At 41.9% G+C, this 57,671-nt stretch carries 44 protein-coding genes and 1 tRNA gene (2 of these 45 cut by a window edge); 22 read left to right on the forward strand and 23 right to left on the reverse strand.

Features of this window, described 5'->3' with window-relative positions; genetic code table 11:
* On the forward strand, positions 1 to 757 hold the 3' portion of the coding sequence (locus V7K31_RS24160) for an SDR family NAD(P)-dependent oxidoreductase (protein ID WP_335097381.1). The gene continues 116 nt to the left of window position 1, outside the view; only the last 757 of its 873 coding nucleotides appear in the window; the start codon falls outside the window, past its left edge; the stop codon is at positions 755 to 757.
* A 150-nt stretch (positions 758 to 907) separates the two neighbouring features.
* Here V7K31_RS24160 and V7K31_RS24165 read toward each other — a convergent pair whose 3' ends face one another.
* On the reverse strand, positions 908 to 1,105 hold the full coding sequence (locus V7K31_RS24165; RefSeq protein WP_335097383.1) for a PepSY-associated TM helix domain-containing protein: 198 nt from the start codon (positions 1,103 to 1,105) through the stop codon (positions 908 to 910).
* 294 nt (positions 1,106 to 1,399) lie between these two features.
* Here V7K31_RS24165 and V7K31_RS24170 point away from each other — a divergent pair, with 294 nt between their 5' ends.
* The 4 genes from V7K31_RS24170 to V7K31_RS24185 all read left to right on the forward strand — a co-directional run bounded on the left by V7K31_RS24170 (position 1,400) and on the right by V7K31_RS24185 (position 6,253).
* Complete coding sequence (locus V7K31_RS24170; RefSeq protein ID WP_335097385.1) at positions 1,400 to 2,899, forward strand: glycosyl hydrolase family 57; 1,500 nt, start codon at positions 1,400 to 1,402, stop codon at positions 2,897 to 2,899.
* A gap of 120 nt (positions 2,900 to 3,019) precedes the next feature.
* Positions 3,020 to 3,604 (forward strand): hypothetical protein, encoded by a 585-nt coding sequence (locus tag V7K31_RS24175; RefSeq protein WP_335097386.1) that lies wholly within the window; start codon positions 3,020 to 3,022, stop codon positions 3,602 to 3,604.
* Between the two features lie 404 nt (positions 3,605 to 4,008).
* Complete coding sequence (locus tag V7K31_RS24180; protein ID WP_335097387.1) at positions 4,009 to 5,166, forward strand: FIST signal transduction protein; 1,158 nt, start codon at positions 4,009 to 4,011, stop codon at positions 5,164 to 5,166.
* Between the two features lie 7 nt (positions 5,167 to 5,173).
* On the forward strand, positions 5,174 to 6,253 hold the full coding sequence (locus V7K31_RS24185; RefSeq protein ID WP_335097388.1) for a sensor histidine kinase: 1,080 nt from the start codon (positions 5,174 to 5,176) through the stop codon (positions 6,251 to 6,253).
* A 38-nt stretch (positions 6,254 to 6,291) separates the two neighbouring features.
* On the opposite strand, the gene V7K31_RS24190 is transcribed toward V7K31_RS24185, so the two are convergent.
* Positions 6,292 to 7,650 (reverse strand): sensor histidine kinase, encoded by a 1,359-nt coding sequence (locus V7K31_RS24190; protein WP_335097389.1) that lies wholly within the window; start codon positions 7,648 to 7,650, stop codon positions 6,292 to 6,294.
* Between the two features lie 132 nt (positions 7,651 to 7,782).
* On the opposite strand from V7K31_RS24190, the gene V7K31_RS24195 reads away from it, so the two are divergent.
* Positions 7,783 to 8,526 carry a Uma2 family endonuclease gene (locus tag V7K31_RS24195; RefSeq protein WP_335097390.1) on the forward strand — a complete coding sequence of 248 codons (744 nt, stop codon included), beginning with the start codon at positions 7,783 to 7,785 and terminating at the stop codon, positions 8,524 to 8,526.
* 139 nt (positions 8,527 to 8,665) lie between these two features.
* The gene (locus V7K31_RS24200) at positions 8,666 to 9,835 is read left to right on the forward strand and encodes an S-layer homology domain-containing protein (protein ID WP_335097391.1); all 1,170 of its coding nucleotides are present in this window, start codon (positions 8,666 to 8,668) and stop codon (positions 9,833 to 9,835) included.
* Positions 9,836 to 9,969: 134 nt separating this feature from the next.
* Here the strand turns inward: V7K31_RS24200 and V7K31_RS24205 are convergent, their stop codons facing one another.
* Entirely contained in the window at positions 9,970 to 10,407 is a 438-nt protein-coding gene (locus tag V7K31_RS24205) for a CAAD domain-containing protein (RefSeq protein ID WP_335097764.1), read from the reverse strand.
* Between the two features lie 1,022 nt (positions 10,408 to 11,429).
* Here V7K31_RS24205 and V7K31_RS24210 point away from each other — a divergent pair.
* Entirely contained in the window at positions 11,430 to 13,103 is a 1,674-nt protein-coding gene (locus V7K31_RS24210; RefSeq protein WP_335097392.1) for a sensor histidine kinase, read from the forward strand.
* On the opposite strand, the gene V7K31_RS24215 is transcribed toward V7K31_RS24210, so the two are convergent.
* The 5 genes from V7K31_RS24215 to V7K31_RS24235 all read right to left on the reverse strand — a co-directional run bounded on the left by V7K31_RS24215 (position 13,072) and on the right by V7K31_RS24235 (position 17,222).
* Positions 13,072 to 13,200: a hypothetical protein gene (locus V7K31_RS24215; protein WP_335097394.1), complete on the reverse strand. Its 129-nt coding sequence runs from the start codon at positions 13,198 to 13,200 to the stop codon at positions 13,072 to 13,074. The two genes, V7K31_RS24210 and V7K31_RS24215, sit on opposite strands and share 32 nt — an antisense overlap.
* Before the next feature lie 94 nt (positions 13,201 to 13,294).
* A complete protein-coding gene (locus V7K31_RS24220) occupies positions 13,295 to 13,996 on the reverse strand; it encodes a carbonic anhydrase (protein WP_335097767.1) in 702 nt (233 codons plus the stop codon).
* A 28-nt stretch (positions 13,997 to 14,024) separates the two neighbouring features.
* Entirely contained in the window at positions 14,025 to 14,336 is a 312-nt protein-coding gene (locus tag V7K31_RS24225) for a P-II family nitrogen regulator (protein ID WP_335097396.1), read from the reverse strand.
* Between the two features lie 4 nt (positions 14,337 to 14,340).
* Positions 14,341 to 15,309, reverse strand: coding sequence for a sodium-dependent bicarbonate transport family permease (locus V7K31_RS24230; RefSeq protein WP_335097397.1), 969 nt, complete (start codon positions 15,307 to 15,309; stop codon positions 14,341 to 14,343).
* A 1,040-nt stretch (positions 15,310 to 16,349) separates the two neighbouring features.
* Positions 16,350 to 17,222, reverse strand: coding sequence for a LysR family transcriptional regulator (locus tag V7K31_RS24235; RefSeq protein ID WP_335097398.1), 873 nt, complete (start codon positions 17,220 to 17,222; stop codon positions 16,350 to 16,352).
* 112 nt (positions 17,223 to 17,334) lie between these two features.
* Here V7K31_RS24235 and V7K31_RS24240 point away from each other — a divergent pair, with 112 nt between their 5' ends.
* From V7K31_RS24240 to pcrA, 4 genes are all read left to right on the forward strand, one after another.
* A complete protein-coding gene (locus tag V7K31_RS24240) occupies positions 17,335 to 17,715 on the forward strand; it encodes a YybH family protein (RefSeq protein ID WP_335097399.1) in 381 nt (126 codons plus the stop codon).
* Between the two features lie 136 nt (positions 17,716 to 17,851).
* Entirely contained in the window at positions 17,852 to 18,856 is a 1,005-nt protein-coding gene (locus V7K31_RS24245) for a zinc-binding alcohol dehydrogenase family protein (RefSeq protein WP_335097401.1), read from the forward strand.
* A complete protein-coding gene (locus tag V7K31_RS24250) occupies positions 18,828 to 19,064 on the forward strand; it encodes a hypothetical protein (protein ID WP_335097403.1) in 237 nt (78 codons plus the stop codon). The genes V7K31_RS24245 and V7K31_RS24250 overlap by 29 nt, the downstream gene beginning before the upstream one ends.
* Positions 19,065 to 19,317: 253 nt before the next feature.
* Positions 19,318 to 21,642, forward strand: coding sequence for a DNA helicase PcrA (pcrA, locus tag V7K31_RS24255; protein ID WP_335097405.1), 2,325 nt, complete (start codon positions 19,318 to 19,320; stop codon positions 21,640 to 21,642).
* 56 nt (positions 21,643 to 21,698) lie between these two features.
* Here pcrA and V7K31_RS24260 read toward each other — a convergent pair whose 3' ends face one another.
* The 4 genes from V7K31_RS24260 to V7K31_RS24275 all read right to left on the reverse strand — a co-directional run bounded on the left by V7K31_RS24260 (position 21,699) and on the right by V7K31_RS24275 (position 24,996).
* Positions 21,699 to 21,992: an antibiotic biosynthesis monooxygenase family protein gene (locus V7K31_RS24260; RefSeq protein ID WP_335097406.1), complete on the reverse strand. Its 294-nt coding sequence runs from the start codon at positions 21,990 to 21,992 to the stop codon at positions 21,699 to 21,701.
* Positions 21,993 to 22,085: 93 nt separating this feature from the next.
* Positions 22,086 to 22,730, reverse strand: coding sequence for a retron system putative HNH endonuclease (locus V7K31_RS24265; protein WP_335097408.1), 645 nt, complete (start codon positions 22,728 to 22,730; stop codon positions 22,086 to 22,088).
* Positions 22,727 to 24,073 carry an AAA family ATPase gene (locus tag V7K31_RS24270; RefSeq protein WP_335097409.1) on the reverse strand — a complete coding sequence of 449 codons (1,347 nt, stop codon included), beginning with the start codon at positions 24,071 to 24,073 and terminating at the stop codon, positions 22,727 to 22,729. Before V7K31_RS24270 ends, V7K31_RS24265 begins: the two co-directional genes overlap by 4 nt.
* Before the next feature lie 5 nt (positions 24,074 to 24,078).
* On the reverse strand, positions 24,079 to 24,996 hold the full coding sequence (locus V7K31_RS24275) for a metallophosphoesterase family protein (RefSeq protein ID WP_335097411.1): 918 nt from the start codon (positions 24,994 to 24,996) through the stop codon (positions 24,079 to 24,081).
* Between the two features lie 135 nt (positions 24,997 to 25,131).
* Between V7K31_RS24275 and V7K31_RS24280 the strand changes: the two genes are divergently transcribed.
* The 4 genes from V7K31_RS24280 (at position 25,132) to V7K31_RS24295 (ending at position 32,657) form a co-directional block, all read left to right on the forward strand.
* The gene (locus V7K31_RS24280) at positions 25,132 to 25,995 is read left to right on the forward strand and encodes a hypothetical protein (protein WP_335097413.1); all 864 of its coding nucleotides are present in this window, start codon (positions 25,132 to 25,134) and stop codon (positions 25,993 to 25,995) included.
* A gap of 368 nt (positions 25,996 to 26,363) precedes the next feature.
* Positions 26,364 to 27,197, forward strand: coding sequence for an ATP-grasp domain-containing protein (locus V7K31_RS24285; RefSeq protein ID WP_335097415.1), 834 nt, complete (start codon positions 26,364 to 26,366; stop codon positions 27,195 to 27,197).
* A gap of 111 nt (positions 27,198 to 27,308) precedes the next feature.
* A complete protein-coding gene (cobN, locus tag V7K31_RS24290; RefSeq protein ID WP_335097416.1) occupies positions 27,309 to 31,508 on the forward strand; it encodes a cobaltochelatase subunit CobN in 4,200 nt (1,399 codons plus the stop codon).
* A 9-nt stretch (positions 31,509 to 31,517) separates the two neighbouring features.
* On the forward strand, positions 31,518 to 32,657 hold the full coding sequence (locus V7K31_RS24295) for a peptidoglycan-binding domain-containing protein (protein ID WP_335097417.1): 1,140 nt from the start codon (positions 31,518 to 31,520) through the stop codon (positions 32,655 to 32,657).
* A gap of 642 nt (positions 32,658 to 33,299) precedes the next feature.
* On the opposite strand, the gene V7K31_RS24300 is transcribed toward V7K31_RS24295, so the two are convergent.
* The 4 genes from V7K31_RS24300 to lipA form a co-directional block, all read right to left on the reverse strand.
* Complete coding sequence (locus tag V7K31_RS24300; protein WP_292790390.1) at positions 33,300 to 33,755, reverse strand: Fur family transcriptional regulator; 456 nt, start codon at positions 33,753 to 33,755, stop codon at positions 33,300 to 33,302.
* 633 nt (positions 33,756 to 34,388) lie between these two features.
* Positions 34,389 to 35,639: an RNA polymerase sigma factor SigC gene (gene sigC, locus V7K31_RS24305; RefSeq protein ID WP_335097418.1), complete on the reverse strand. Its 1,251-nt coding sequence runs from the start codon at positions 35,637 to 35,639 to the stop codon at positions 34,389 to 34,391.
* Between the two features lie 768 nt (positions 35,640 to 36,407).
* On the reverse strand, positions 36,408 to 37,334 hold the full coding sequence (locus V7K31_RS24310; RefSeq protein ID WP_335097420.1) for an NAD(P)H-dependent glycerol-3-phosphate dehydrogenase: 927 nt from the start codon (positions 37,332 to 37,334) through the stop codon (positions 36,408 to 36,410).
* A 54-nt stretch (positions 37,335 to 37,388) separates the two neighbouring features.
* Entirely contained in the window at positions 37,389 to 38,267 is an 879-nt protein-coding gene (gene lipA, locus V7K31_RS24315; protein ID WP_335097421.1) for a lipoyl synthase, read from the reverse strand.
* A 146-nt stretch (positions 38,268 to 38,413) separates the two neighbouring features.
* On the opposite strand from lipA, the gene V7K31_RS24320 reads away from it, so the two are divergent.
* Positions 38,414 to 38,487, forward strand: a tRNA-Pro gene (locus V7K31_RS24320).
* A 1,070-nt stretch (positions 38,488 to 39,557) separates the two neighbouring features.
* Here V7K31_RS24320 and cas12k read toward each other — a convergent pair.
* Entirely contained in the window at positions 39,558 to 41,495 is a 1,938-nt protein-coding gene (gene cas12k, locus V7K31_RS24325; protein ID WP_335097422.1) for a type V CRISPR-associated protein Cas12k, read from the reverse strand.
* Between the two features lie 119 nt (positions 41,496 to 41,614).
* Between cas12k and V7K31_RS24330 the strand changes: the two genes are divergently transcribed.
* Entirely contained in the window at positions 41,615 to 41,827 is a 213-nt protein-coding gene (locus V7K31_RS24330; protein WP_335097423.1) for a hypothetical protein, read from the forward strand.
* Between the two features lie 91 nt (positions 41,828 to 41,918).
* On the opposite strand, the gene V7K31_RS24335 is transcribed toward V7K31_RS24330, so the two are convergent.
* The 3 genes from V7K31_RS24335 to V7K31_RS24345 form a co-directional block, all read right to left on the reverse strand.
* Positions 41,919 to 43,769 carry a GmrSD restriction endonuclease domain-containing protein gene (locus V7K31_RS24335; RefSeq protein WP_335097424.1) on the reverse strand — a complete coding sequence of 617 codons (1,851 nt, stop codon included), beginning with the start codon at positions 43,767 to 43,769 and terminating at the stop codon, positions 41,919 to 41,921.
* Positions 43,770 to 43,911: 142 nt separating this feature from the next.
* Entirely contained in the window at positions 43,912 to 44,304 is a 393-nt protein-coding gene (locus tag V7K31_RS24340) for a hypothetical protein (protein WP_442941368.1), read from the reverse strand.
* Positions 44,305 to 44,373: 69 nt separating this feature from the next.
* Positions 44,374 to 44,601: a hypothetical protein gene (locus V7K31_RS24345; RefSeq protein WP_335097426.1), complete on the reverse strand. Its 228-nt coding sequence runs from the start codon at positions 44,599 to 44,601 to the stop codon at positions 44,374 to 44,376.
* Positions 44,602 to 45,146: 545 nt separating this feature from the next.
* On the opposite strand from V7K31_RS24345, the gene dcm reads away from it, so the two are divergent.
* The 4 genes from dcm to V7K31_RS24365 all read left to right on the forward strand — a co-directional run bounded on the left by dcm (position 45,147) and on the right by V7K31_RS24365 (position 55,867).
* Complete coding sequence (gene dcm / locus V7K31_RS24350) at positions 45,147 to 47,237, forward strand: DNA (cytosine-5-)-methyltransferase (protein WP_335097428.1); 2,091 nt, start codon at positions 45,147 to 45,149, stop codon at positions 47,235 to 47,237.
* Positions 47,238 to 47,354: 117 nt separating this feature from the next.
* Entirely contained in the window at positions 47,355 to 49,346 is a 1,992-nt protein-coding gene (locus V7K31_RS24355; protein WP_335097429.1) for a hypothetical protein, read from the forward strand.
* On the forward strand, positions 49,343 to 50,245 hold the full coding sequence (locus V7K31_RS24360) for a hypothetical protein (RefSeq protein ID WP_335097430.1): 903 nt from the start codon (positions 49,343 to 49,345) through the stop codon (positions 50,243 to 50,245). Before V7K31_RS24355 ends, V7K31_RS24360 begins: the two co-directional genes overlap by 4 nt.
* A 30-nt stretch (positions 50,246 to 50,275) precedes the next feature.
* Positions 50,276 to 55,867, forward strand: coding sequence for a DEAD/DEAH box helicase (locus V7K31_RS24365; protein WP_335097431.1), 5,592 nt, complete (start codon positions 50,276 to 50,278; stop codon positions 55,865 to 55,867).
* A 239-nt stretch (positions 55,868 to 56,106) separates the two neighbouring features.
* On the opposite strand, the gene V7K31_RS24370 is transcribed toward V7K31_RS24365, so the two are convergent.
* From V7K31_RS24370 to V7K31_RS24380, 3 genes are all read right to left on the reverse strand, one after another.
* The gene (locus V7K31_RS24370) at positions 56,107 to 56,610 is read right to left on the reverse strand and encodes a TniQ family protein (protein WP_335097433.1); all 504 of its coding nucleotides are present in this window, start codon (positions 56,608 to 56,610) and stop codon (positions 56,107 to 56,109) included.
* Positions 56,610 to 57,446, reverse strand: coding sequence for a TniB family NTP-binding protein (locus tag V7K31_RS24375; protein ID WP_335097434.1), 837 nt, complete (start codon positions 57,444 to 57,446; stop codon positions 56,610 to 56,612). Before V7K31_RS24375 ends, V7K31_RS24370 begins: the two co-directional genes overlap by 1 nt.
* A gap of 62 nt (positions 57,447 to 57,508) precedes the next feature.
* Positions 57,509 to 57,671: the 3' end of a Mu transposase C-terminal domain-containing protein gene (locus V7K31_RS24380; protein WP_335097436.1), read on the reverse strand. Its footprint extends 1,574 nt past the window's final position; the window shows 163 of its 1,737 coding nt (coding positions 1,575-1,737); its start codon lies off the right edge, out of view; the stop codon is at positions 57,509 to 57,511.

The following is a 57,671-nucleotide window of genomic DNA, read 5'->3' on the forward strand; positions in this document are numbered from 1 at the left end:
TCGCCAAAAGTTGGTTGAGGTAGCTAATGAAATCGAGGCGATGGGTACAGAAACTGCGATCGTCGCATTAGATTTGACGCAGACAATTGAAGTGAATATCGCTGTTGCCCAACTGTGGCGCAATTACGGACAGATTCATTTGCTGGTTAATTGTGCGGGAGTCGCATACCAAACCTCGTTTTTGCAATCTAAAATGCCCCAAGTTCAAGAAGAACTCTCTGTGAACTTGTTCGGAATGTACAACCTGACTAGTCTGATCGCTCGACGCATGGCCAGCCAAAGACAAGGAACTATTGTTAATGTATCGAGTCTGATGGGGAAAGTAGCAGCACCGACGATGGCGACTTACTCAGCTACCAAGTTTGCAATTTTGGGATTTACCCAAGCCTTGCGGCGCGAACTAGCTGACTATAATATCCGCGTGATCGCATTACTGCCTTCCCTCACAGACACAGACATGATGCGCGACTTAAATTTATTTCGCTGGGTGATCCCCATGACTCCCCAGCAAGTGGCTAAAGCACTCGTCACCGGAATGCAAAATGATTCACCAGAAATTTTAGTCGGATGGCAAAGTCATTTAGCCGTGTTGTGTCAACGCCTTGCTCCTTGGTTGTTAGAGCTAATTTTAAAAATAGCAACTCCGCCAGCAGCAAGAAAACAACAGCCTGGTGAAAGACTGAACAAGCTGATCCCCAAACTGAATTTTTTGACGAGAATCCATCGTTTCGGCGATTTGTTCTTATCAAGAACATGATTTGTTGCGTGTCTGCACATAAATCCTGGTTGTGGCATCAACGCCAGCCAGGATTTGAGGTATTGCCTAGAAAGTGGGTGGTTGAGCAAACTTTTAAACGGAAGTAACCATATAGCACTGCATGTATGCCAACAAATCTTAACTTTTACTTCAATGCTCAACCATTTTCATCATCTGATGTTTAAGTTTTTTGCCTTTGTAACGATACCACCACATCACCAACCTAGTGATAAACAAAATTAGTGGTGCAAGTCCCACAAATACATAGAAAATACGGGTGGGTAAGCCACCAAAAGTACCGTAGTGTAGGGGAACAAAGGACTTGAGGACGCGAGCGCCCAACGGCATCTTTAAAACTTCAGTTATGTATTCTCAGTGAAGGGCATCGAATGCTAAAATAAATATCAGTAATAATTGATAATAATAGCAATATTATTAAAATATAATCACATTTGCTCACACAATAGCGACACAGAGAGTCGTAGCTACCTCTGTGTACTTTTTTATCTATGTATTGGGTTAGTAGAATAGCTTGCTTATTTCTCTACGCGATCGCAGTTTGGTTAAATGGATCTAAGTTGAACTGAGAAATTGCTGCGGCGATCGCATAATTAGACATACCTTATTTCGGAGCAAACAGAAATGCTTTCCTTGCCCACAACCCTGACTCCTTTGCCCGAAATCATTGATGGCTTACCGAATATTTCTGGTTGGGAAACAGAGGTTCTCTCTGTAGTTAACCATGATCAACCAGTATTTTTACCGACAACGAATATCCGCTTAGAAGACGTAAATGCTGTGTTTGCGATCGCCTTACACATGCACCAGCCAACTATACCCGCCGGAAATGGTGGTACACTGATCAGCAATCTGCAATATATGTTTGAACATCCAAATGTTGGGGATAACCATAATGCAGATGCTTTTGCTTATTGTTACAGCCGCATGGCAGACTTGATCCCCGAACTTGTAAATCAAGGTTGCAATCCCCGTGTGATGCTGGATTACTCAGGTAATCTTTTGTGGGGACTGCGGCAAATGGGACGCAGTGATGTTCTCGATAATCTCAAACGTATTACTTGCGATCGCACCTACCAACCTTATGTAGAATGGCTGGGTACAATGTGGGGTCATGCAGTTATTCCTTCCACACCCATAGCAGATATTAAATTGCATATCATTGCATGGCAACATCACTTTGCGGCAATTTTTGGCTGGGAAGCACTAGCGCGAGTCAAAGGATTTTCGCCTCCAGAAATGCACCTCCCAAATCACCCTGATGCTCTCTTTGAATTTGTGAAAGCGCTGAAAGAATGTGGATATCGCTGGCTACTCGTTCAAGAACATTCTGTAGAAACAATTAGCGGTCAATCTCTTACTCATAAACATTTACCACATCGTCTCATTGCTCGCAATTCTCAAGGCGAAACAATTAGCATTACAGCTTTAATTAAAACCCAAGGTTCGGATACTAAATTAGTCGCACAAATGCAGCCTTATTATGAAGCCAAAACCTTATCAAAACAACAAATTGGCAGTGTATTGGTGCCACCTATAGTTAGCCAAATTGGAGATGGTGAAAATGGCGGCGTGATGATGAATGAATTTCCCAGCGCTTTTAAACAAGCTTGGTGGGATATGGTGAATAACGGGGGAGGAAAATCAGGTGTTGTTGGGATGTGTGGTACAGAATATTTAGAATTAATCGAAGCTGCTGGATGCAAACCTGAAGATTATCCAACTTGTCAGCCAGTGGGACAGCATCAGATTTGGGAGCGCGTTTCACCAGATAATATTCAACCTGAAGTTGTAGAGAATGCCATTCAAGAATTAAAGCAAATTAACTCTAATTTTCATCTGGATGGAGCCTCGTGGACAAATCATATCAGTTGGGTAAAAGGATATGAAAATGTGTTGTCTCCCATGTATCAATTGAGCAGTTTATTCCATCAAAAATTTGATCCATTACAGCAAGTTGACTCAGCAGAACCTATTAGCAGACAATTTAACTACCGTAACGTTCTTCTACATAACCTTTTGCTGCAAACAAGTTGTTTTCGTTATTGGGGACAAGGTGCTTGGACTGATTACGCGCGGGAAATTTATCAACGTGGTGAAAGTTTTCTAAAAACGATATTTTAATAATAAATAACTCAGGTTAGGGAGTGAAATAGCCCTGCTTTTTAAGGGTGGGGCTGGGGGTATATTCTGGGTTAAAATATCACTATAGCAAGTAAGTTGGTTTCTCAATAGGCAGTATAAATGAAAAATATTTATGAGCTTTTAGAAATGATGAGACCAAGACCAGGAATGTATTTAGGACAGCGTTCCTTAACTGCGTTACGCGGCTTTATTGATGGCTATGATTTAGCTAGTTGGGAAAGTGGGATCTTACTTGAAGAAGAGACACCACCATTTAGACAGTTCCACGACTGGATAGCTCGATATTATAAATGGAATGAATCAACAGCAGGATGGAAAAATATCATTCTCCGAGAAGTTGGAGACGAAGCAAAGGCATGTGATGTGTTCTTTGAACTCATTGAATTATTTAAGCAACGCTTTCCTGTAGTCAAGTATCGTGTTTTCTTAAATCCAAACCATAAATCTACTGGAGCTATATATCGACGTATATGTATAGATGGAATATATAAAGACTTAGATCCACCTAAAGAAATTAGAATTGTACAATATATAACAGATTCTGGCTTTTACCGTTTCGATGTATCACAAGATGGAGAAATTTCCGAAATTGGCTATTTTGAAACAGAAAAGTTAGCTATGGAAGAAGTTAATAGAGAGTTTGAAGTTTCTTTAGATGAGTGGGAAACCTTAAATACTATCTAAGTATCAATACCTTCGCCAATTTTTTAGAACGCCCGCACAATGCGGGTTTCGGGATATAGGTTTAAAGCCAAATTCAAAAGCCTGAAACCATTACAATCCAAGGGATTGAGCTTTTTTGTCTCGCCCTAACCCTCTAATTTTGGCGAAGGTATTGAGTATCTTAAACTTATAAAAGAATAACTTGAACACGATTTCATGCTGATTTTACCTCCTTACCAGTCTCCGACTGGGAATGCCCGTCGTTGGGGCTGCCGCCTCTTGGTGAATCTGAATTCTGTTTCGATAAAAAGTCGGGTGAATTGAGATTTAGTTCAAATAAGTGGGAAGTCTAAGTGTAGGTTGCTGGGTGCTGATATCCGAATTGGATTAGCTACCTGGTAATTTCAACTTACAATGAGGTAGCTGTGTTTCGAGTTTTTGTTGGTCATAGCGACGATCCTGATTCTGAAAATGCGATCGCTGAAGTTCTTCAAGAATGTAGTCGTTCCCTTGCTGGCTTACTTCCTCAAGCTGGACTTTTATTCACTGCTATAGACTTTGACCATGCGTTAATTTTACAACGCATCCAGAATGCTTTCCCCGGAATTGAGTTGATTGGTGGAACTACAAATGGAGAAATCTCTTCAATTCTGGAGTTTCAGCAAGATTCTCTAACCTTAATGCTGTTTGCTACAGACCAAGTGGAAATTCACTCAGGTGTTGGACGAGGAGTATCCAAAAATCCAGCCCTTGCAGCCGAAGAAGCGATCGCACAAGCTAAGGCAAAGAGTGCATCCTTACCAAAATTGTGCCTCACTTTTCCCGATAGTCTGACAAGCAATGGGGTCTTAATTTTAGAGGGTTTAAAACAAAACCTGGGAGAGCATATTCCGATTATTGGGGGAATGGCTGCCGATGACTATACCTTTGACAAAACCTACCAATTCTTCCAGGGTGAAGTATTGAGTGATTCAGTTCCAGTGTTGCTGTTCTCTGGACAAATACTATTTTCCCACGGAGTTGCCAGTGGTTGGACTCCTATCAGTCAACGTAGCCGTGTAACTAAAGTTAATGGCAACGTAGTCTATGAAATTGATGGACAGCGTGCCTTAGATTTCTACCAGCACTATCTCGGTGAAGAAAGATTTGCGTCCAACTATGCCATCCATGCTCTAGCAGTTTTTGAGGATCAAGACCATTTTTATATGCGGGCACCCAATGGTTACGATCAACAATCTGGTAGCGTTATGTTCTTCTCTGATATTCCTGAACAGGCAGTTGTACAAATTACTGATGCAACTCGTGATCATATTCTGTCAGCTTCTGAGACATCCTTGAAGAATGCTCTTGCCGATTATCCCGGTGTGGAGCCAACAGCAGCGTTACTTATTTCCTGTGCAGCCCGTCGGCGAATTCTGGGAACTCTCACAAGACTTGAGTATCAGCTTGTCAAAACTCATTTACCAAAGGCATTACCTTGTTGTGGTTTCTACGCTTATGGTGAAATTGCCCCTTTGGTGAGGGGAGGTGAAACGCAATTTCATAACAAAACCTTTGTCACACTGTTAATGGGAACAAAATGAGTAGTGTATGGATAACCAAGACGATTCCATACAGATCCAAGAGTTAGAAAAGACAAACCGTATCTTGCGGAAAAAGCTGGAACGCTGCGAATCTGAACGCCGCCAGCTAGAAACTGACATTTGCACAAAGGAATTTTTACTGAAGAAAGTTATTTGTGAGTTAGAAGATTCTCGGACAGATTTGCAGCACAGAGGCCAAAAGTTAGAAAATACGTTAGATAGTTTGCATAAAATGCAAGCTCAAATGATTCAAAGCGAAAAGATGTCTGCCCTGGGTCAAATGGTGGCTGGTATTGCTCATGAAATCAACAATCCCGTTAGCTTTATTTACGGAAATCTCAGCTATATCAGCCAATATACTCATGACTTATTACGACTAGTCCAGCTTTACCATCGTCATTTCCCCAACCCACCTGCTGAAATTCAAACTGAACGCAAAACCGTCGATTTAGAGTTTCTAGAAAAAGACGCGATTATGGTATTGAACTCAATGAATATCGGGACGGAGCGTATCCGGGATATTGTGTTGTCACTGCGTAACTTCTCCCGCCTAGATGAAAGTGAGTTCAAACCCGTAGATGTTCATGAAGGCATTGAAAATACTTTGATGATTTTGCAACACCGCCTCAAAGCCACTGATAAAAGCCCAGAGATTCAGATTATCAGAGACTACGGCAATTTACCCAATGTAGAATGCTACGCCGGACAACTTAACCAGGTGTTTATGAACATTTTAGTAAATGCACTTGATGCGCTCGAAGAATTTAATGCCAAACGAACTTATCGAGAAATACGCGATAATCCCAGCCGCATCACAATTCTTACCTCTGTCGTTGATTCGCAATGGGTAAAAATTGCGATCGCTGACAATGGATCTGGAATTCCAGAATCGATTCAAAAACAGATTTTCAATCCCTTCTTTACAACAAAACCTGTCGGTAAGGGAACAGGAATGGGAATGGCTATTAGCTATCAAATCATCACCGAAAAACATGGCGGCAAGTTAGAATTTTTGTCAACACTTGGAAAAGGAACGGAGTTTATGGTTAAAATTCCTATCCAGCAGCAAGTTTCGGAAATAATTTAACACAACGTTATGATAGATATTCATAATTCATAATTCAATCAAACTAAAGGCAATAAAATTTCAAATTCAGTGCCTATACCAATCTGTGAATTAAAACTCAATTTTCCGCCATGTCTCGCGGTGATAATTCGATAACTTACTGCTAAACTAGTATTTTTACCAGTCTTTCTTTCAAAAGAAAAAGAGTCGGTAATTTGCTGTTGTAATTCCTGAGACATTCCAGAACTATTGTCAGCAATGCGAATTAAAACCCAGCGAGAATCTGGTGCATCTGGGTTGCTTGCTTGCTGTGAAATTACTTCTGTGGTAATCTCAATTCGGGGTTTTTGAACAGTCTTTGTATCTTCTAGATGCAACTGCTGTCGCACACCTTCATTGAGTAAAGTATCCACAATTTCGCTGAAAATATTCATCAAAACCTGATTTAACTGCCCCATAAAGCAATACACTGGCGGCAATTGACCGTAGTATTTGACGATTTCAATTTCGCCTTGAAGACGACTATTAATTAATAAAATAATACTATCTATACAGGCGTGTAAATCTACTGGCTTGGGATAAAGTTCATCGATATGACAGAAGTTTTGTAAGCTGGTAACAAGTTTTTTTAATCTTTCCGCGCCAGTGCGGATACTAGCAAGCGATCGCGACAAATCTTGTTCTAAAAAATCAAATTCAATCTCTTCTTTAATCTGATTAATTGCCTGGGACGCTGATGGTAATTCTTTGTCGTAAGCCGCTATCAGCTTGAGTAAATCTTGACTGTAGGTTGAAACATAAATTATATTACCCCAAATAAAACCCACTGGGTCTAAAATTTCGTGGGCTACGCCGTCTACCAAACGCCCCAGATTTGCCATTTTATCATTTTGAATCATTTGGGCTTGGCTGCGTTCATACCGCACCAAATTGTCGATTCCCCGAATTTGCCAAGAAATAATATTTAATTCTTGGACATCTAACAATCTATAAGCTCCAGATTGTGTTTGGACTACAATTGGTTCTGCTAATAATTCTGGCGATCGCTTTAAGCTAAGTTGCATCGCAGTTAAAATCGATGTTGTATCAGCAAGCAGCAACATCGGTATCCGCGCATAGCTGTAGAGAACGGCTAATGGTTGCTGAACAAATAACTCTTGTCCATAGGGGCGAATCAAAAATTCTAGCACTCGCCGCCGCGAAATCATCCCAATGAACTTTCCCTGTTCTACCAAAATTACTCCTGGTAGCAGGGGGTATTTTTCCAAAAAATGAGCCACTTCCATCCCAGTGCGGTTGATTTCCACTGGGAAGTTATACATTGGTAGTTCTTGGAGGGTTGACTCTAAACCGAGATCGCGATCGCTACCCTCAGACAAAAATGGCGGTGAGATTTGGTAACTGAATTCTTCTGGCACTACACACCCTGATTTTTACAAAGACAGGTAAACAATAAGTTAATATTTTACATTCTGCCACTCTCTAAATCCTGTTTCGGTTTAGCAAGCTAAACTAAAAATAACCTTTACAAAGAGTGCAAAGGTAGCATTATGACCTCTGCAACCAATCCACCCACCGCCCTCACTCCTTTCCCTGACCATACCCAACTTCCTGAGTCTGATGCCACGTTTGTGAAAAATTGGCAAGAGCATCCCCAAAGCCTCCTACTAACTGACTCGATTACACCCGTCCTCAAGCAATTAAATCCTGAACATCAATATTGTATTGGCCAGGACTTAGGCATTTATTGGCGCTTGACTGATCCCCCTGAAAAAGGCGCAGAAGCACCAGATTGGTTTTATGTACCGAATGTACCGTTTTTGCTGAATGGGCAAACACGACGTTCTTATGTATTGTGGCAAGAATACATTGCCCCGTTGATTGTCTTAGAATTTGTCTCTGGCAATGGTGCAGAAGAACGAGATAAAACTCCTTGGAAGGGTAAATTTTGGGTTTATGAGCAGGTGATTCGTCCTCCCTTCTACGGCATTTATGAAGTGAGTAAAGCCAGTATAGAAGTTTATCATCTGATTGAAGGACAATATCAGGTGTTACCAGCAAATGAGCGAGGGCATTATCCCATCGTTCCTTTAGGTGTTGAATTAGGCTTATGGCTAGGAGTTTATCAGAACGTGGAATTACCCTGGCTGCGTTGGTGGGATTTACAAGGTAATTTGTTGTTGAGTGGCGATGAAAGAGCCGAACAGGAATCCCAAAGGGCAGAGCAGGAACGCCAAAGAGCCGATCGCCTAACGGTCCAATTGCGATCGCTCGGCATTGAACCAGAAGCCTAATATTTTTGTTGCGAATTACGTTAGCGTAGCGTGAAGGAGTCCGCGAGCCTCATTACGAATTAAAAAGGGCTGGTGTAAAAGAGCCATCTGTGGCTTAATTTGTTTAGACACAAATTTTACTGCTATTACGGTAATCACGATGACAAATAGACCTCCTTCCGAACCGGAGTCATCCCAAAAAACTGCCCTTGGCTTTGATGAATTTATAGCCATTCTGGTTGCCTTCACCACTATCGGAGCGATTCTTTTTTGGTCATTGTCCCGCAGGGATTCTAGCTGGAACTTAAACGCGCTGCTGTCGCCTGCCTCTACTCCATCTGGTAGTGTTCAACCAAATCAACTATTGCCCTCTCCTACTGCCAAGGTAGAACCAAATGCAGTCCCCAACAACGTTTTACCCTATTCTCCACCGGAGGCTGTTGTTGAACCCACCACACGTTCATTCCCAACTAACAGCGCAACTCCTTCCCGCCCCGTGTTGCCATCTGTTCAGGTAATCCCAACTCAATCTTCACAACCACAGACACCTGTATCCTCTTCAGCAGGACTTGAGTCATCAATTACATTATCAGCATTGCCTTTAGTAACTCCGGCAAAACCAAAATCAATCATTCCACCGCCAATTGCATTTAACGATGTGCCCAATAACTTTTGGGGTCGGCGTTTTATAGACGTTCTTTCTTCCCGTGGTATTCTCAAAGGGTTTCCTGATTATTCTTTTAGACCAAATCAGCCTGTAAACCGCGCCGAATTTGCTGCTATACTCCAAAAAGCCTTTGACCAAGAACCGTCTAAGACTGCGATCGCATTTCAAGATGTATCAGCAAAATTCTGGGCAACTCCAGCAATTGACGAAGCCATCAGTGCCGGATTTCTCAAAGGCTACCCGAAAAAAACCTTCAAACCACAACAAAATATTTCGCGAGTGCAAGTTTTAGTTGCCCTTGTTAGTGGGTTGAATTTGAAAGCACCCACTTCCCCAAATCAGATTTTAAGTGTCTATAAAGATGCTAAAGATATTCCAACCTATGCTACTAACAAAATAGCCACTGCTACAGCCAATGGTTTGGTAGTTAACTATCCAAATCCACAAATTCTTGATCCCAACAAAGTAGCTAGTCGGGCGGAAGTGGCGGCGATGATTCATCAAGCTTTAGTAAAACGTGGCAAGTTGAAGGCAATTCCATCTCAAAGTATAATGCTGCATCTACGCCCAACCCAGGCATCGCCCAAAATATCTTCAGAACTTTCGCAGACCCCAAAACCGAACCCAAAGGGGAAATTGTCCGCAGGAGGTTCGTCTCAATGAACTTCGTAGGGAATATTGAAAGAAGTCTGATCGCCGGAAGTCGGCGATCAGACTTCTGTGATTTAGAATTAGAGCGTACTCCTACACAGGAGCAAGCTAGCAAGAGCGTCTGGTAGAGAAGCGATAATTAGATATTAAGCTTCTGGAATTTCTTTACCGACAACTTGTGATTTAAGAACGGTGATTTCACCAGTTAACTCTTTCCTGGTTGAGGCTTTGAGTAAATAGCGGTAAACAAACCAGGCAGAATAACCAATACCAATCAACTCAAAAGTAGGTGCTACCAAGGGGATATCATTTAAAGCATCTAATATTGCCAAGAGTACTTTAACCCCAACAATTGATCCCACAATTAAACCAACTGTTACCAAGGGTTGCTTATATTGATTAAAGAAGCCTCCCACATATTCTGGCAACGTTGCTAAAAAGGTAGAAATTTGCTCCCCGTATTTTAGCCATTCGTCTTGAGACTGCGCGGGAGGCTGAAGTTTGGTGATGCTTCCGGTTTGGTTGTTGATCTCTGCCACTGTAGTCTCTTTGGATGCGGTTTCGGTAAATTCTTGTTCTGGCATTTTCACTCCCATAAATTTGATAGTTGAGTTTTTCTAATCTCGATAATTACAACCAAAAGGCTGTTGATCAAGTAATGCACAAGTGCATCAGTACAATTGGGTGAAGCACACAAAAAGGTTTTAGTGTCCTATAACCATAATTGCCCCGTAATATCTACTGCATCAACTACAAGGTAGAAAGTCAGCAGCAGGATAGAACTCACAAGGCAGCAGGATGTATTATAATCAACTTCCTGAGTTCTATTTTTTGGAATCAACTGGAATCCTCAGGTTGTGATTATCCCATTCCGTGTCATTTGCTCATAATCGTACTAAATCTAAGTACAAATCAGGCAAAAATCAGTCTACCTCTCATTTATATAAGCCTAGAAGCCGATTTTATCTGATATTAAAACTATCTTAAGCCGCGTTCGTCAATTAACGCATTCGTATTGATATTAATACGTAATAAAAATTTTTGTGTGTTCATATAGACTAGACTTTTAACCTATTTTATGATATAGGTACCTGGGGATGAGGGAGATGGGGGAGAAATAACCAATGCCCCATGCCCAATGCCCAATGCCTAACGAATGTCAAAGCTTTTGTTTTTTTCCTGATTGTATTAATTTTATAAGGAAGCAGTAAGCTAGAGTAGTGGCATACCTGATGGCAAGAACTCATTGCTATCAACTGTATATTGAGGAAAATCGTGTGGTAAGGAGAAGACCGTCTTAGACAGGTCTTTAATACAGGAAATTATTCCTTGCTCCTGAAAAAAGTGAATTCTATTCGCTGCCAGTAAGTATACTTAGCAGCATTGCTATCTAAATCACTTATACTATATTATAAGATTATGCTAATTATCTAGTGAGCAATGATTTGCTCTTACTATAAAAGAGGATAATCTAGATGTTAATCACCAATTGAAGTGTTTGCACAAGCTAAACTGATTTGGTGATTTTTGCGGGAAGGCAAGGAGGTTTGAGAAATGCTCCCCTCAAAAGCCAACCCCGATCGACAAAAGTTCAGAAAACAAAAAAGTGTCAGCCGAAGAGCCATCGACAGACGAACTCCCAACCATAGAATTTCCATCACGAGGGAAACTCAAAGCTAGTTCTTGGCGCATCCATCAAAAAATTGGCTATGGGTACTTTGTAGCGATCGCAATTGGCTTTTTTGGCTCACTGACTGGGTTAGTGATCGCCAGCTACTACCGTGGAAAGGAAGTCAGGCAATTCAATCAAGCCTATGAACAAGGGCAACTACTGAGTAATTATAAAGATGCAGTAGTCGGGGCGCAATTACATAGCTCTAACTTAGTTGCTGTATTGGAAAATTCACAACAGCTACAAAGCAAAAAAGCCGATTTTCTGAAGAATGTTGAAAAAGCTAAAGAATTAGAGTCAAAAATTGCCGGATTTATCGATAGTAAACCTAAAAGACTAGCAGCAACAAGTTCGACTTTACAGACGTTATTGCTGGATTACAAGACTAATTTAAAAGCTTACGTTGACCAAATCGAGGTCGTCTTACACAAAATTGACTCCCAACAAGTGCAGCAGAAGCAAATTTCTTCTGCCCGATCGCAGTTATTAACAATTATGCGTGGTGAAACAGCCGTGCGGCTAGACCAGCTTTCGCAAAAATTGACTAACATCCTCCAAACTGCTGAAGATCAAGAGCAAGAAAAGCAAAAAGCCGTTGAGCAGGCAAAAGTAGTTGAGCGATTGATCGTGATGATCAGTATGCTGGTATCAGTGGCGATCGCAGCCATTATAGCTTGGCGTACCAGTCGCGCGATCGCTGAACCAGTGATCATTGTCACCCAAGTAGCTGAACAAGTTGCCAGAAAATCTAATTTCGATTTGCGAGCGCCCGTCACCACTGAAGATGAAATTGGGCTACTCGCCAAATCTCTAAATCATCTGATTGAGCGAGTATCTGAGCGAACAAAAGAACTACAACAAGCTAAAGAATTAGCCGAAGCTGCTAGCAAGGCAAAAAGCATATTTCTGGCAAATGTCAGCCACGAATTACGCACACCGTTAAATGCTGTGATTGGCTTGAGCCAACTTCTAGAAGACGACGCTACCGATCTGGGTTTATCGGGAGACTTTATTACAGATTTAGAGACAATTAACTCTGCTGGTAAGCATCTACTGCACTTGATTAACGAAATCCTCGACTTGTCAAAAATTGAAGCCGGGAAAATGACCCTCTATCCAGAGATATTCGAGATTGCGACGCTGATTCATAACGTCGTCCTTACAGTCAAACCAGCTATAGAAAAAAATGCCAATGTTTTAGAAGTGGATTTTGATCAGCAACTTGGCACTATGTACGCCGATCAAACTCGGATGCGGCAGGTGTTATTAAACTTACTCAGTAACGCCAGTAAATTCACTACAAATGGCAAGGTGACGCTGACAGTCAACCTAGAAAAGGATGAATTCCGACCAGAGGCTCCTTTGGGTATGGTTACTTTTACCGTTACCGACACAGGTATAGGTATGTCTCACCGTCAACAGCAGCAGTTATTTCAACCTTTTACACAAGGAGATACCTCGACTACGAAAAAGTATGGAGGTACGGGACTGGGGTTGGCAATTAGCCGCCACTTTTGCGAGATGATGGGTGGTGAGATTATTGTGAATAGTCAGCCGGGAATTGGCTCTACTTTCACTATTCGTCTGCCAATGACTGTGCAGGATTGAAGGAATTGGGCATTGGGCATTGGGCATTGGGCATTGGGCATTGGGCATTGGGAATTGGGCATTGGGCATTGGGCATTGGGCATTGGGCATTGGGCATTGGGCATTGGGTAAAACAGTTCCGAGTTCCGAGTTCTGAGTAAAGAAGTGAGATTCCCCACTCAGCACTCAGGACTCAGCACTCAAATGCCGAATTAAGTAATGATACTCACTTTGCCTGTATCCAAGTCGTAACGACCGCCGACAATTTTCAATTTGCCGGATCGCACCTGCTCAGTTAAAAGCGGCGATCGCTTCAAGCGTTCAATTTGATATTGCACATTTGCCACCACAGCATTTTCAACGGCATCACCCGGCTGACTCTTGACCTTTTTTACGGCTGGCTTAATTGCCTTAATAAAAGTACCAATATCACCGAGTAACGATTCGTTTTGGACAGCTGCGGTTACAGCCCCACAACGCTCATGACCCATCACCATCAGCAGGGGAGAACCTAACAAAACAACCGCATATTCAATACTGCCAATCGCTTCATGTGTGGCAATATTTCCGGCAATCCGAACATCAAAGATGTCCCCAATGCCCTGATCAAAAACAATTTCTGCGGGTACTCGTGAATCTGCACAACTAAGAATAGTTGCAAATGGATGTTGAGCTTGAGCAACTTCCTGCAACCGCAGCGCAGTTTGATCGGGATATTGGGGTTGATGAGCAACAAATCGCTGATTCCCTTGCATCAGCTTTTGCAACGCTGCATCGGGATTGAGGGATTCAGGGGAGTTTGAGGGTATTTCGGCAGCTTTAGCCTGTTCAACCTGCCAGAGTAGATCGCTGGCAGTTAACATCATTCCAAACGCCCCGGTCATTCCCAACTTCAAAAAGTCACGACGTTCCATGAAATGCTTCATTGAATTTATCACTCTCTTAAATCGATGCGACACATCTAACTGAGCGAATCTCCATTACATCGGAAACGTAGCAAGTACCTCCGAACTTGTTGAGAAGTGGTTTGATATTTTCGACAACACGCTTGAGTTGTTCTGGCATACAAAACGCAAGGATATAAACATTATCAAGCATGGTCATGTCTAAATCTTCACTAGTTCCTCGTAATCCTTTACCAACAACATTTCTAATGACGGCATGGCTATGTACACCAGACTTGTCTAAACTATCTAAAATTTTGGCAAGCTCAAAGGAGTTGGCGATAATTTCTATCTTTTTAACTACGTGCATATTATTACCTCCAAAATAGGTTAATTCCGTAGAGATATAACGGGATTCCCACAATAATATTGAACGGAAATGTTACTGCTAGAGCGGTAGAAACATATAGGCTAGGATTTGCTTCGGGAACAGTAATCCGCATCGCTGCTGGGACAGCAATGTAAGAAGCACTGGCACACAATACAGCGAATAATAGCGAATTTCCCTGAGGCATACCGATAAATTTGGCAATCACCAACCCAATGCCTGCATTCAGTATTGGAATTAGTATCGCAAATAAAATCAGGAAAACTCCGGTTTTTTGCAAGTCTTTAATTCTTCTAGCAGCGACTAGTCCCATATCCAGTAAAAAGAAGGTGAGAATGCCATAAAACAACCCTTGAGCAAAGGGTTCTAATACGTGCCAACCACGTTCTCCTGTCAATACACCGATCAACAGACTACCGACTAGTAGAAAAACTGAACTATTAAGAAATGCTTCTTGCAAAACTTCCGACCAAGAAAACTCTCGCTTTTCATCGGCGGTGAATATATTCACCAAGATCAGACCAACAATGATTGCTGGAGATTCCATCAGGGCAAGAGCTGCTACCATGTAGCCATCATACTGAATACCAAGCTCACTGAGAAAAGCGCCAGCAGTGATGAAAGTGACAGCACTGATAGAACCGTAGGTTGCTGCGATCGCAGCAGCATCGTAAGTATCCAGTTTCCACTTCAGGATAAAAAAGGTGTAAATTGGCACAAAACAAGCCATCAACATTGCTGCCAAGAGCGTGAGAATTACTTCCTGATTCAGTCCGCTTTTGATTAGTTCTACCCCTCCTTTAAAACCAATAGCAAACAACAGATACAACGAAAGGAGTTTGGGCACTGGTGGGGGAATTTCTAGATCAGACTTGACAAAAACAGCAGTCATGCCTAAAAAGAAAAACAGAATTGGCGGATTCAAAATGTTGGATACAATTAAGCTAAAATCCATATCCACTCCTCTTTATACTGGCGAAACCTGCAATTAAAGAAATTTTTCATCTTTAAAAATTTAACGGTTCAATGATGATGTATCGTGTATTGCTACCCAATGTCAATTGGGTACTCAAGGAGTGAATAGTCTTATTGGTGACTATACTCTCAGTTAAGTATTACAGCGTTTTTCAAGCAAATAAACCACGGGCTAGGGAACATTGCCGTATCCCTACAAAAATCTGTAGTTCAATTCACTGAAAATAGCTGTAAGCTCTGTTGACAACAGAACAAGTGAGAGCTTGCCCACCATGTTTTGATGTTTGATTCCCCGTCGCTGATTTTACGACAGAACGCGCCGGAATAACTAGTGGCTAACTTTTCTACGTAGAAAAGTTAACGTATTGTAGGGACAATTCATGAATTGCCCCTACACAAACCTTGTCTAAATCCCAGTATTTTTTGATTTACAACAGTTTGGTAAACTCCGCTTGCTAGAAAATGACGGTCAGATGTAAAGGCTTGAGTAATGCCCTCCTGTGTCATCACCGCAAAACTAATACAGTCGGTTAGTCCCCAATTCTTGATCAAGACGCTGGCTGTATAGATCCCAAATGGGTTCTATCTAACCAGTCGCTAATCTTTTAAGCATCAGTCGGACAAAACAAAGATTAACCTTGATGGTGGCATGATTCAAGAGTTCTTTCAAAATTCTTGACCAAACTTTTACACTTTTCCATCCAAGAGTTGGCTCTTTCTATTATCCATCTGGCTTTGACTGGGACAAAGCCCGTTATCTCTTCCTTTTTCTTATGAACTGTTGATGGTTTAGGTGACAGCTTGAACTTAATCAGTATTACTCAATCCCCAAAGTGCGATCGCCAAGGTGTGGGCGCTCTGCGCCATCCCTTGCAAGACTATCCGTATTTCCAGGTGCAAGATATGAGAATAATCATCTCTTTTCCTTTTAGTATCAGTACTAATTATTTATCTTGATCGCCCTGTGACACTTTCTGGTGCGGAATGTGGGTTGTAAATTCTGTCAGTAAAAGTTTCTTACTATTGAAATAAGCAATCAACCCACTCAGTACAAAAGTCAATATAAGTACTGACCAAACGAGATACTTGCTTACAGGATGGATACAGCAGATTTAGTTGTTGAGTGGGTAACGAATAATCTTCCAGTAATGTCTTCAACCGTCCGCTAGCTAGATGCTCTTTGATCAGGAAAGGGGGCAGTTCAGTAACACATGCACCAGCTAGAACTAACTTCAGGAGATGAAGATAATCATTGACTTGCAAACTGGGAGCAATCTGGATCGACTCATCTCCTAATGACCATTTTCTCGCATCAGTTCGGGTGTTCCAACTCGCACAAGGCATTGTGAGAAGTTGCTCTGGTTGGGAAGGTTCACCATATTTTTCGAGAAAATCTGGGCTAGCAACGAGCTGATGACGATATTCACCCAACTTCCTGGTAATTGTCTGATTATCCTTGGGTTTACCAACTCTTAAAGCCACATCAATACCATCCTCAATCAAATTGATCTTGCGTTCAGTAATAAAAATTTCGAGCTTGACTTTGCAATAGCGTACTTGAAACTCTTGTAGTAGTTCTTGCCAAGGAAGAAATGCAGGCGGCAGAGAGAGCCGTAGTGTCCCTGTCAGTTCCTGCTGCTGATTTTCAAGGATAGACAAGCCAGTTTCAAACGTCTCAAACCCGCGAGCCGCGTATTCATAAAACGTTGTACCTGCTTGAGTCATTCGCAGATGGCGTGTAGAACGTTCTAAAAGTCGAATGCCGAGGTTTTTTTCCAGATCGGCAATCCGCCGACTTACTGTTGCCACTGGGGTATTTATCCGTCGGGCAGTCTCCGAAAAGCTTCCATACTGAACCACTTTGACAAACAAAGCAGCCGAGTTGAAGTCCATTTTATCTTTCCATATTTGAGAAAATGTTTCTCAATTTTACCCACTACCCATCAAATCTAAGAATATGTACACTGCTCAATAGGTTAAAAAACCTCAATTTAGGAAAGTATCTATGAAACAGATTCAAGAAGTTCTTCAGCAATATGAGCAGGTTTTGAATGCGTCAGATGCGAATGCGGCGCTGGAACTTTACAGCAGTGATCCGATATTCATGCCCCAGTTTGCACCTGCTCAAGTAGGACGCGATGCAGTTCTTGATACCTACAAGCAAATTTTTCAAACTATCCAACTCCAGGTCAAGTTTACGATCCATGAGGTAGAGGCAATGGGGGAACTTGCCTATGCGCGCACCTCATCATCAGGCACGGCAACTGTTTTAGCCGACAACAAAACTACGTCTGAAGGAAATAATGAGATATTTATTTTCAAGCAGGAGAACGGTAATTGGAAAATTCATCGGTATTTGTTTGCCTCTTCACAGGCATCCAATTAACTTATCCAATTAGCTGTAGCGGCTTGCTCCCCATAAATGCTCCAGCTTACAGGCAACGAACCATTCTGTGATGGTGCTCATACAAAAACTGGGTTTGACGCCATAGAACGAGCTAATTTAGTCTCTGATTAACGTTATGAAAGCAATTGTTTTAGAATCTCCCGGTGATCCGACAGCCCTTCAGTTACAAGAGATTACAAAACCATCTCCTCAGCCTGGATGGGTGTTAATCAAGGTCAAAGCCTTTGGTCTAAACCGTTCTGAGATGTTCACGCGTCAAGGGCACTCTCCCAGTGTTCAACTTCCCCGAATTTTGGGGATTGAGTGCGTTGGTGTTGTCGAAGCCGCCCCTGACACCCCATTTCAGCCCGGTCAGAAGGTAGCAGCGATTATGGGAGGTATGGGACGAGCGTTTGATGGCAGCTATGCCGAATACACCTGTGTCCCGCAAGCCTGCGTATTTCCGATTAAGAGTAACCTCGACTGGTCAGTGTTAGGAGCCATTCCAGAAATGTTCCAGACGGCTTACGGTTCTCTCATGTCCGGTTTGGGCGTGCAGGCTGGGCAGACGCTATTAATTCGGGGGGGTACTTCATCAGTTGGTATGGCCGCAACACACCTTGCTAAAGAACTGGGGCTAACCGTTGTGGCGACTACTCGCAATCCTTCGAAAGTAGAAGCCTTGCAAGCAAATGGGGTTGATCGGGTTGTAATAGATACAGGAGCGATCGCAACCTCTATCCGTCAGAATTTTCCCAAGGGGGTTGATCGCGTTTTGGAACTGGTAGGAACCTCTACCCTGCTGGATTCCCTGCAATGTGTTGCCCCTAGTGGCATTCTCTGCATGACCGGTATTTTGGGTAACGCCTGGACACTAAACGACTTTTCGCCAATGGATGATATTCCTCATACGGTAAGATTGACCGTTTACACCGGAGGTACTGAAGATTTATCTATTGAACACTTGCAACGATTTATTGATGGTGTAGAAGTGGGGCAAAACCGGGTGAATATAGACCGTGTTTTTCATCTGGACGAGATTGTTGAAGCCCACCAATATATGGAGTCTAATCAAACAACAGGAAAATTAGTGGTATTAGTAAATGAGCCGAATGGCACTAAGAAAAGCCGAAACACTTGAAATTTTAGCAGTTTGCAATTGCTTGCTCCCATTCGTGCCGGGATTTTATCATCAATGGGTACGCTTTTACACGGCCGCTTTAGCATTCCATAGAGATAATGGTCATGCTGGTGTGCCAAGTCGCCAATATCTGTATCAACTGCACAGACAGTTTTTAATCAACTGCCTCAGTTTATCCCAATCTGAGTCTTCTGGCGTTGCTGGCTGAGGTGTGTGGTTTTCTTCGACAAACACAGATTATAACTGACTGCCCCTCATGCCCTTCAATTGGTTCGTTAGGATGAACCACACCGTTTTGGAATGTGCCTTTGACTGACAGCATAGCTTTTTCTTGCTTCTACATAAATCATGATAGAGTACCATTCTGGTTAAGAATATTGCCATACAATCTTTATTGACCAAGTTTCGTTAGGATGTTGTAACCTGGGCAATAGCGCTGCTGCGATCGCTTTTTCACATCCATGACAACAACCATCGACTTTCTCAGTCACCTTAACCCTAGTCAACGTCAAGCTGTCGAACACTACTGCGGCCCGTTGCTAGTTGTTGCTGGCGCAGGTTCCGGCAAAACACGAGCGCTGACTTATCGCATTGCGAATCTAATTCTGAAACACCGTGTTGATCCAGAAAATATCTTGGCGGTTACTTTTACCAACAAAGCCGCGCGGGAGATGAAAGACCGGATTCAACGGCTGTTTGCGGAACAACTTGCAATGAAACAACACGGTCAGCGTTTTGATTTGTTGACAGAATATCAACAAACGCAATTGCGATCGCAAGTTTATAAAAATACTATCAAAGACTTATGGTGTGGCACTTTCCACAGTCTATTTTCTCGGATTCTCCGCTTTGATATTGAAAAATACGTAGACGAAAAAGGACGCCGTTGGAATCGCAATTTTTCTATTTTTGATGAATCAGATGTGATGACTCTGATCAAAGAAATCGTTAATAAACAACTAAATTTAGACGATAAGAAGTTTGACGCCCGCTCTGTCCGCTACGCTATTAGTAATGCTAAAAACCAAGGTTTATCACCCCAGGAATTTGAGCAAGAACAACCCAATTATCGTGGACGGGTGATTGCCCAAGTTTACAATTTATATCAAGATAAGTTAGCAGAAAATAATGCTCTCGACTTTGATGATCTAATTCTTGTACCGACTAGATTATTTCAGCAAAATGAGCAAGTATTGGGTTATTGGCATCGCAAGTTTCACCATATCCTCGTAGATGAATATCAGGATACTAACCGCACTCAGTATCAACTTATTCATTTATTGGTTACTAATGGCGAAACCAGAAAGAGTGAATGGAAATGGGAAAATCGCTCAGTTTTCGTTGTCGGCGATGCAGATCAATCCATTTACAGCTTTCGGATGGCAGATTTCACGATCTTGCTGGGATTTCAGGAAGACTTTGGTGATGGTTTAGTAGATGATGACACCCGAACGATGGTTAAGCTGGAAGAAAACTATCGTTCTTGTGAAAACATTCTGCAAGCCGCTAATGAACTGATTGAAAATAATACCCAACGGATTGATAAAATCCTCAAACCAACGCGAGGTCCGGGCGAGCAGATTACTTGTCACAAAGCCGATGAAGAACTTGCAGAAGCGGCATTTGTGATTAATCAAATTAGCACTTTAAAAAACCAAAATCCAGAGTTAGACTGGGGTAGTTTTGCCATACTTTATCGGACAAATGCTCAATCTCGCCCCTTTGAAGAATTGTTGGTGAAATATCAAATTCCTTACACAGTTGTAGGGGGAATGAGATTTTACGATCGCAAAGAAATTAAAGATGTCGTCGCATATTTAAGAGCGATCGCTAACCCATCTGATACAGTAAGTTTATTACGAGTCATCAATACTCCTCGGCGAGGAGTTGGCAAAACCACTATTGATGCTTTGGTGAATGCCTCCCAACAATTAGGGACAACCCTGTGGGAAATACTCAGCGATGAAACATCAGTTAATACATTAGCTGGACGGGCGACAAAAGCTGTAAATAGCTTTGCCGCAATGATTAGCCGTTGGCAAGGGCAAATCGGTACGCTTCCCGTGACTGAGGTTTTGCAAGGAATATTAGAAGATTCTGGTTACGTTCAAGACTTGATGAATCAAGGCACAGATGAAGCCACAGATCGGGTACAAAACGTTCAGGAACTTTACAACGCCGCACTGCAATTTCAAGAAGAAAACGAAGAGGTTTCCCTGCGAGATTTTCTGAGTAGTGCCGCCCTCAGTTCCGATTTGGATAACTTAAAAGAAGGACAGACAGCCGTTTCTTTAATGACTTTACACGCTTCCAAAGGTTTGGAATTTCCCGTAGTGTTTTTGGTGGGATTAGAACAAGGGCTATTTCCCGGCTACCGATCGCTGAGTGATCCCGCATCTTTGGAAGAAGAACGCCGCCTGTGTTATGTGGGAATTACTCGCGCCCAAGAGCGGTTATTTTTATCACACGCGCGGGAACGTCGTTTGTATGGTTCTCGTGAACCTGCGATGCGATCGCAATTTCTCGACGAATTACCAGAAGAATTATTAACTACTCAACGCCTGAGTCGTCAAACTTATACTAAAAGTGCCTCTACTTCTAGTGGAAAACAAGATACAAAGCAGAATTGGCAAGTGGGCGAGAGAGTATTACATAAAACTTTTGGGCTTGGTGAAATCACTCATGTTTTCGGAACGGGTAGTAAGATGTCTGTGGCAATTAAATTTGCTAGTTTGGGACAAAAAATTGTTGACCCAAGAGTAGCACAGTTGCAACGAGTAGAGTGATACAGCCATAGTTCCCTGACTTTTCAAAGAAGTTGGGGATCTTGTTTTATACTTTTCTATATTTCAATTTTTTCAAAGTGTTCAACAGTGGGAAATGGCTCATAAAAATGATGCAGAAGTTTTTTCCACTCTTGATACTCAGCAGAATTTCTAAATCCGACAGTATGAGATTCTAAACTTTCCCATCTGACAAGTAATAAATATTTACCTTGGACTTCTATACATCTATGCAGTTCATGGGATATATATCCGTCCATTGAGGAAATAATTGTAGAAGCTTTTTTGAAAGCAGCTTCAAAATCGGATTCTAGACCAGATTTAACATGAAGTATTACTGCCTCAAGAATCATAAAGTTTTGCGGTGAGAATTAGGCTAATGTTATTTAGTATAAGGTGAATGTGATGCAAAGACGGGCTATACCCTACGCACATAGTTTATTGAATCAAAAATAATTATTGAAAAAATAGCTAATAGCAGCACAAAACGGAGTATATTGACCCTTAGCATCTAGTTTTTCATAACCTTGAGCAAGTAGCTGTATTTCTGCTTCAGTTAAACCATCAGTAGCAAGCAATGCAGCGTCAATTGCTAGCCTACGCATATTTTGCAGCTTGCTGATATTGAGTGCAAGCTTCTCAATCGTTGTTTCAGCAGCAGCTTTTTTAGCTGGCTCATCTGTTGATTGAATTTCGCCAGAAGGAAGATATTTAAAAAAATGAGTGCAGGTTATTTCGAGAGGTGAAACCATCAGATGATCGTCGTACCACTTATCTTTTCTATGACCACAATGTACTGGTACTCGAGTTTGCTTTTCATCTTCACCTTGACATGACACCATGAGATTTGTGTATTCATAAGTCAATTGTGTATAAATACTTTTGGGTTTCAAGTGTTCAATATGGCATTCATTCCTCATGATCGAAGCACCACAGTAGCAGCAGATATAACCTTGTTCAGAGAGCAATGCCTCGAACACGTTATTTTTCACTGATTGTTTGAATTTTACCCAAGGAAGTATCTTACCGCCAAGCTTCTTATTCCATTTACTTAAGCTAATCGGTTCTGCACCCTTTTTTATGTGTTTCATCGATTGATAATTTCCTTGCGCCGGATGAGTACATCTGCTTTTACAAACTCCGGCTCATCTGCTCCAATTTCATTGGCTAACTCTTGACGTAATTGCCTAGCACCTTCAAGGTTTCCTCCGTCAATTAATCGAAAAAGTTCTAAAAGACTTTCCTTAATTTTCTGTGGACGTGCTGGAACACCCATGAGGTCTTCTAAAATGCGATTGCTGTCTCTCCCAAAGGAACTTTCTGGCCTTTTAGCAACAACACCTTCGTCTGTTTTTTCTAAAATGTAAATTCCTGCCGGCTTGACTTGGCTAATTACCTGAGGCGAATGAGTGGTGACAATAAATTGACAATTAGGGAATGTTCTTGTTAAAGCTGGAATAATTTCTCGTTGCCATTTTGGGTGTAAGTGTAGTTCAATTTCATCAATTAAAACAACACCATCACCTTGGAGTGGATCTGGTAAACTAGGATTAGCGATCGCTAATCGTCTTGCTAAATCTCCCACCATTGCCAGCAAGCATTTTTCCCCATCAGATAGCTGATCAACTATAAGTTCCTCACGTTGTTTTTGCACAGTCATCCGCAAGGGAGAACGACGTACCCGTAAGTTTGAAAAACCTGGAATTAGTGAATAAATAGATTGTCTTACTGCTTCTATCTGTTGGTTTTTAAACTCAGGGTTATCCCGCCTTTCTTCATTTTCTAAATCTTCCAAGGATCTAAACCATTGAAAAAACCTATGAAAACCAATTTGTACTCCGTTTAGCGCTTGATCATAAGCATCTATCTGTTTAAATGAATGCGTTTCTGTAATTTGCAAGTCAATCCCAAGAACCGAACGTTTAACTGGGTAATAAACAGCTAAAGGCAAGTTAAACTTAGGATTTGTTTCCCACTGACGGTGAATATCTTGAGCGGCTGTGTTTAACTCCCGATTTTCTTTGTTTGGCTCTTCATTGCGTTCTTTACTAAACGTTGTAAGAAACCAACTTACTTCCCTTGATTGCAGAAAAATTTGAATTTCGTTATGTGTCTTTTGATATCCGTTTGTAATATCGTCTTCGCTCAATAAACGCTCTTTGATATCCGGCTTTCCGGGAATAGATTTTTCGTATTCATTGCGAATGTTAGAATATAAAAGAAAATTTACTTCTTGAATCCTATTTCTCTTTCTTGACCCTGCATATGCAATCTCCCTTATCATCTGTGACAAAAGAATAGCCAAACAGTCAAGAATACTAGATTTGCCCACACCGTTAATACCAATCAATGCCGTTGGACTCGTTTCATCGAACTCTAGCGTTAAATCGCCGATTCCACGGAATGATTCCATTTGCAATCGCTTGACTTTCATAATAATTACGCTGATTTCAACTTAATAATACCTTGATCAAAAACGCGATTATCAGTAGCGATCGCACTTACTTCAATTCTATCTTTATACACCTGATAAGAAGCAAAACTTAAATCACTGGTGGAATATTCTGTCCACTCAGAACGCCCTACAGGACGATTACCTGCACCTGCGCCACAAATTAAATAAGTTGTACCATCAATAGCACGAGTACGTTCATAACTATGTTCGTGGCCATTGATGTAAAGTTGAACGCCGTATTTTTGAAATAGAGGAGTGAAAGTTTTAATAAAATCTGGATTACTCCCATACTGACCTGATGAATAAATCGGATGATGTCCAAACACCACTTTCCAAGGAGCTTTACTAAGACTTAATTCTTTTTGTAACCAAGATAGCTGGTTTTTCCAATCAGCATTACTGTTAGTATCTAAAGCAAAAAATTGCACAGTTCCACGACGAAATGTATAGTAACGTCCCTTCATATTAAAGCCGACATACTTGACTTGTGGATCACCATTGGCAGTACGAATATCGTGATTACCTAAACAAGCCTGAAATTTCACACCAAGCTTTAGCAAAGCTTGGTAGGGACGCTCAAAAACTTCGCCGATTTTTTCAATTTCGCCGTTATTATAAATGTTGTCTCCAGCTAAAACTACTAAATCATAAGGATTTTGCTTATGATAAGCATTCATTGCCCCAGCCACAGCATACTGTCCTTTAGCCCCAGTCCCCGTATCCGCAACAGACACAAAACGTAATAACAAGTCTTTCTTAGCTGGGTTGGCGGCTATAGCTGTTGTTGAATCGCTAATATCAGCACTTTGATGATTTTGATGAGCTAACATCCAACCTAAAAATCCTGTACCAATAGCACCGAGGCTACTTAACAATAAAAATTGACGGCGTTTCAGGTTCATAATTTACCAAATTTAATAAATAGTCAGTTTAGCTGAAGCAATGTGCAATGAAGTGATACATTAAGGCAAAAGAGGCAGCACACAGTAATAATGTACGTTGTTTGTCTTTGATTCGCTGCTTTTGGTGAAAGTTCCATGTCACAAGACAATCAATCAAAACCGACGGATGAGCGGGTAACTCAACCTCCCCAAAAACCTTACCAGAGAGTTCAGCCATTTTGGAAGGCTAAAACTATCCAACTTCTCCAAGGGACGATTGGGGTTTTAGAAACAACGGTAGAGAAACTGGAGACAGCACCAGCACCGGGTACTGAGGAAAAACCCAGTTTTTTCCAGCAGCTTCAGTTGCGATGGGGTGGACTGTTAAGAACAATCCGCTTGTTTTTACCATCAAATTTGTCAACAAAGTTATCAGATACAGCTTTGACGGGAATTGTTACTGGAATTGCTGTAATTCTCGTTTGGACAACTACAACTGTATTTACTGGTAAACCTACTGAAGTAGCAACAGTTCCACCAGTTGAAAAGATTCCTGCACCGACACCAACGATAACTACTCCACCGGAGTCAGTCGTACCAAAACCACAGCCGCCACAGGAAATTACGCCGCCGCCAGAAGTACAAACTACGCCACCAACGCCAGAACCGGAACCAATTCCCACGCCAACGCCGACACCAACGATAGAATTGACACCTGAACAAGCCTTGATTGCGGCTATTGAAAATCAGGTAGCCGAAATTAGCGATCGCATTGCCTCTGGTCTGATAAAGTCAATTCAAGCCAACTTTCGCACGAGTAATCTAACTGTCAAAATTAATGATGATTGGTACACTCTCAAAGAATCTCAGCAGGACAAACTAGCTGCGGAAATATTACACCGCTCTCAAGAACTTGATTTTACCCATTTAGAAATTATTGATTCCCAAAATAGGCTGATAGCGCGTAACCCAGTTGTTGGTACTGAAATAGTGATTTTTAAACGACAAACAACAAGTTAAAATAATTCCTAATTCGTAATGACGCTCGCGGACTAGCTTTCTCGTGTCGCTAACGTAATTCGTAAAACATGTGACTAATGGATAGCCAAGAATCAAGGGAGGCGTTGCGGCAATACGGTTCGGTTAAGGTTATTTGATGAAAATAATAGATCCCAAAGACGCGATAAATCACTACGAAGGACTGATTATTGTAAAGACGGCGATTTATCGCGTCTCTTGCCTTAAGCGAACAGCATTGAGGGTTGGGGGACTTTTGCAAGAGGTCTATTATAAAAAGCGTTGAATTGATGGATATAAATTCAAAGAAAGTATATGTTTTGTAATAATTCATGTAAAAACTTATTTTGGAGGTTTAACTTCAAGTATTTATGTTAGACAACATTTCGCTATTGCTCCAAGCTTGTGAAAACTTAAACATCAGCTATGAAATTATTCATCCTGCTGAAAACTTAGTCAAAATAAAACTGAATAATAAACACCATTATTTTTGTAACTATAGTACTCCGATAATAAATCAAGCAGTAGGACACCTTATAAAAGACAAAGAATACACTTACCATGTTTTAAAGGAAAAAGTTAAACTTCCTCGAACAGTAGGTTTTCTTTCCCCTTTTTGTGATACCCAATATAAGATTTACTTAAAATTTCCAACTATTCAAGATATCGTATTAGAAATAAAAGAAAATTTTGAAACACCAGTGATTGTCAAAATGAATTCTGGTTCGAGTGGAGATAACGTCTTTTTATGCCAGAATACAGATGAAATTGAAACTGCTTTAAAAGAGATTTTCAATATCAATTATAAAAAGTATGATTACGTTGCGATCGCTCAAGAATTTATTCACATAAAATCTGAATATAGAGCCGTTTTCTTAAATAAAGAATTAGTTTTACTTTATGAAAAAGATATAACTAATGCAAAATTTGCAGGTAATCTCAGCCCTCTTCACTGGGATGGCGCAAAAGCCAAGTATATCAATGATCCACAAATATTTTCAAAGATTGCTAATTTCGCTAAACCAATTTTTGAAGAATTAGACATTGATTATGGTGGTTTAGATATCGTCTTAGATCGAGATAATCAATATTGGTTAATTGAAATCAATTCTCACCCCCATTATACTATTTTCATTAGAGACAATGGAGAGGAGCCTGTGTTGAGAATTTTTGAAAAAATGCTCATTAGCCTAGCCTCAAAATAAAAAAATAAGTGCTTTGGTTAACTAATTTATCACTCTGGATTCAGCGCAATTGAGCTTGGAAGTGCTATTATTTCTTCCTTTGGCTGAGTTATAAAACGGTAAGACAGCATTATGCATCGTATAAGTAGCACATCGGGTGGATGGAATCAGTCAGAGGGTTTAATTTTTCTAGAACAAACTCCAGCGCCTTTCGTGTTGATTACGGCCGCTGATACCGACATTCAAACTTTGGCAGCTGCGGTAACAAAATTACCTGCAAGCTTTCCGGCATTAAGAGTCGCCAACCTGTTACAGTTGCAGCAACAATTAAGTATAGATACTTATGCAGAGCAAGTTTTGGAACTTGCCCAAGTAATTATTTTGCGCTTGTTAGGAGGACGTTCCTACTGGGGTTATGGCTTAGAAGTAGTCCAGGAAATTGTGCAACGTAATGGTAGAAACCTGATTGTAATGCCAGGGGACGACGCTTTTGATCCCGATTTAATTTCCCAATCTACCCTGCCTTTGGGCATTGTTAACCAGATATGGCAGTATTTTAGCGAAGGCGGCGTGGAAAATTTCGTTAATGCTCTGCAATTTATCTCTGACAGTTGCCTGTTAACTGTATACAATCCCCCGCTACCCAGGCCAATTGGGCGTGTGGGATTGTATGAATGGGGAGTGCGGAGTGGGGACAAAGGGACAAGGGGACAAGGGGAATTAGAGACTGATTCATCCACCTCGGAACTGGATTCATCCACCTCAGAACTGGATTCATCCACCTCGGAACTGGATTCATCCACCTCAGAACTCCGTTCATCCACCTTAGAAGTGGATTCATCTACCTTGGAACTCCGTTCATCCACCTCGGAACTGGATTCATCCAGCTTGGAACTGGATGAATCCACCTCGGAACTGGATTCATCCACCTTGGAACTGGATTCATCCACCTTGGAACTGGATGCATCCACCTCAGAACTCCGTTCATCCACCTCAGAACCTGAAAACTTCCAATCCCCACTCCCAACTCCCCACTCCCCACTCCCCAAAGTTGGCATCCTTTTCTACCGCGCTCATTATTTAGCGGGAAACACTAAGGTAATTGATGCTTTATGCGAAGCTTTGGTACAGAAAAATTTACAACCAGTACCAGTGTTTGTTTCCTCATTGCGTGAACCCGATGTTCAAGCGGAGTTGAGTGAATTTTTCCAACCCAAGGAAGCCGAATCAATAGCTGTGCTGCTGAATACCACCAGTTTTTCTCTAGCACGCTTGGAAACCGAAACACCCCAAACTGACCTATGGCAAAAATTAGATGTGCCTGTGTTGCAGGTAATCCTTAGTGGCGGGTCAATTGAGCAGTGGGAGTCAGAATTTCAAGGGCTTTCTCCCCGCGATATTGGGATGAATGTGGCGCTACCAGAAGTAGATGGGCGGATTATTACTCGTGCTGTCTCTTTTAAAGCAGTACAAACGCGTAATCCCCATCTAGAGACAGATGTGGTAATTTATGAACCAGTAAGCGATCGCATCGAGTTCGTTGCTAAACTCGCAGCAAATTGGGCGCGTCTACGTGACAAACCACCCCAAGAACGGCGAATTGCCCTAATTTTGGCAAACTACCCCAACCGAAATGGCCGCCTCGCCAATGGTGTGGGACTCGACACTCCAGCTAGTTGTGTAGAAATCCTGCAAGCTTTGCATCTGGCTGGGTATAAAGTAGAAAATCCACCGGCTCAAGGAGATGAGTTGATTCAACGGCTAACAGCTGGCGTAACCAATGATCCAGAAGGTCGAGAATGGCGTCCGGTAGAGCAAAGTGTTTCTTGGGAGGAGTATCAAGAATATTTCGCTTCTTTACCGCCAGCAGTTCAGCAAGGTATTAGTCAACGGTGGGGAGTGGGACATGAGGACAATCAATGTCCAATGCCCGTTCCTGGAATTAAACTCGGCAATGTCTTCGTGGGAATTCAGCCAGCAAGGGGTTATGATAATGACCCCAGTTTGAATTATCATGCACCAGATTTAGAACCAACCCATGCTTATTTAGCTTTCTACTATTGGGTTAGAGAATGTTTTGGTGCTGATGCTGTAGTTCATGTGGGAAAACACGGAAATCTAGAATGGCTACCCGGTAAAAGTGTGGCTTTATCTAGTAATTGTTATCCAGAAGTAGCTTTCGGCGCACTTCCCCACCTGTACCCGTTTATTGTGAATGATCCTGGTGAAGGTTCCCAAGCCAAACGTCGCGCTCAAGCGGTGATTATAGATCATCTAACGCCGCCGATGACTCGTGCAGAACTCTACGGTTCTTTGCAACAGTTAGAAAATTTAATTGATGAGTATTATGAAGCGGACAGTTTAGATCCTTCTCGTTTACCAGTGATTCGCGATCGCATCCGCGAGCTGGTGATCAAAGAAAATTTACATCTAGATTTAGGAATCCAAAATGAAACAGAAATTTTTAATTCTGAATCTTTAATTTTTAATTCTATCGGTGGCTATCTTTGTGAATTGAAAGAAGCTCAAATCCGCGATGGGTTGCACATTTTTGGGCAATGTCCCCAAGGACGCCAGCTACGAGATTTAATAGTAGCGATCGCTCGCATACCCAATCGCTATTCTTCAGGTATTACCCGTGCGATCGCTCAAGATTGGGGACTAGATTTCGACCCCCTCACAGCCGATTTGTCAATGCCTAGTGGTGAATGGTCGATAGTCAATGGCACACAATGCCGCACCATCGGCGATATAGTCGAAGTCCTAGAAGAACACGCCGCCCTTTTAGTAGAACAACTAATAAATCAGGATTCAGAAATCAGAATTCAGGAATCTTGTACAGACGCGATGAATCGCGTCTCTATCTGGATACGCGATCGCCTGCTTCCAGCTTTACAACAAACCCACCAAGAAATTACCCATTTGTTACACGGACTCGATGGCGGATACGTCCCAAGTGCCCCATCTGGCGCACCCACGCGCGGACGCCCAGAAGTTCTACCAACAGGGAGAAACTTTTATTCTGTAGATATTCGCGCCATTCCCACAGAAACAGCTTGGGATATCGGTAGAAAAGCTGCTGAAACCCTCGTGGAATATTACACTCAAGAGCATGGTGAGTATCCCAAAACACTAGGCTTATCATTGTGGGGAACAGCCACCATGAGAACTGGGGGTGATGACATAGCCGAAGCCTTGGCTTTACTTGGAGTTCAACCTGTATGGGATGGTGCAGCACGGCGAGTAGTGGATTTTGAAATTTTGCCCCTAGCGATTTTGGGGCGTCCCCGTGTAGATGTCACCTTGCGAATTTCGGGATTCTTTCGAGATGCTTTTCCCAACTTAATTGATTTATTCGCTCAAGCAGTGTCAGCAGTGGCAGATTTAGATGAACCGCCAGAACAAAATCCCCTCGCCGATGCAGTTCGCCAAGAAACTGATTTGTGGACTCAACAAGGATTAAGTTTAGAAGCAGCAGTGGTGCGATCGCGCTATCGCATCTTTGGTTCTCGTCCAGGTGCTTACGGCGCTGGACTTCAAGGTTTAATCGAATCGCAAAACTGGACAGATGATCAAGATTTAGCCCGCGCCTACATCAACTGGAGTTCTTACGCCTACTCATCGGGAGCAGGGGAAGCAGGGGAGCAGGGAGCAGGGGAGCAGGGAGCAGGGAGCAGGGGAGCAGGTAGCAATAACATAATCCAATGCCCCAATGCCCAATGCCCAATGCCCAATGCCCCATGCCCAATACCCAATACCGAAGCCTTCGAGCAACGCTTGGCAAAAATGCAAGTTGTCCTGCACAATCAAGATAACCGTGAACACGACCTGCTCGATTCTGATGATTATTACCAATTTCAGGGTGGTTTAACTGCTGCGGTGCGTTCTCTACAGGGAAAAAATCCCCAAACTTATTTTGGTGATAATTCCATACCCGCCCAACCGCGAGTCCGCCAACTGAAAGAAGAGATCGCACGAGTGTATCGTTCTCGCGTAGTTAATCCCAAATGGATTGCAGGAGTCATGCGCCACGGTTACAAAGGAGCCTTTGAAATGGCGGCGACGGTAGATTATCTATTCGCCTACGATGCAACAGCTAAATGTGTCGAAGATTATATGTATCAAGGCATAGTAGAAGCTTACTTGCTCGATCCAGTTGTCTCGGAATTTATTCAGGAAAAGAACCCTTATGCTCTGCGTGATATTGCTGAAAGATTATTAGAAGCACACAAGCGCAATTTGTGGGAGGATGTGAATATCGGAACACTAGAAGCCTTGAGGAACCTAGTACATCAAGCTGAAGCAGTTATCGAAGAAAAATCAATGGTGTAGGAAACAAATATGGAAAATCTTGCGTATTTGCACCTAGCTTTCGCCTACGAAGACAGCACACCCAGTGAATTGGTCTCCCTCAGTTCTTTGTTTAAGGACGCAGCTGCACCAGACTGGAAACGGCTTTCTGGTAGGGCTTGGAAGTATATGATGCCCCTTGCTCTGTCTTTGTCCATTCTTGGCGCTGTTAGCAGCGTCATGGCATTGGAAAAAGGCGATCAAGGCCCTTCTGTCAGAAATGTACAACAACAGTTGAAACGAGCAGGCTTTTATCAAGCTCCAGTCACCAAAGTATATGACGCATCCACAGAAGAAGCTGTGCGGCACTTCCAAAAGTCCGCTGGTTTACCAGTGGACGGCATTGTTGGAGCAAGCACCCTGCAAAAATTAGAAAGTTGGCAAGCTAAAAAGCCCACAACTACGGCTACACAAGCTAAAAAAACCACTGCTGTAAGTACACAAGCCAAAAAGCCCAGCACTACTAGTTCAACTAGTTCAGCCACTAGCAAGCGCCACAATCCCAACTACCTTGCTAAGGGGGATGAAGGTGAAGATGTCAGGGTTTTGCAAGAACGCTTAAGAATCGCAGGTTTTTATTACGGGAACGCCACAGGAATATTTGGCCCAATTACCGAAGAATCTGTCAAGCGGTTCCAAGATTCTTACAAATTAAATGTTGATGGAATTGTTGGGCGAGCAACATTAGCTAAATTGCCGGGAGTTGGCATCGGTGATGGAGAAGATGCTCCGAAAAAGATAGTCAATCGAGATAAACTTCGTGTAGGCGATCGCGGTGAGCCAGTTAGAATTGTTCAAGAACAATTGATCCAGGCAGGATATTTAGAGGGAGAGCCAAATGGCTACTATGGCCCTTATACTGCCGATGCTGTACGGAGATTCCAGGCAGCTAATTTCTTAACAGCAAGTGGCGTTGCTGGCCCAACTACCCGATCTAAGTTATATAGCTCAGTTAATCCTGCTAGCAAAAGCGAATTTAATACCCTAGAAATCCAAACGCGACTACGGGAGCGGGGTTTTTATAAAGGCAAGCTGAACGGTCTGATGGCAGATGACACCAAAAAAGCAATAAAACAAGCTCAGGAATTTTACGGCATCAGTCTCAAGGATGTTAAGAGCGGACACTTTTAACATCCGCTTTGGTGTTGTTAGCTCAACAGACGGGAATCCCCACAGTATAGTGGTACTCCTACTTCCTGTGCGATCAAAGGCGAGCGAGATGACGATTCCACCCGCCTGCAAGCCAACTCTTCGCAGATATTGGAAGCAGGCGGGTGGATGAGGAGACGAGCAAATCTAGGACTAAGGCTTTACCCAGTAAAGGTTTGAGTGCTATAATCAACGTTAATTGGGCAGCCGAAAATGCTACCAATATACTGAACCTTCTCCCAAGGGGAGACGTTAACGCGAAGACTACTGTTGATAGGGTGAATTGTTAGGAAGTGACACATTCAATTGTGGCTACCTCCTACGAGTAAAATTTTCAAGGCACGAAGGTGCTTGGAATTTCAATTTTTAAACCAAGAGTGGGGCGGAACGCGTTCCTCACTATAAAACGCCGTAGAGGGAAACAATTGGAGTACCTTGAAGGAAGAGATGGATATCCTTAACGGGACTCAGATGCCTACACCATACTGCAAGCGGTATGGTGTAGGAGCGTCACTATCAATCCCCAACTGCTTGCTTGCCTCCAGTAACAGCAAATTACGAACTGCTCATAATTCCACTTATTTGGTTAATTTGAGTAGTTTCGTTTTATGATCCACCCAAGTGCTAAAGCGGCATCAGCGCCCGTTGGCACTTGGGACACACTGCATGAATGGTCATTTGACAGTCAAGCAGGTGAAAACCTTCTTTTTGAGCCGTTTTTGCCCCGATTTTTAAAATTGAGTCATTTTTAAACTCAATGGTTGAGTTGCATCTAACACAAATTAGGTGATGGTGATGATGGGGATAGGGCTGGTTGATCTCATAATGTTTATGTCCCTCGCCCAGTTCTAATTCCCGCAAAAGTCCCATCCTTGCCATCAACTTCAAAGTTCGATAAATAGTTGATAGACTGATCCCTTCACCATCAGTTTCTAGCCGATGATAAAGATCCTCCGCACTCAGATGTTGACCTTGCGGAAGTTCTTGAAAAATGTGTAGAATTGTTTCGCGCTGGGGAGTTAAACGCCAGCCTCGTTCGTTCAGTTCTGCCTTGAGTGAAGTAGTTGTGTAGACAGTCATACTAATATTTCTCAACAAAGCTCGTTAGTTGAGAATATAACAAATTTTGGGAGCAATTTGCAACAATCATTGCTTATTGAGAATTTTTACTAAATATTTAAGAACAATTATCAAATCTTGATCAAAATTCAACTAATAAGCTGTAATGCATTTAATTTGCATACAGCTAATAGTTAGGATATTTATAACGATTGCATCCCTTGACTTTGAATTTTGAATGAGTGAATTTTGAATTGCTTAGTTGATCTCCACCTTCAAGATATCTGAGCAAAAGTCTCGGGAAACTCTTGTACAATTAAATGCCAATTATTTGCTACAAGCTTCTGGGAGGGTTTTAAGATGAGGATAAAGAAGAATTCAGCTATTCTGAATTCAGGAGCGGAGCAAGGAAAGCTCCGCCGAGGCGTCAGAATCAATCAGTGGGGAATTCAGAGACGCCACTGAATTGTTGCACCACCAAATTTTCAATTTGATGGGGGTACAAAAACGCCGCTTATTCATCCGCCACTCGGAAAGAATTCATTGCTGAATTCTGACTCCTGACTCCTGAATTCTATTTGATAAAATCAGCCCTTTGTCCCTAGTCATTTGTCAAATGCAGTTTTTTAATGACAAATGACTAATCACAAATGACTAACTTAGAGACTCCAAATAGTCACGGATGAGGTTGCGTCGCTTGGGTTGACGTAGCTTCTGCAAAGCCTTGGATTCTATTTGCCGAACTCGTTCCCGCGATAAGTCGAGGGCGCGGCCAATTTCTGCTAAAGAATAAGGATGGCCATCTGCCAAACCAAACCGCATCAAAATTACATCGCGCTCCCGGCTAGTCAAATCTGACAGAAGATGATGCAAATCTCTTTGTAAAGATTCTCGCATTAACATCTCTTCTGGGGTTACACAGTCAGTTTCGAGTAATTCGCCTAACTCAGTGTCTTTATCCTTGCCTACTTTGGTTTCTAAAGAAACGGAGCGAGGCACCCGCAACAAAACTTCTCGGACTTGGGTCGGTGTCATCTCTAACTCAGTAGCTAAATCTTCTAGAGTCGGGGTGCGACCTTTTTCTTGAGCAATTTTGCGTTGGGCCTTTTTGATTTTGTTTAACTTTTCGGTAATATGGACAGGGAGGCGGATCGTCCGACTAGAAGTAGCGATCGCCCGTGTAATTCCCTGACGAATCCACCAGTAAGCATAGGTACTGAAGCGATAACCCTTAGTGGGATCAAATTTTTCTACAGCCCGCTCCAAACCCAGTGTGCCTTCTTGGACTAAATCCAACAATTCCAAACCGCGATTTTGATACTTCTTGGCAACAGACACAACTAGGCGAAGATTAGCCTTAATCATGTGTTCTTTTGCTTGGAGTCCTTGGGACTGAACTTGCTCCAACTCTTCTACAGTCAACTTGCCAATTTCAGCCCAGCGACGTTTGCCATCTGCCAAAGTCGGTCTAAGATCCGATAAAATTATGTCCGCAGTGGCAGCCCATCTTTCCAAAGACGGGCGATGTCCGAGTTCGGAGGTCAAACGTTCTTGAACTTCAACTAACCGAAGATAGGGCGTAATCACTTCATCCCCTTGCTTTGCGGCGTTAGCAAGCACTATCCGCATCCGCAAGTAGCGTTGGACTTTTTGAGCTTCTGAAACTTCTTCATCCCGCCCTAACAAGCGAACTCGACCAATTTCTTGAAGATATAAACGTACTAGGTCTGTACTACGACGGTTATTGTTAGCAGCAAAGTTAGCATGGTCAACAGAAGCGATCTCCAGCTCCTGTAGGTCATCTACCGATAACTCACTGTCATCAACCGTGAGATCCGAGTCCAAAGTCTGGCGGGACTTTTTGGTATTGTAGGGGGCATCTGCATAAAAAGATGTTGCTGGCATAAAGATTGTCTCAATGGCTCCAGGTAACAATAGATTACGGTCAGCTTAGATTATGGTCAGCTATTCAACTGTTGCTATTGTTCCCGCGATTCACGATGAACTAACACAGTTGAAGGTTCCATTACAATTTTTTTAGAAATTAACTGTAAAGGTTTTATTCGATACACTATTACTGAACTTAATCGGCTGCTAAACTTTTGATTGAACCAATAGCTATTCAAATCCGCAGCTAGGTTTTCAATATTTAAACTACTTAGTTAACATTTCAATCTTCAAGGTTCGTGATAGTAACTTTTGTAACACAGTATAGACATACTTCAGTGAATATCATGCTTTATAATTGGCATAGTCACATTTACATGGCTACAAAAGTAATATCCTGACGATTTACCAATTTTTTCTCAGGATTCTTTAGGTATAAGTATAACTAATATATATAGGGGAAATGATTAGTAATAACGTTAAATAACATACAATTTATGTCCCTGGCTTACCTCACCCTCAATCCCTCTCCTTATAAAGGCTACGGTGTACACACAAGTGTCTCTTGACGCAATTTACAGTTTATCGAATAGCTTAAAAAAACCTCACCCTGGTTATGCTACGCAAAACCTGTCCCTCTCCTTATTAAGGAGAGGGATTAAAGTCAGGACAGGGTGAGGTTTTTGTGTAATTCGATGACTTGTGTGTACACGGTAGCCTTATAAAGGAGAGGGATCGTGAGATAGGATGAAGTTTTGCATTTTATTTAATCCACGTTCCTAACTACTAGTTGTACTCTGGCTTGATATCTCGCAGCATCAGTTCATCAAGTGCTTGTCGGGGTGTGATTTGACCTTGAAGTAACTGATAAACTTGCTCGGTAATCGGGATAGCTATGTTTTGTTGCTTTGCTCGTTGCATTAAAACCCGACAAGTGTTCACGCCTTCAGCAGTTCCTTGCAAATTTGCAAGAATTTCTGTAAGTGACTTACCACGAGCTAGCTGGTAGCCGACTTGGTAATTGCGACTTAAGGGACTATTGCACGTTGCTAACAAATCTCCTAGACCCGATAAACCATAAAATGTTTCCGTCTTTGCACCCCAGTCATTGCCGATGCGAACCATTTCTGTAAGTCCACGGGTCACTAAAGCAGCTTTGGCATTGGTTCCTAGTTGTAAACCATCGCACACACCAGCTGCGATCGCAATCACATTTTTCAGTGTTCCCCCTAGTTCCACCCCCAAGGGATCGGGATTGGTATATACCCGGAAACGTTGAGAAGAAAATACTAACTGCACTACTTCCGCCGCCGTGGGAATATTACTAGCTACCACCGTTGCTGCTGGTAATTTCATTTGAATTTCTTTCGATAAATTAGGCCCAGACAGAACAACCACTGCATGGTTAGGGAATACTGTTTGCCAAATTTGCGACGGCGTACAGGTGGTTTGGGGATCTAAGCCTTTCGTCGCTGTGACAAAAATTGTCTCTGGAGAAAGGGGAAAAGAGTGGACTTGGGAAGCAACATCTCTTACACCAATCATTGAGATAGCGGACAGGACTATTTGGACATCTTCTAACGCGGCTTGAAGAGTTTGGGAACCTTGACGCGACCAGACGCGCACCCTATGACCATTTGCTGCGGCGAGATTTGCTAGAGATGCACCCCAAGCACCCGCACCCAGAATTGCTACAGATTTTGCATTAGTCATTAATCAACAGTCTCCCCATCACCCAATCACCCCATCCTCTTAGCAATCTAAAATCTAAAATTGGCTGCGGGGATAACGTTCGATTAATTCCCTGACTTGTTCAGCATGATATGAACTTCTTGTCAATGGTGAAGAAACAACTTGTAAAAATCCTATTTCTTCGCCGAATGCCTTCCAAGCAGCAAATTGTTCTGGGTTGATAAATTCATTTACCTGCAAGTGTTTTTGACTGGGTTGGAGATATTGCCCAATTGTCAAAATATCACAATCCACATTTCGCAAGTCATGCATGACTTGGCGGATTTCGGCATCAGTTTCACCGAGTCCAACCATGATCCCGGATTTAGTGTATGTGCTAGGAGAAACTTGGCGAGTTCGCTGCAATAATTCTAATGTGCGATCGTAGTTTCCTTGGGGACGCACCCGGCGATACAGGCGTGGGACAGTTTCCGTATTGTGGTTTAATACCTCTGGCGCAGCTTGTAGAATTATCTCTAGAGCATTCCAATTACCGCATAAGTCAGGAATTAGCACCTCAATTGTCGTATTGGGTGAAACAGAATGAACCGCATCAATACAGTCCACAAACTGAGATGCACCACCATCAAGCAAGTCATCTCGGTTTACAGAAGTGATTACTACATGATTCAGTTTCAGGCGGCGAACAGCTTGGGCTAGTCGTGCAGGTTCCGTGGGGTCTAATGGTTTGGGTTTTTTCTCAAAATCAATATCGCAGTAGGGACAAGCGCGTGTACAAGCTGGGCCCATAATCAAAAACGTGGCAGTCCCAGCGTTGAAGCATTCACCAATATTCGGACAGGAGGCTTCCTCGCAAACTGTATTGAGGGCTAAATCCCGCAAAATTTCTTTAACGTTACCGATGCGCTCACGCCCAGGTGCTTTCACCCGCAACCAGTCTGGTTTTACAGTCACAATCGGCTTTTACCACTAGAGTTATACAAATTCAATCGTAGCAAGCAAAGCCTTTGATGAAGCGATCGTATATTCATATATATAGATGTAATTCTCTGATTTGGCACAGGTTGTGATATTCTTAATTTACAATGCCATTCTTCTGGCGGGATGTAGCGCAGCTTGGTAGCGCACTTCGTTCGGGACGAAGGGGCCGCTGGTTCGAATCCAGTCATCCCGATTTTTTCTTGTCGAATAACTAATCATTTGTCGTCGTTAACACATTAGTGTCGTTATTAACGATTTAAATGTCGTCTTAACAAATTAATGTCGTCGATTTACTCCAGACATCCGTTAACAAATTAATGTCGCCGATCTTTTAGGTGGAGTTGAGTCCAGCAGATCTTTAATATACTCACAAATGTTGGAATATTCCCGAACGAAGTGCGCCTTTCAACCCTCTCAAAAAATTTTAATGCTTCAAATGTTTTTCTTAATCCACTCCTAGCCGGAACGTTTATTCAAACCAAAAGACTCACAAGTAATTCTCGTGAGTCTTTTCTCTTTCAACCCACCCCTAGCCGGAATGGTTGTTGAAACTCAAAGGGAATAAAGGGATTGTGAAGGCTCTCAACCTTTCAACCCACCCCTAGCCGGAATGGTTGTTGAAACATAGCTTTCTTCCACCGGGAATCCAGCTTTAATCACTTTCAACCCACCCCTAGCCGGAATGGTTGTTGAAACCCCTTTCAGCGACTTGAATTGGCACTGAATAGGCTTTCAACCCACCCCTAGCCGGAATGGTTGTTGAAACTCCGCCGCCTAGACCCCTTGCAAATAAAGCTTTCCAGGTACAAATTTGACATATCTCTGAGAAAGCTTCCTTTGTCTAACATCAAAAAACTAAATCAACTGACATGCTAGTTTCTGAAGTTAACACATTACAAGGGTTTTAAGATTTTGGCAGGACTCCAGGGATTTTGCCCCCGCTTCGACATGCCAAAAAAATATTTGAGAGGGTTCCCCCGACGAAGGGGGTGATTCAGTAGCCACCACTGCGGTAATCCGCACCGTTGCTAACAACGGCTATTGCTTTTTCAAGCCTTACTCCTTATTGCTGGGAGCGCACCTATCCTGTCTTGCGACAGCAGCATCAGAAGCGGGCAGCTACTAGGGTCAGAAAGCAAAACGGTTTTGCAGCCGTCAAACTAACCCAGATTTTTCACAATACATTGGCTCGAAAGAACATGAACTGCGGCGCTGTTATTTGCCTATTATAATATTTTCAAGGTACAGAATTTTTTAGCTAAACTAAAGCAACTTCACTTGGCGCTCTTGATAAGCAAACAAAGCTAAATCTCTGGCTTGTTCCTGTTGGCTGTCTCTAATTGGCTGTGATCCGCTTTCGATAGATATTCCACTTTTCCCAGCTTGGATTTGAATACTCTCGATTAATCGACCATAGCTCCAACGGTGGACGCTGATACGATAATCTTTGGCATAGTTTTGTTGACCCTCCTTGTAACCTGGAATTTTTTTCTCTGCTTTTGCTTGAACTTCGCTTTGAATAATTTCTCGCATCTCACCGAGTTTGGGTAAAACAATGCTGTCAGCAGAGTAAGTTTTTGCGATCGCAACAATCGCATCTGCCAGTAATCTATCAACATATTGTCCTAACTCTGATTCACCGAATGAGTTTGGCGCGTTTTGTTTCTGAGCTTTGTGACGTTCGTGTGAGAGACGTTGCTGTTGCTGCCTCTGGCGATTTAGTAAATTGTAGTTGTCACCGAGTAGTTGTTTAACACTACGATAAGTCAGAACTTTTTTGCTCGCAGCATCTACCACAGCAACTGTTGCTGGTTTTTCTAGACCTAAGCTGACACCGACAATAATATTAGATTTTCCTTGATATAAAAATTGACTAGGACGACCAGGAAAGAGATTGTCAAGTTTGCGCCTGGTAGTTAACTCTTTTTGGAGACGAATTACTTGGGTCTTCTTTAGACTACCTTGTTGTTCCATCTTGCTGATAGTTTTTTCAGCCTGATTGATTTTTTCAAGGCGAACTAGTTCTGTTTCCTCTTCTGCCCATAAGCGTGTCTCTATAGAACATTGAAGAATTAAACGGTGAGTCTTCCACGGTTCGCTTGTATTTTTTCTTTGTTGCCAGAGCAGACGTGCAGAACGCAGAATAAATAGCCCAGAAGAATATGTTTCATCATCATCATGCCAAATTTGCCAGTCTTGACAGAAGCGTTGAAAATAATGAAGCTGGCGAGAATCACAATAAACCTCAAATTTAGGTTTATTCATTAGTTCATTCAAACCATTAAATTTGACAAAGATACGACCTTTCTCGTTTGTCAACCAAGTTAGGTCTGTATTAGTTTCATAATCAACAGAATATGGGATACAGCTATTTTCTCTCAGGAGGGTAGCTTGCCAAGATTTAGCTTCATCTTCATTTTGAGGGACTTTATTAACCACCTCTGACAAAGTTTCTAGCCACTTTTCTCCTGTTAAATCTCGTCCTTTAGGTTTCCGACTTTTGATTTGATTTCTTAAACGTTCAATTTCAATTTCTTTTTTACGTCTACTTTTAGCATATTGGTCGGGTTCTTCATCAACCTCACTGACCTGACAGTTATTTTTGAGCAGATAGGCAAGAGCGCACCGAGATAAACAGTCTTCTGTTTTCTCGTACATATCAAATAACCCACCGAAAAGTGTGGTGTTTGAAGAATGTTTTTTATTTTTTTTAGTGTTATTGCCTTTTTTTCTTTGAGATTGCTGATTTTTAGTCTGGGAGAACTTGGCAACAAATGAAGTCAAAATTTCGGTAGCTTTGGCGCGAATAACATCCAAGCTAGATTGGCTTTCTTGCTGTAATTCTATATCACTCTTCAGCATCTTTAGCCAACGCTCTTTCCCTTCTATTTGGCGCTGTCGTCGCTTTTGTAAGACTAACCAAGACTTATAAACTTCCTTGACTAGAGTAACTGCTGATGTGTAAAAACGACCTGGCTGGTTATCAAAATGCTCTTGTGTTTTAAGAGAGTTGCATATTGTCTTGATAGTGTCTTTAGGCACTTCACCTTTTTGTACCCAAGTCTCGAAATCAGGACATTTTCCTAGCTGTTCCAATAATTCGTTAATCAGTGGTGTGTTTTTCTCAGCCATTAGTTCCCACAAGATACGGAGGCTGTTTTCATCACCAACCAAGCGACATTGAATAGTGATAATGCTCATGGTGTTTTTAGCAGTATGACGTTGATGAGAGTTGCTCTTTTAGTCTTTTACTGGTTTTACTACCTATCTTTTATTATAAGCGTAATGACGTAATAGCGCAATAGCTTTTTAGCGCAAATGTGCTTTTGCCAAAATGCTGTGCCACAATTAAGCCCGAACCAAAGCAGCATGTGGAGATGGCAGAAGAAACTAGAGAAGTTCGGGGAAGAATTCCTAAAGATTTAAAAATCGCTTTTGAAATTGCTTGCGCTCGTCTGGAAGCCACGCAGACAGCAGCTTTGGAGGAGGCGATTCGAGACTGGTTGCAAAAAAAAGAATCCTCTGAAAAATAGCACTAGGACGATTGAGGGACGCAGTTGCTATCGGTTAAGTTTGCTGTCAAATACTCAATTGAGTAAAGTTAACGATTGTGGCAGTAATTGCTTAATAATTATTTATGATTTCGGGATGAAGCTTATACTCTTTGCTCTTCCCGTTATGAGAGTGTCCAGCAAAATCCTCAAAAGATTCAAAACTTAAACTTTTGCCCATTGCCTTTCCAATTAGCGTTAGCAAATTATTTGCCCGCATCTGGAAAAATGCTTCAAAGTCATCTCCCCGTAAAGTTTTTGGAGATATAGCGTGCGATCGCAACATTTCATCCAGCCTTCTAGCTGATGTCTCAGAAAGTTCAAACTCCTCTAAATAAACAGAAGGTGCTTTACTACCAATCTTCTTGTTTGTTTTGGCACTTAAAGGTGTGCGATTAATCAAGCAGTTATATTTTTTGGGTTCAATGCCCTGCTTGCGACACCATGCGACTGGAAAGATGTGGTGCGAATCTATCTGTTCTTCAAAATAAATAACATCATTGATTTCCTCTCCAGTACACCAATCAATTGCCCCTTCGCGTCTTAATAAAGCTGCCAAACCCTGATACACCGCACCGTAACGTTTCCTAACGCTAATCAGCCGATCAAAAGAGAAATTCGCTTGCACAATGCTAAAAGGAATTGAACCACCTGCTAACCAGTCTGCCAGTTCAACTATCTCCCGCCCTACGCGTGTCTCATACCAGCGTGTATATACTTCACCAAAAATCCCGCACCACAACCAACGTTCCAGCATAGAACGTACCTGAGAAGAGCGGGAACGTTCTCCAAGAAAAGTAAAAATTGCACTTAGAACGACTAATTGAATGGGGTAAGCTAAATCATCTGCATCAAAGATTTTTTGACTATAAAGGAAACGAGCAGACTCTTCAAAACCTCTGGTAATTGGGTCAACCCATTTTTGATATTCTTCTTTGGTGAGTTTTAGTACTTCAGCGCGACCACAAGCAACACCTGGTAATTTATCGAGATTCCCCCCTTGCTTTAAAGCTTGTATCCTCTTGGCATAGCCAGCTACCAAGGTAACTGCTTGTACAAAATCAGTGCTTCGTAGCTTTCGCAATACTTTTAATGATTTGAAGCGATTTTCCCGCTGCTTCCAATCATCTCTTAAGCTAAAGTCAGCACTGCAATAGCTGGAACTCATTAAATCGAAATAATTGAGGTCACAGCCAGAAGTATTTGTATCCTCAAAGACTTGGCAAACAGCTTCTTTTGGTAAGGAGTCACGCAGTTGGATAACAGGTATTTGATAATGCTCGAATTTCTTGAGAATTTCTAGTTCTAAAGTATCAATTACTTCCAGCTTTTGAGGATTGTATTGCCAATGCTTAGAGAATTTACTACGCCATTCCGAAAAAAAGAAAACCTTGGATAAAGGAAACAAGAGCGCCTCATATTCTTTTTCGGAAGTAGAACAATCAATTAAGTTACCTGAGAAGATTCGCATAATTTTGGATTCTGGCAACACAACGATCGCACTACGGCGATCGCACTCTGGGTCGAGGCATTTTTCAATATCCAGGTAGTACCACTTTTTGATAATTTTCTGGCTTTTTTGGTCTTTGATGGTTACAGGTAGCTCAGAGAGCAGCACCATAAACAAAGCTGTCAGGCGTTGCTGACCGTCAAGGATTAATAGGTTTGGAGTAGAATTTTCTGGTTTTAATACCCCATTTACTACGCGGGGTTTGAATTGTCGGCTTTGATTACCTTGCTGAAGCATCATTACTGCGCCAATTGGGTAAGCCAGAGATATGCTGGCAAGCAGACGGCGCACATGGATATCGTCCCAAACCCAATCTCGTTGAAAATCTGGAAGTTGGATACGTCCAGTTTTAATGTCTTTCATGACATCAAGGAGAAAATATTTAGTGATGTCAAAGGTAGAGATTGAGTCCATTGGATGTTCTGCCATTTTTGTCATCAAGAAAGATGCGGCTACTCGCTACAGCTAGTACTTCTGTACCTCAGCCTAAGATTCTCTTTGGGGTAACAGCAAGGGGTTTTTGGGGCAGTTGGTCGTGAGTAGCGATCGCTTTTGCTTAGTCTTGAGGAAAGTCTGGTGGTAAAGTAGCAATTCCTTTTGCAACGAGATGTTTAAATTGATTAATTAGGTCTGCTTGCCGTAAAATTCGGGTAACGTATTTGGGTCGTCGGCGAAAGCCTGTCCCCCAATCTTTAACAGTTTTTGGGCTAGTACCTGTAACGTCAGCGATCGCATTAATGCAAGCTTTGCGATAATTACGTCCTGGTTCGTGAGTAACCCAACGACGGCAATACTCCATCGGTTCTAGGGGCAACTGACAGAGGATATCAATTTGATGTTTGTTTTGGTGGGATTGCCTCCCAGTTTGCATCTTGAGCGTTGGTGAGTTAGTAAGGTTTACAGCAGCAGGGAATTGTGAATACACCAAGCTACTGCACCCAAAACCCATACTTGCTGACCTCAACTTAAGAAATATCTGCTCTTAGCACAAGTATTTTAGTCACGATTCACGAGTAAATTATTGTTGCGGAAAGTCAGGGGGTAGGACTATTTTTTTGATTTGGTTGAGCATATCAGCCATGCGTAAAATATGCGCTGCATAATTGGGGCGCTTCTGGAAGTTGGAACCCCAATTACCTATAGTCCTTGGACTCAGCCCAGTTGCTTCGGCGAGAGCGGCTATGCAGGCTTTTCTATACCCCCGGTCTTCGGGAGACATATCAACCCATTTTTTACAGTATTCCATCGGCTCCAAGGGCTTTTCACTGAGCGCGTCGATTCTATATTCAGCCCTTGGGCGAATGATGTCTATGACCTTACTTGATCTGAGTAACACGTTTACTCATGAATCGTGAGTAAATATGTTCATAAATAATGAGGATATGTTCAACTGGCGGCAAATCCTTTTTGAGTTGATGAGCCAGAGCAATCCCATACAAGCTCATAGCCTAAAGATGTTTACGAAGTAAGGTCTGAGATGGCGCAGGAAGAAGATCATCTCATTAGCGATCTTGTTTATTCTGTGAATTACCAGAAGAAGCAAAATCTGCCTAAGCAGTAGTGAGGCTGTAACTACTGCTTAGGCGGGGTAAAATTTTTTATACTCAATATAGAGTACGAGCAGTTAGCATTCTAGCTAATATACTATTAAAATAGATGTCAAATTTAATTCAAAAAGTGTGATATTTTTACAGGCAACACAAATGGCTAAAACATTTATAAATATTTGAGGGTGTGATTAATAATACTAAAATTGTGCAATTTAGCTCCGATTCTTCTAGAGACTTTTTTGTGTCCGAGATTTTACTTATCGAGGACAATAGTAATACTTCTCTGTTACGTCCTGTAGTTGGTATATCAGACAATTTGCCTCATCCAGTGCAAGTGCGTCTACACTATATTGATGAAAATGAACCAACAATAATCGCGGAAAAGTTTTGCCCAGCAAAATTATCTAGTCAATCGCAACAATACCAAAAAGTGGATGTGGCATTAGATTTGCTTGATAGTCTAAAGCCGCGACGAAGTGAAGCTATGGTTGTTGCGAGTGCTTTGTATGGATGTAAGAAGCGCTTTATTCAAGGGATTCAATTGCGGAATTTTCGTTTTACGCTACAAATTCGCCCTTCTACTAAAGTGCGCTTGGGCGGTAATAATCCTCACTACAATAGTTCAAAAGAAATTGTTGCAGCATCATTATTAAATTCAGATATCGAGTGGCTTCAACTGCCGATCATAGAATATTCAACGGGACAAGTCGTAAATTACAGCGTAGCTGAATTACCCAACGTACTTTTACCAGATAATAGTTATGGTCGTCTAATTGTGGCTTATAGAGGTGGCGTATCAGGAATTGGCTCAAATACAATTTTTGCTCTGTCTTCAGCCTGGGAATTAGGGCTAAAAGACTTAGTACAAACAGTAGGTTGGGTGCGATGGATCAGAACAATCCTTAGAAAAAAAGAGCGGAGCAAAATAGCTGCTTTGGACACAAAATCAAGCTCATATTCACAAAATACAAAAGGAAAATATGCCGGATTAGTCATTCGTTCTAATATAACTTTAGCCCGCAAACAAGATATAAATATTACTTCTACTGAGGAACAAAGTTCTTCAAGACAAGCAAATCTGCAAAAAAAATTAGGTGATTCATCGTATGGATTAAATGTTGTGGAACTATTTGCGGGGGCAGGCGCAATGGGACTTGGTTTTTTAATGGCAACCAAACCAAATAAACACTATAAAATAGGTTTTTGCGGTGAGGTTCATCCTGTTTATGTAGAGACTCTTAAACATAACCATGCGACTTTTCGTCAACTCTCTCACATATCTGGAGTTGATTGTGTTCCAGAACAAACAGAACCTCTTGACCTACGTACTAATGAAGCACAAAAAGTTACTGAAAGTCGTTGCAGGGAATTAGGCGATGTCCATATATTAATTGGTGGGCCACCATGTCAGGGTTTTTCTAGCGCCAATCGTAATTCAGGGAATAGCGAAAACCCAAATAACCAACTTGTGGATACTTTTTTCAAATACGTTGAGAAATTAAAACCTCGCTGTTTTTTAATGGAAAACGTTCAGGGTATCTTGTGGACACCAAAAGCAGGTCAAATTTCTACTCAAATCAATGTTGTAGATTGGGTCATTAAACGTATGCACAAAGCTGGATATGTTGTTTTCCCAAAACTTATAGATGCAGCTTGGTATGGAGTACCACAACATCGCAACCGCTTTTTCTTTTTTGGCATACATAAAGATTTGGGCTATGGAAAAGATGATTTCGGTGAGTGGGGGCCATTCCCTTTACCTACGCATGGTCTGGGTAAAGACAAACCTTATGTAACAGTTCGAGATGCAATACAAGATTTACCTCCTATTGGTAACGGATGTCTTGAACACAATATGGCTTATGAAGAGCTAAAGAATAAAAAACTTCTCATAAATCCTTTTTTAGAAACTATGAGACAAGGAGCATCTGTTGGTTTAATCACAGACCATATTACTTCCCGTCATTCTGAATATGTAATTGAACGTTACCAACAGATACCACCTGGAGGAAATTGGGAGGATATTGAAGACAAACTCACTAATTACACTGATGTTAAACGAACTCATAGTAACATCTACCGGAGGCTTGGGTGGGATGAACCATCTATTACTATTGGCCACTATCGCAAAAGTATGTTGATTCATCCACAACAACATCGAGGTCTATCTTTGAGGGAAGCATCCCGACTACAATCAATTCCAGATTGGTTCCGTTTTGCTGGGAGTGTCGATAGCATTAGCAGTGGATTAGTACACAAGCAACAGCAATTAGCTAATGCGGTCTGTCCACTTGTAACTAAAGCCATAGCAGAATTTCTTTTTGACCTTTAATAGATTATGTAAAATTATCGTGTTTTTTGTGTAAACTTAAACACCACTGTATTTTATGGAATAAAATGTAAAAATAAGCACTCAGTCTTTTAACTACAAGGGTACTACCGTTATTCCATGAGCCACTTAAATGCGCTCTCCATATCACAAAAATATACTCTTTGGAATCGTGCGATCGCAGAGTACTTTTTTTCTAACAATTCTAATGAGCAAGAAATTTACTTGACAATATCTCCAAGAAGTCTGGCTGCTGCTTTTGCGAAGATTCAAGGAACTCCACTGTCACCTGAAGAAGCAGAGCAAGATTTTGTTGATGTAGTTTCATCAGTATATCACCACAGAGTACTTTCACATTCAGCAGGATTTCGTGTCTTGCATGGAGACGATGAAAACGGATTTCCTAGATATATTGCTTTTTTAGCTTTGTGTGTTTTAGCTGCTTATCGAATGCATTCGGATGAAGAAGCTAGCACAGGAGCTTATTACCCTAGACTTGCCGAACTTTTTGGATGTAAAATACTTAGGAATTTTCCTGAAGGCTTTGATGCAGATGAATTTGAAAAGCTTTGGAAATTACTACATAAATGGCTTGATCAGAAAAAATCGTTGCTTTTGGCAATGCCAGAAGCAAATACAGTAAAAAAATATATAGGCTTTCCTTTAACCCACGTACCTCTCCGTCAAGTTGATATTGAAAAGCTACCAGATTTTTTTGCGCGGGCTGGTTATACTCCTGGACAGATAGCTCCAATAAACAAGCTAGAAGCAGACATTTTAAGATGGGGAAATTGCAACTTCACCCTAACTGGGAAAAAAGCGCTCACTGATAAGCGACTTAAGGCTGTAATCGCACAAGTTAACAACGAGCTAGAACTGTGGGACGGTGCGATAAATGACTCATCCGGTCGAAGAAGTGCATTTGTAGAGATTCTTCTTGATATTGTGCGGCGACAACCGCAATTCTCTTTTCTTCCCAGATGTCCAGACTCGTTTCCTTCCTTCTTTGATAATGAAGAATTATACTTAGAGTCGAGTGGGCAAGGATGGTATAACCCGATTTCGCTTGGAGAGAAAAACGGACGAGATTTACGTGAAGGTTTCTCTTGGAGTACAAAATCTAACAAATTTGTTTTACAGAGGGCAGGTTGTTCTGCGATCGCACTTGCTCCCAGTTCGGATTACACAGGGTTTGTTTCTCGCCATAGCTTACCCTCTGGCATTGCTTGCAACGTCCTGGTACACGAGGATGTAGCCAAAAATGCAAGAGAATACTTTGAAGAAATTTCATCTCGTAGCTTTAATCCGATACATGATAAACGACTCCCTGATGGTTGGTGTTTGTTTCGTGATGTAAAGGCTGAAAAGTATATAGCAAATATACCTTCTGGACTGGAATCACTTTACGTAGAGTCATCTGTAGATATAGTGCTATCGGGAGGACTACGTTTGGGCAAAAAGTCGGCATGGCTTTTAGGTGCGCCCCCCCGCTTAATGATTACAGGTTTACAAGAAGGTCAACAACCCAAAATTGATGGTATACCCATAACTATTGCCGAGGATGGAACTTTAGTTGACTTATCGCATTTGATGCATCCAGGAATTCATTGGATAGAAGTCGGTTCGGTATGCAAAAAGATTGAGATTGTTGAACCTGAAATTAATTTTGATAGAGAAAGACAAAATTTTTCCCGCACCAGTGTCACGGGTTCTCATGTAGCTCTCCCCCCAGGTAATTGGACAATCATAGGCGCAAATCCTGGGGAAGTAACGCAAGCAGCAATCTATGAATCCCAACAGGGAATAATAGTCAAATCTTCTTTTCAGGCGGTATGGGCTATAGAATTCGGGTCAGGGACAGGAGCAAGAGTTGTCTGTTTAGCAAAGAGTCCACCCAGCCCTAAAACACTAAAATTTTCCATAGCAAAGGCTCAAATAACATCTGAAATAGAACGTTGGACATCACTAGTTTACAACGCTGCTATTCGTCGTCCCAAATTAGCTTCGATTTACGATCAAGAAAAAGCTTCTAATTTACAAGTAGCTTGGAAGGGTTATATGCAAGCTGCACGCGAAATCAAGCGACAACAAAAAAGGAGATATAAACGATGAGTTGGGATACATTGCTTTACTGGCTAACTCATCAGCAAGAGGGGTCATGGATAACTTTTCGTAGAGCAGTCACAGAGTTTGCTTCTTTTGAACATCTTGATGTCGATATCAGCTATTTATGTCGAAATCTCCGGTTTCAATTGTCCGAGGCTAGTCATATAGATTTTTTTATTGATGGTTCCCAAAGATGGAAGGTTCGTCCACCAATACTCGCAGGATTGCTTAATTGTCCTAATACCGCCGTACTGTGTGGAGGGCGAACACCGAAATTGCTTTCGCAGGTGAGCGATGTTGCAGCAACCTTAAATTGTCAAATAATTAGCGATACGACATCTCAAAAAATAGCTGAAATACGTGTTAGGGGTACAGAAGCGGGTATTCGCCAAATAGCTGCCATTATTGGTATTCCTTTTGTTGCTCAACAAGCAAAATGTCTAAGCCAAGACTTGAACCCTATTCTCAAGCAACTAGAAATCGCAGAGGAAGCAACTCCGCTAGCTGGATGGTCGGCTCAGTCATTCGATTGGCAATCTCGAAAATGGGTTGATGGTGTATTACAGCATACAGTATGTGAATACAGCTACTATAATACTCGTCATTATTTTGTCCACAATCAACAAGGTAGATTAGTGCGGATGTCAAAGCATGAGGCAATTTATGCGGCAGCCGCGTTACGTTCTCTTCAACTTGCAGTATACAATAAAACTCAACGTACATTAACCACCGATGTATCAAGTCCACTACCTGAAATGTATGCTCGTGTTGCTTATTTTTGTGCGGGTAGACCAAGCCAGATTGATCAGGGGCAAATTGTTTATAACGAGATTTCACCAGATTTAGCTGGTTTGCTTCTGGTTGCCATTGGACAAAATCATCCAGGACTCCGGTGGGTTAATTAAATTAACTAAACGCCGTGCAATAAAACGTATATGAACGATCCGTTTAAAATTTTTGATTCAATTAGGCAAACCTATCTGCGTTATCTAGAAAGCCCATTCCGGGTTAGATATCAAGCCCTGATGAGTGAACGTAGAGCAATGCTTGACCAAGATGGTCAACTATGGCGAGAACCTCTACTGGAACCGATTGCGCCTTATTTACCTTCAGATTTTACTATTGCCGAAGCCTGTCAATATTTTGAGATTAATTCAGCAGTTGCCAACTTTATTAATGGGGGTTTATTTTCTGCCCAGCGCAAAATTTATAAGCATCAGTTTCAAGCTTGGGAACTATCTCGGCAAGGACGAGCGGTAGTTATTACATCAGGTACAGGTTCGGGAAAAACCGAATGTTACTTAATTCCTATTTTTGCTTATCTAGCCGAAGAAGCACTTGGGCATTTAACCCCAGAATTACCCGCATGGGGTTCCTCAAATGGTACTGCACAAAAATGGTGGAGGCAGCCAAGGCAAGGATGGGTTTCTCAACGACAGAATGAACCTCCAGAAAGACCGTCTGCCGTCCGTGCTTTATTACTTTACCCCCTCAACGCACTTATTGAAGACCAATTAACCCGCATTCGTCGAGCTTGCGATAACCCGCATGTTCAACAGTGGCGGGAGGAAGCCAATATGAATGGAAATCGGTTTTGGTTTGGGCGATATACCGGAGCGACACCTGTAGCGGGATTACGCATGAAAGATGGGCATGTTAATTCTCAAAAGCAGGGAAAGCTCAAAAAACAGCTTTTGGAAATGGATGATGAGTGGTCAGATCAAGTTTCTGATGAGGAACTAATTTACTATTTTCAAAATCCTGATGGTTCTGAAATGTGGTCTCGTTGGGATATGCAGGATAAAGCTCCCGATATCCTAATTACTAACTACAGTATGTTAAATATCATGCTGATGCGTAGTGTTGAAAATGAAATATTTGAACAAACCAAGCAGTGGTTGGAGCAAGATCGGCAGCATCATATTTTCCACCTTGTCATAGATGAACTTCACACATACCGAGGAACACCCGGAACCGAGGTTGGCTATCTTTTGAGGGCTTTACTCAATCGGATTGGCTTAGAGCCGGATTCGCCACAATTACGAATTATTGCCACTAGTGCATCTATTGAGAACGATGAAGAAAGTCTCGATTATCTCGAACAATTTTTTGGACGCGATCGCAATACATTTTCGATTCTTTCCGGGGAACGACAAAATTTCCCTACCTCAGAACATGAGCCAAACCCACTAGAACCTTACAAAGAGACATTTGTAGAAATCGACAACATCCTTAACCAAAGCCAAAATAATAATGAGGATGCGGTTATTGGCCAAGCAGCAACAACGTTAGCAAATGCGCTTCATCTTCCTAACGTAGATGCTCTACCAAAGCAAGTTTTAACTGAGGGATTAAATCACATTCAAGCGTTTGGGGCTGTACAAACCTCAGCCAGCCAATATCCATTGACAGTAAAAGAATTGGCAAAAGCAGTTTTTGGCGATGTATCGTCAAGCGGACAAGCTGCGGCTCGCGGATTAGCTCGAACTATTGTTTTAGCAAGAAACTCGGACAATGAAGCCCTCCTCCCCCTACGTTCGCATTACTTTTTCCATAACGCAGGCAGGATTTGGGCTTGTGTAAATTCTAATTGCTCCGGGCGAACGGGGGTAACTCCACCAGGAGAACAAACACCGCCTGTTGGTAAACTATTCTTAGACCCTAGACCAAGATGCGATTGCTGTAATTCGAGAATTATTGAGCTTCTTTACTGCCAATCATGTGGCGAAGTATTTCTTGGCGGGTTTAAACGTGAAGACTCCGATTCCCCAAATGCTTGGTATTTATCTCCAGATTACCCTTATCTTGAAAACGTTCCAGATAAGGCAGCATCGTTAAGCCGCACCTTCGGAGAATTTTTGGTATTTTGGCCCGCAAACGGAAGACCATTAATAAAACAAACCCATACTCGTATTCCACGATGGCAGTGGCAGGAAAAAAACGAGAATGGTTATGAATGGAGACCTGCGTTACTCGATCATCTGTTAGGACGTTTAACATTACCTGCTTCTCCAAACCCTGCTTCAAGTGGTTCTACTCCTGGCTATGTTTTTATAGCACCAAAAAACGACGCAAACGCTTTTCCATCAAAATGTCCTCATTGTGAAGCTGACTGGCGTGGTAGGCGAGTTAGTTCTTCGATTCGTGACCTTGGTTCTGGTTTTCAACGAGTAGTACAAGTATTATCTGATGCTTTAATGCGGCAGATGTCAGCCGAAATAGGACGGAAGCTGGTTTTATTTTCAGATAGCCGTCAAGATGCTGCCAAACTATCTACAGGTATTAAACGCGATCATTACCTTGATACAGTCCGTCAAATTGCTTACGAAAGGCTTCTGCGTCAAGCACAAGAATCAGAAGCCCAGTATTTGCAGGCTCAGACTCAATATGAGTTAGCTTCGGAGTTATTTAGCTTGCAAAGGCAGATTATACAAGATGCAGCTAATGCTAACACGACACGTTATTCAAAGTTGTGTAATTTATTGCCTCCTGAAATAGTAGGTGTCGTGATTAGCCATGCATCTAGTGGTGGTGTAGGAAATCCACCTCCAGCATTAACATCTCCAATAACTGCTGGAGACTTTATTTCACTTCCATTTAATTTTTTATTAGACGCTGTTAGGGAAGGTTTACTTTCAATTGGTCTGAACCCTGGCGGTTCAAGTCCTTCCTTAGCAAAGTATAAATTTTCCGATAAAAATGAGTGTTCGTGGACTGATTTAATTGATTGGAATTCAACACCAAGAAACTACAAACCGGATTTACAGCCCACACAACGAGATGCAATGAGACAAATTGAAACCGGCTTATTAGAGTCGGTTGTAAAAGCTGTCTTGTTTGCTAGCGGCGCTCGTGATTTCGAGTCCCTCAAACTTGGTTTTTTGTGGATTGAGGATTCTCCACCTTCTAGATTAGAGGAGCAAGTCGCTGCTTCCGTCATCCGGCTTTTAGCACAAAGAAGACGTTGGAATGGCTCAGATTATCCCGGACAACATAACCCTCCTGGTTACATTAATGAGTATCTTGACTGTGTAGCTCAAGTAAGAGGCTACAACCGGGAAGACTTAGAAGAAGCAATCCAAAACATTATTAAACCTGTTTTACTTCAATGGCTAGTTATTCCCCAATCTTTACAGGTTCTTAGTCCACGTCCTAATGAAAATAACCAAATAGATATTTACGCCTGCGGGCAATGCGGACGGATTCACCTACACGCTTCAGGAGGAATCTGTACCAGTTGTAACAGTCCTTTACCGAACATTCCAGGCACTTATAACTTCAGTGATGATTTGGAAGATTGCGATTATTATGAATATTTAGCACGTTCCAACGAACCAATATTTTCGCTTAATTCTGAAGAACTCACAGGTCAAACTGATCCTGGACTTCGACGTGTGCGACAACGCCTTTTCCAAGATGTTTTTAAACCATCCGAACAACCCGATCCTTCTAGGATTAACCTCTTAAGTGTCACAACCACTATGGAGGCAGGAGTTGACATTGGTTCACTTCAAGCGATAGGTATGGCAAATATGCCTCCGATCCGTTTTAACTATCAGCAACGCGTTGGGAGGGCTGGTCGTCGTCGTGGGTTGGGGATGTCTGTTGCTTTAACATTATGCCGTGGGCGTAGTCATGATGATTATTACTTTGAACGCCCCCGACTTATTACTGCCGAACCACCACCAAAACCTTACGTTGACGTTAGGCGTGAAGAAATTGCCAAGCGAGTTGTAAATAAAGAAATTCTCCATCGAGCATTTCAAAATGTCGTTCTTGAATACACAGGAGATAATGTTCACGGTGAATTTGGTAAGATTTTGCAGTGGTTACAACATAGACCAATTATTGAAGAGTGGATACAACATCACCCATCGCAAATTGAAGAAGTCTGTGAAGCAATTTTACGCCGTACTTCAATAAATAAAGCAATAATGGTTGATTATATTTGTAATCACCTACTAGAACACATTGATGTAGTTGTTAATGATTCTACCAACTTCCAACACTTAGCCTTAAGTCAGCGTTTAGCATCGCGTGGCATTCTTCCCATGTTTGGATTTCCCACCCGCACCCGTTACCTGTACCATAAATATCCCAAAACAGAAGCAGGAGAATGGCCTCCAAAAACAGGTGTTTTAGACAGAGAATTGGATATTGCAATTAGTCAATTCGCTCCAGGTGCCCAAACTGTAAAAGATGATATGCTCCTTACCGCAGTAGGAATTATCGATCCCATGCCTTCGGGGAATCAAACCGTATTCCAACCGAATCCCTTGGGACAAGGTATCCGTGTTGGCGTTTGCCGCCAATGTCAAGCTTTAGTCAAGAATCCGTCAGAAGAAGGGGGTTGCCCCTATTGCTCGGCTTCCAGAGATGAAAAGGGATACCGAACGGTTGATATTAGCGAACCACCAGGATTTAATACATGGTGGGCAATTAACGCCGAGTATAATGGAGCTTTTGAATTTACTCCACGGGCACTCAGGACACGTTTGGGTACACTTTCTGAAGAATATAGTTTTGAAACTCGTCAAAACTTTGATATTAGATGTATTCCACAAGCTTGGGTTTATCGGATAAACGATAATAACGGTGAAGATTTTGAATTTTTTAAAGTAGCCGGTCAGAACGTTTGGATTTCTAAAAAAGCATTTAAGCAAGCTTTAGAGGATTTGGCACGAGATGAACGTGATAGGGTTACTGAGCCTGTTCCCGATCCCTATGTCCAGCCGATTGTTAGAGCTTTGGCTGCAATTTCTACAACCGATGTATTAATTGCAGGCATCCCCAATGTCGGTTCTGGACTCAATTTAAATCCAGCACTACCGGAGGTAAGAGCAGCTTGGTACTCATTTGGTTTTCTTATTAGGCGGGCTGCTGCTGTAAGCTTAGATGTTGCAGAATCTGAGCTTGATGTTGGTATTCAACCCTTTACAGACCTTAGCAGCCCTTTTGCCCCACCATCCGCTCGGATATTTCTGTCTGACAGCTTAGAAAATGGAGCGGGTTATAGCTCACATTTAGCCCAGCCAGAACGTTTTGAAAACCTCCTGCATTTTATTCTCGGTGACGAACATTCTTCAAATGAAACTTTTGCTGTTCCATTACTTTCTACCGGACATCAAGATGAATGTTCTACATCTTGCCATCGATGTTTGCGGGAGTTTGGTAATATGGCTTACCACTCCATTTTAGACTGGCGACTTGGTTACGATATGGTGCGACTTGCACTAAATCCAAATGCACAAATTGATTTAAATTATGATTACTGGGTGGATTTGGTATCCAGTACTGCTAATTCCTACTTTTCAGGGCTTAATTTGGAACAAACGACTTTCGGTAGTTTATTAGCAGGTATCGATAGTTTTAACAGTGAAGCCGTAATCCTCATACATCCCCTTTGGGACACAAACCCTGAAAATTTACGACCAGAAATCGTGCAAGCCTACACAGAAGCACAGGAACAAAGCTTAACTCCCAAGGTAAAATCAATTTTTACCGCAATTCGCTTCCCCTATGAATGATGTTTACTTGGTTCGGTGCTAAAGATTGTTTCAGCGATCGCCATTATTAATAGAGGAAAATACCGATAGGGCGATCGCTCTACTTTTGCCTGACACAATAGAAAATAAATTTATGTTTTATAGCTTTTCTTGATTAAACATCCTCGCCTGATTAGCCCAGCGATCCCATCCACAGCGAGGCTGCCGCGCAAACCTTTCCAAGAGAAGGTATCGTTTTGAAAAAATTACAGTAGCCAACTTTAACAACGCTTTTGCCGTTTCGCCATCGTCGCAAATGGTAAAAAATAATGCGGACACTCACCTTGCACCCAATCTGCCGGAATCGGGAAGGATGTCTCGCAGTTAGTGCATTTTGTGAGTAAGCGTAATTGATGGCGATCGCACTTCATTTTCTCCTTAAACTGCCACTCAATTCGGTGACAAGGTACTTCCGCATAACAAGCACCACATAACCGAATTGGTCTGGGTTTCATAGTCACACCCAATGGTTGCAGCATCTCGATTAATCTTTCAACTTTAACTTCCACCACAGCAGCCAACGCTCCTAACTCCTGCTGCGTCGGAAATGGATTTAAATAAAACTTCTCCCAACGCGAAATAACAGCACCAATTCCCGTTAATTTACCTAATTGAGTTGCAGTTAAATAATTTTCCCTACGAAAACGACCTAAAAAATGGCTCAAGCTTTCTCCTTCGAGCGGCTCTACTTGAAAAAATCGGGGTTCTTCCGCAGGTATTTCCATTACTCAAACCACTCCAAAACCTCATCCAAAGTAGCCTTATCAATATTTTTCAAGCCTTTTCTCAAGGATAAAATCGCAGCCCTTCTTAATACCCTATCTACCAAACCAATTTTGCCACTTGTTTTTTGATATAACGGCATTAAAGTTTCACGTTTTGTTAAATTCGATGGCACAGGTAAACACAAAACTTCATCTTCCCAAATTTGTACAAATTCCGGAAATTTCTTTTCTGATACTAATGGTAATCGGTAACATTCTATAAATCTATCGTGAATATATGGCTCTTTTTTAATGAGATTATCCAGACCATCTGTTCCCACAAGAACAATTGAAACGTTCAATAAATCATAAATACGGGCAATTTCACTAAAAGTATTTAACTTCAAAAAATTAGCTTCATCAATAATCAACATCTCAACTTTTGACTCTTTAAGTAGCCCCAGCACTCTCCGCCGCAGGTCTGTCAGTTTTCCGGAAGTCGCATCATATTTCAAACTTTCAAGTATTAAAGTTAGCAACTCTCCAGCCGAACAATCTCCAGGCACTTGCATATACAAGACGGATACAATATCGCGCTTTCCTGTTCTTTTCTGCGGCTTATTCAGCAGTTTATAAACATCACAAGTCACCGACTTACCTGCTCGTGGTGGTGCAACGATTCGACCACATTGTTTAGAAAGGCGCAAACTGTCTAACCAGTCATGGATTTTTTGGATATGGTCAAGTTCGACAACACTAGGAGTAATTAGCCGTTCAATTATCGGTAGTAATTCTTCAGGGATATGGTCATCTCCCCATAAATTCTGTACCCACTTCCGCAAATAATCTTCTGCCATAATCAGTGGTTTCTCAAATATAGAATACGTTCAAAATCGATAAACCAGAAACCTAAATTAGATTAATCATCGTAGTCTTTGCGAAGTTGCTCGTAGTTAAATACTCTGGGGCGACGCTTTTGAGGTTGAGGTGTTTCTTCGACACTTTCTACTGGCTCTTTAGTTTGAAACGGTTTTGTAGAATGCACCTGAGCTTGTTCTTCCTTCTTGCGTTCATTATGGGTT

The sequence above is a fragment of the Nostoc sp. genome, from assembly GCF_036917675.1.
Taxonomy (GTDB): Bacteria; Cyanobacteriota; Cyanobacteriia; order Cyanobacteriales; family Nostocaceae; genus Nostoc.

Excerpts from the sequence above, each read along its gene's own strand:
- V7K31_RS24165 (WP_335097383.1), bottom strand. The coding sequence starts at position 1,105 with ATGCCGTTGGGCGCTCGCGTCCTCAAGTCCTTTGTTCCCCTACACTAC.
- V7K31_RS24170 (WP_335097385.1), top strand. The coding sequence starts at position 1,400 with ATGCTTTCCTTGCCCACAACCCTGACTCCTTTGCCCGAAATCATTGAT.
- V7K31_RS24175 (WP_335097386.1), top strand. The coding sequence starts at position 3,020 with ATGAAAAATATTTATGAGCTTTTAGAAATGATGAGACCAAGACCAGGA.
- V7K31_RS24185 (WP_335097388.1), top strand. The coding sequence starts at position 5,174 with ATGGATAACCAAGACGATTCCATACAGATCCAAGAGTTAGAAAAGACA.
- V7K31_RS24195 (WP_335097390.1), top strand. The coding sequence starts at position 7,783 with ATGACCTCTGCAACCAATCCACCCACCGCCCTCACTCCTTTCCCTGAC.
- V7K31_RS24200 (WP_335097391.1), top strand. The coding sequence starts at position 8,666 with ATGACAAATAGACCTCCTTCCGAACCGGAGTCATCCCAAAAAACTGCC.
- V7K31_RS24205 (WP_335097764.1), bottom strand. The coding sequence starts at position 10,407 with ATGCCAGAACAAGAATTTACCGAAACCGCATCCAAAGAGACTACAGTG.
- V7K31_RS24215 (WP_335097394.1), bottom strand. The coding sequence starts at position 13,200 with ATGCCCAATGCCCAATGCCCAATGCCCAATGCCCAATGCCCAATTCCC.
- V7K31_RS24220 (WP_335097767.1), bottom strand. The coding sequence starts at position 13,996 with ATGGAACGTCGTGACTTTTTGAAGTTGGGAATGACCGGGGCGTTTGGA.
- V7K31_RS24225 (WP_335097396.1), bottom strand. The coding sequence starts at position 14,336 with ATGCACGTAGTTAAAAAGATAGAAATTATCGCCAACTCCTTTGAGCTT.
- V7K31_RS24230 (WP_335097397.1), bottom strand. The coding sequence starts at position 15,309 with ATGGATTTTAGCTTAATTGTATCCAACATTTTGAATCCGCCAATTCTG.
- V7K31_RS24235 (WP_335097398.1), bottom strand. The coding sequence starts at position 17,222 with ATGGACTTCAACTCGGCTGCTTTGTTTGTCAAAGTGGTTCAGTATGGA.
- V7K31_RS24240 (WP_335097399.1), top strand. The coding sequence starts at position 17,335 with ATGAAACAGATTCAAGAAGTTCTTCAGCAATATGAGCAGGTTTTGAAT.
- V7K31_RS24245 (WP_335097401.1), top strand. The coding sequence starts at position 17,852 with ATGAAAGCAATTGTTTTAGAATCTCCCGGTGATCCGACAGCCCTTCAG.
- V7K31_RS24250 (WP_335097403.1), top strand. The coding sequence starts at position 18,828 with ATGGCACTAAGAAAAGCCGAAACACTTGAAATTTTAGCAGTTTGCAAT.
- pcrA (WP_335097405.1), top strand. The coding sequence starts at position 19,318 with ATGACAACAACCATCGACTTTCTCAGTCACCTTAACCCTAGTCAACGT.
- V7K31_RS24260 (WP_335097406.1), bottom strand. The coding sequence starts at position 21,992 with ATGATTCTTGAGGCAGTAATACTTCATGTTAAATCTGGTCTAGAATCC.
- V7K31_RS24265 (WP_335097408.1), bottom strand. The coding sequence starts at position 22,730 with ATGAAACACATAAAAAAGGGTGCAGAACCGATTAGCTTAAGTAAATGG.
- V7K31_RS24270 (WP_335097409.1), bottom strand. The coding sequence starts at position 24,073 with ATGAAAGTCAAGCGATTGCAAATGGAATCATTCCGTGGAATCGGCGAT.
- V7K31_RS24275 (WP_335097411.1), bottom strand. The coding sequence starts at position 24,996 with ATGAACCTGAAACGCCGTCAATTTTTATTGTTAAGTAGCCTCGGTGCT.
- V7K31_RS24280 (WP_335097413.1), top strand. The coding sequence starts at position 25,132 with ATGTCACAAGACAATCAATCAAAACCGACGGATGAGCGGGTAACTCAA.
- V7K31_RS24285 (WP_335097415.1), top strand. The coding sequence starts at position 26,364 with ATGTTAGACAACATTTCGCTATTGCTCCAAGCTTGTGAAAACTTAAAC.
- cobN (WP_335097416.1), top strand. The coding sequence starts at position 27,309 with ATGCATCGTATAAGTAGCACATCGGGTGGATGGAATCAGTCAGAGGGT.
- V7K31_RS24295 (WP_335097417.1), top strand. The coding sequence starts at position 31,518 with ATGGAAAATCTTGCGTATTTGCACCTAGCTTTCGCCTACGAAGACAGC.
- V7K31_RS24300 (WP_292790390.1), bottom strand. The coding sequence starts at position 33,755 with ATGACTGTCTACACAACTACTTCACTCAAGGCAGAACTGAACGAACGA.
- sigC (WP_335097418.1), bottom strand. The coding sequence starts at position 35,639 with ATGCCAGCAACATCTTTTTATGCAGATGCCCCCTACAATACCAAAAAG.
- V7K31_RS24310 (WP_335097420.1), bottom strand. The coding sequence starts at position 37,334 with ATGACTAATGCAAAATCTGTAGCAATTCTGGGTGCGGGTGCTTGGGGT.
- cas12k (WP_335097422.1), bottom strand. The coding sequence starts at position 41,495 with ATGAGCATTATCACTATTCAATGTCGCTTGGTTGGTGATGAAAACAGC.
- V7K31_RS24335 (WP_335097424.1), bottom strand. The coding sequence starts at position 43,769 with ATGGACTCAATCTCTACCTTTGACATCACTAAATATTTTCTCCTTGAT.
- V7K31_RS24340 (WP_442941368.1), bottom strand. The coding sequence starts at position 44,304 with ATGGGTTTTGGGTGCAGTAGCTTGGTGTATTCACAATTCCCTGCTGCT.
- V7K31_RS24345 (WP_335097426.1), bottom strand. The coding sequence starts at position 44,601 with ATGGAATACTGTAAAAAATGGGTTGATATGTCTCCCGAAGACCGGGGG.
- V7K31_RS24355 (WP_335097429.1), top strand. The coding sequence starts at position 47,355 with ATGAGCCACTTAAATGCGCTCTCCATATCACAAAAATATACTCTTTGG.
- V7K31_RS24360 (WP_335097430.1), top strand. The coding sequence starts at position 49,343 with ATGAGTTGGGATACATTGCTTTACTGGCTAACTCATCAGCAAGAGGGG.
- V7K31_RS24365 (WP_335097431.1), top strand. The coding sequence starts at position 50,276 with ATGAACGATCCGTTTAAAATTTTTGATTCAATTAGGCAAACCTATCTG.
- V7K31_RS24370 (WP_335097433.1), bottom strand. The coding sequence starts at position 56,610 with ATGGAAATACCTGCGGAAGAACCCCGATTTTTTCAAGTAGAGCCGCTC.
- V7K31_RS24375 (WP_335097434.1), bottom strand. The coding sequence starts at position 57,446 with ATGGCAGAAGATTATTTGCGGAAGTGGGTACAGAATTTATGGGGAGAT.